We start from the raw sequence: 56922 nt of genomic DNA, 5'->3' as shown, positions 1-56922 counted from the left end.
CGGAAGCCGCGAGCGGCACGATCCTCGGCGTCGTCTGCCAGCTCGGCGGCCAGACCCCGCTCGGTCTCGCGAAGGGCATCGAGGCGGCCGGCTACACCGTGCTCGGCACCAGTCCCGCCGCGATCGACATCGCCGAGGAGCGGGAGCTGTTCTCGCAGCTGCTCGATTCCGCCGGACTCCTGGCCCCGCGTCACGGCACCGCCGTGGACGTCGACGGCGCGGTGGCCATCGCCGAGGAGATCGGCTACCCGGTGCTCGTGCGCCCGAGCTTCGTGCTCGGCGGTCGCGGCATGGAGATCGTGTACGGCACCGAGGCGCTGCGCGACTACTTCGTGCGCACGGCGGGCGAGGTCGTGATCGAGGAGGGCAAGCCGCTCCTCGTCGACCGCTTCCTCGACGACGCGATCGAGCTCGACGTCGACGCGCTGTACGACGGCACCGACCTGTTCATCGGCGGCGTCATGGAGCACCTCGAGGAGGCCGGCATCCACTCCGGCGACTCGAGCTGCACCCTGCCCCCTGTCTCGCTCGGACGCACCGACATCGACCGCGTGCGCGAGGCGACGCTCGCGATCGCCGAGGGCGTGGGCGTGCGCGGTCTGCTCAACGTGCAGTTCGCGATCAGCGCGGGTGTGCTCTACGTGATCGAGGCCAACCCGCGCGCCAGTCGCACCGTGCCCTTCGTGTCGAAGGCACTGGGCATCCCGATGGCCAAGGCCGCCAGCCGCATCATGGCCGGCTCCACGATCGCCGAGCTGCGGGCCGAGGGCATGCTGCCGGAGCAGGACGGCTCCCGCGTGCCGCTCGACGCCCCCGTCTCGGTCAAGGAGGCCGTGCTGCCGTTCAAGCGGTTCCGCACCGCCGACGGCAAGACGGTCGACTCCGTGCTCGGCCCGGAGATGCGCTCCACCGGCGAGGTCATGGGTATCGACCGCGACTTCCCGACGGCGTTCGCGAAGAGCCAGGCCGCGGCCTACGGCGGGATGCCGACGTCGGGCACCGTGTTCATCTCGGTCGCCGACTCCGACAAGCGCGCGGTGATCCTGCCGGCGCACCGTCTGCAGCAGCTCGGCTTCACGATCGTGGCCACCGAGGGCACCGCGGAGATCCTGTCGCGCAACGGCATCGCGGTCACCGTCGTCGAGAAGTACAGCGAGACGCAGGAGTCCGGAGCCCGGAACATCGTCGACCTCATCAACGACGGGGAGATCGACATCGTCGTGAACACGCCGTCGGGCGGTGCGGCGCGTGCGGACGGCTACGAGATCCGCGCGGCGGCGGTGGCCGCCGACAAGGCGCTGTTCACGACGATGGCAGTGCTCGGCGCGGCGGTCAGCGGCATGGACGCGGCGCACGACGGCTTCGAGGTCAAGAGCCTGCAGGAGTACGCCCTCGACCGCAGGGCCGCAGTGTGAGCGGACGCTTCGGTGAGCGGGTCCGCGCCGTCCTCGACGCGCGCGGACCGCTCTGCGTCGGCATCGACCCGCACGAAGGGCTGCTGCACGAGTGGGGGCTCGGTGCGGATGCCGAGGGCGTCCGCACCTTCGGCCTGCGCACGGTCGAGGCGGCTGCGGGTCGGGTCGGCATCGTCAAGCCGCAGGTGTCGTTCTTCGAGCGCTACGGATCGGCGGGCTTCGCGGCGCTCGAGGACGTGATCGCCGCGGCACGTGCCGCCGACCTCGTCGTGATCGCGGACGCGAAGCGCGGCGACATCGGATCGACCATGGACGCCTACGCCGCTGCGTGGCTCACGCCCGGCTCGCCGCTCGAGGCGGATGCGCTGACGGTCAACCCGTTCCTGGGCGTCGGCGCCCTGGACGGGGCCTTCGCCCTCGCGGAGGCCCACGACAAGGGCCTGTTCGTCCTCGCTGCGACGAGCAATCCCGAGGCGACGGTGCTGCAGCGCTCGGTCTCCGTCAACGGCCGCGCGGTGTCCGCCGACATCGTCTCCGTGGTCTCCGCCCGCAACGCGGAGCACGGAACGCCGGGGGAGTGGGGGAGCTTCGGGTTCGTCGTCGGCGCCACCGTCGACTGGACGGACGCCGGCATCGCGGCGTTCACTCCGCCCGCGCCCATCCTCGCACCGGGCTTCGGCGCCCAGGGAGCCACGCCGGCGGACCTCCGTCACCGCTTCGGGGCGATGAGCCGGACCGTGATCGCGAGCGAAAGCCGCAGCATCCTCTCGGCCGGCCCCGAGCGGCTCGCCGATGCCATCGACGCGCGCGTCGTCCAGTACAGGGAGGCCGATCGTGGCTGAAGCTCGTCCGGTACCCGAGGTCGACCGGGCCGCCGCCGCTCGCAAGGCGGTGGAGCGCCGTCGCGCCCGCGCGTCGCTCAAACGCGATCTGACGACGCGCGTCGTGACCCCCCAGAAGGTCCTCGAGCGGGCGACGGCCGACGCCGACTCGGTCGAGGGCTCGATGCGGATCACCGACTTCCTCCTCGCCCTCCCGGCGATCGGCGCGGGCAAGCGCGACCGCATCCTCGATGAGCTCGGCATCTCGCCTGTCAAGCGACTCGGCGGGCTCGGCGTGCGACAGCGCGTCTCGCTGTCGCGCTGGCTCGACAGCCGCTTCCCGGTGCCCGAGCCGCGCGGCGCGCGCAGCCGCCTGCTCGTGCTCGCCGGCCCGACCGCGGTGGGCAAGGGGACGGTCGCCGCGCACATCCGCGAGCACAACCCCGAGATCCACCTCTCCGTGTCCGCCACGACCCGCCCGCCGCGCCCGGGCGAGATCGACGGAGTGCACTACTACTTCGTCGACGACGCCGAGTTCGACCGTCTCATCGCCGACGGCGAGCTGCTCGAGTACGCCGTGGTGCACAACCGCTCCCGGTACGGCACGCCGCGCGCGCCGATCGACGCCGCGCTGGCGGACGGCAAGACCGTGCTGCTGGAGATCGACCTGCAGGGCGCGCGGCAGGTGCGCAGGGCCGAGCCGTCGGCCACGCTCATCTTCCTGCTTCCGCCCACCTGGGACGAGCTCGTGCAGCGGCTGGTCGGACGAGGCACCGAGGAGGCCGAGGAACGGGCTCGCCGACTGCGCACCGCGAAGGTCGAACTGGCGGCTCAGAACGAGTTCGACCACCTCATCGTGAACGAGGACGTCGCCGCCGCGGCCGCCGAGGTCGTAGAATTGTCTTCAAGCTCTGCGCGCTGAGCGTCTTCGCGCGCCCATTGCACCGTCTTCGCGACGATCCCGTCGCCTGATCAGGAGGTCTCATCATGGCCGGACACCACAACAAGGGCATCATCGATCCCCCCATCGACAACCTTCTCGACCGGGTCGACTCCAAGTACGAGCTCGTGATCTACGCGGCCAAGCGCGCGCGCCAGATCAACGACTACTACTCCGACCTGCACGAGGGCAACCTGTTCGACAACGTCGGCCCGCTCGTCGACTCGTCCGTCGAGGACAAGCCGCTGACCATCGCCCTGCACGAGATCAACGAGGACAAGCTCCGCCTGCGTCACGCGGAGTGACCTCCGATGACCGTGCCGCCTCGTGATGTCGGCGGCACGGTCCAGACTGGGGATCACCCCCTTCCGTCGACCGATCCCGTTCTGGAGCATTGATGAGCGCCCTGCGACTGTTCACGTCCGAGTCCGTCACCGAGGGGCACCCGGACAAGATCTGCGACCAGATCTCGGACAGCATCCTCGACGGGCTCATCGCGAAGGACCGGGGCTCCCGCGTGGCGGTCGAGACCCTCGTCACGACCGGACTCGTGCACGTCGCCGGTGAGATCCGCACCGACGCGTACGTGGACATCCCGACGATCGTGCGGCAGGTCGTCAACGGCATCGGCTACACGTCGAGCGACACGGGCTTCGACGGCGACTCCTGCGGAGTGAGCGTGTCGGTGGGCGAGCAGTCGACGGACATCGCGCACGGTGTCGACAGCGCGCAGGAACATCGCGACGGCTCGTCCGTCGACCCGCTCGACGGTCTCGGCGCCGGCGACCAGGGCATCATGTTCGGCTTCGCCACCAACGAGACCCCGCAGCTGATGCCGATGGCCGCCTGGACCGCGCATCGCATCGCGGAGCGCCTGACCGAGGTGCGTCGATCGGGTCTGCTGCCCTTCCTGCGACCCGACGGCAAGACGCAGGTCACGCTCGGCTACGACGGCTTCACCCCGAAGACGGTGGATGCGGTCGTGCTCTCGACGCAGCACAACCCCGAGATCTCGCAGGACGACCTCAAGGCCCAGGTCCGCGAGCACGTGATCGATCCGATCCTCGCGACGACGGGTCTCGACCTCGACGACCTGACCTACTACATCAACCCGGCGGGGCCGTTCGTCACCGGCGGGCCCAAGGGCGATGCGGGCCTCACGGGACGCAAGATCATCATCGACACGTACGGCGGCGCGGCGCGGCACGGTGGGGGAGCCTTCAGCGGCAAGGACCCGTCGAAGGTCGACCGCTCCGGCGCCTACGCCACCCGCTGGGTCGCGAAGAACGCGGTCGCCGCGGGACTCGCGGATCGCCTCGAGGTGCAGGTGGCCTACGCCATCGGCGTGGCGCGCCCCGTCGGCCTGTACGTCGAGACCTTCGGCACCGGCAGAGTGTCGGACGAGGTGATCACCCGTGCGATCGGCGAGGTCTTCGATCTGCGCCCGCAGGCGATCATCGAGCAGCTCGATCTGCTGCGCCCGATCTACGCGCAGACCGCGGCCTACGGGCACTTCGGTCGCGAGCTGCCCGAGTTCACCTGGGAGCGCACCGACCGCGCCGAAGAGCTGCGGCGCGCTGCCGGTCTCTGACGGGCCGGGGCCGTCATGACGCTGAGCCGGCGCATCGCGCGCGTGCTCCTCGACTCCCCGCTCCCGCAGCTCGACAGGCTGTTCGACTACGCCCTGCCTGCGGAGCTCGGCGACGTGCCGCTCGGCGTGCGCGTGCGCGTCCCTCTGCGGACGGCGGGGAGAGTGGTCGACGGGTACGTCGTCGAGCTCGATTCCGAGGACGACGCGGATCGTCCGCTGTCCGAGGTGGAGAGCGTCGTGTCGACCGTGCCCGTGCTCCCCGACCAGTTGCACCGGCTCGCTCGCAGGGTGGCCGATCGCGCGGCCGGATCGGAGTCCGACATCCTGCGTCTGGTGATCCCGAAGCGCCAGGTCCGCGTCGAGAAGTCCTGGACCGGCGACTCGGCGCCGCTCGTCCCCGCGGATTCCGCGCTGACGGCGGCCGATCGCGTGATCGCGACGTACGACGGCCTGAGCGACGTGCTGGGCGACGGAGGGCGAGCGGCGGTCGAGGCGATCCCCGTCGCCCACGAGGACGCGCGGGGCTGGGCCGCGCTGCTGGCGTCGGCGGCCGCGCGGACGCTGGGCGACGGGCGCTCCAGCATCCTCGTGGTCCCCGATCATCGCGATCTGGATCGGCTGCTCTCGGCGCTGGATGGGGCGGGCATACCTCCGGAGACCGTGGTCCGCTACGACTCCCGCCAGACCAACCCCGAGCGGTACCGCGCGTTCCTGCGCTCGCTCGAGGACGCGCCGTGCATCGTGGTGGGAAACCGGTCCTCGGTGTACGCCCCGGTCCGCGCCGGCCTCGTGGCCGTCTGGGACGACGGGGATCCCCTGCTCGGCGAGCCCCTCGCACCGTACGTGAACGCCCGGGACGCCGCGCTGATCCGCCAGGAGCAGGAGGAGTCGGCGCTGCTGTTCGTCGGGCACACGCGGACGACGGACGTCGAGCGCCTCGTCGCACGCGGGTGGCTGCGGGATGTGCGCGCCGCGCGCCGGGTGCTGCCGAGGGTCGTGCTGAGCACGCCCCAGGAGATGGAGCAGCCGACGGCGCAGCGGATGCCGTCGTCGGCGTTCCTCTCCGCACGCTCGGCAGCCGCCGAGGGTCCCGTCCTGGTGCAGGTCTCCCGTCCGGGCTTCGCGCCCTCCCTCGTGTGCGCGGAATGCCGTGCCCCCGCCCGCTGTCCGCACTGCGGGGGTCCGCTGGGGGCGAAGCACCGCGGGGCGGTGCCCGTCTGCGGATGGTGCGGCAGGGGAGCGCGCGCATGGTCCTGTCCGGTCTGCTCGTCGACGAAGCTGCGTCTCGCGTCGTCGGGCAGCGAGCGCACCGCCGACGAGCTGGGCAAGGCGTTCCCGGGCATCCGCGTGATCGTGGCCGACAGTGCGCACCCGGTGGAGCGCGTGGCCGACAAGCCCGCCCTCGTCGTCGCGACGAGGGGTGCCGAGCCGATCGCCGACGGCGGATACCGAGCGGTGGTCCTCCTCGACGGACCCCGGATGCTGCAGGCTCCCGACCTCCGCATCGGAGAGGCCTGCCTGCGATGGTGGTCCAACGCCGCTGCCCTCGCCGCGCCCGGTGCTCCCGTGCACCTCGTCGGCGTGGACGGCGGGGTCGCGAGAGCCCTGGCGACCTGGACCCAGTCCGCGTACGCGCGGGCCGAGCTCGCCGAGCGGGCGCCGCTGCACATGCCGCCCGCCGCGCGCGTCGCACTCGTCGAGGGCACCGCGGCGTCCGTGGCGCGCGGCCTCGCCGCACTCGACGAGCTCGCGCTTCCGGCCGATGCGGTGCTCGGGCCCGTGCCCGTCGAATCGGACGACTACCCGCCACGCGTGCGGGCCCTCGTGCGTTTCGACTACGGCGCGGGCGCCCGGGTGGCGGCGACCCTTCGCGCCGCCGTCGTCGCGGAAGCCGTGAACACGCGGCGCGGAAAGGGCCGGTCCGCTCGGAGCGCGCTCACGGTTCGCCTCGATATCCTCGACCCAGAGCTCTGATCGCCGTCCGCGGCCTGAGAGCCTCCTGATCCACCCCTCGCATCCCTCCGGAGCACCTTCATGCGCCTCGTCTTCGCCGGCACACCCGACGCCGCCGTCCCCACCCTCCGCCGACTCGCGGCCGAGCACGACATCGCCGCCGTGGTGACCCGACCGGATGCGCCGCTCGGCCGGAAGAGGATCCTCACGCCGTCGCCGGTGGCCCAGGCCGCGCTCGAGCTCGGGCTGCCGGTGATCAGGGCCGCGCGACTCGACGACGACGCGACGGCGCAGATCGCCGCTATGGACGCGGAGCTGGGCGTGATCGTCGCGTACGGCGCCCTCGTCCGAGAGCCCCTGCTCTCCACTCCCGCGAACGGCTGGATCAACCTGCACTTCTCGCTGCTGCCGCGATGGCGCGGCGCCGCGCCCGTGCAGCGCGCCCTGATCGCGGGCGACGAGGAGCTCGGCGCCAGCGTCTTCCAGCTCGTCCCGGCGCTCGACGCCGGTGACGTGTTCGCGATGCGGACGGTCCGCATCGCGGCCGACGCGACCGCTGACGTCGCGCTGGGCGCACTGGCGGTCGACGGATCGGACCTGGTGGCGGACGTCGTCGCCTCGATCGCGGCGGGTACCGCCGTGGCCGTGCCGCAGGAGGGCGAGCCGACGCTCGCGCCGAAGCTGACGTGGGACGACGGCCTCCTCGACTTCTCGCAGACCGCGTCCGAGGTGTTCGCGCGCTTCCGCGGTGTCACGCCGGAACCCGGCGCGCACACCACGGTCGGCGGCCAGCGCCTGAAGATCCTCGACGCCGCTCCCGACGCCGAGCATCCTGCTCTCGCACCGGGCGAGATCACCGCCACGAAGACCGCCCTGCTGATCGGTACGGCGTCCGCTCCGCTCGCGGTGCGCCGAGTGCAGCCGGCGGGCAAGGGGGCGATGACCGCCGTCGACTGGTGGCGGGGACAGCGCGGCACCGAGGGACTGCGAGCCGGCTCATGAGCGGCTCCCGCAACGACAGGCGCGCCGCCTCGCGTCCCGATCGTCCCGGCGCCTCGCGTACGGATCGTCCCGACGCCTCGCGTTCTGATCGTCCGGGCGCCTCGCGTACCGTGCAGCCCGCTCGCCGCGTGGCCTACGACGTGCTGCGCGCGGTGTCCGACTCGGACGCCTATGCGAACCTGATCCTCCCCTCCGCCATCGCGGACGCGGGCCTCTCGGCGCAGGACGCGGCGCTCGCGACCGAGCTGGCGTACGGCACCCTCCGCCGGCGCGGCACGTACGACGCGATCATCGCCCTCGCGGCGGACCGCTCGGCACAGGAGATCGACGGGGCCGTGCTCGATGCGCTCCGTCTCGCGACGCATCAGCTGCTCGCCACCCGAGTGGCGTCGCACGCCGCAGTCAACGAGTCCGTGAACCTCGTCACCGCGGCGCAGGGTCGCGGAGCAGGGAGCTTCGCGAACGCGGTCCTGCGGAGGATCTCACGGGAGACCCCCGGGCAGTGGCAGGAGCGGATCGAGGCCGCAGCGAGATCCGACGACGAGCGACTCGCGTTGCGCTCGGCGCATCCGGTCTGGGTCATCCGCGCTCTGCGACGCGCCCTCGCCGCGGAGGGGAGGGGCGACGAGCTGGACGCGCTCCTCGAGGCCGACAACGCGTCGCCCGAGGTCACCCTCGTCGCTCTGCCGGGACTCGCCGAGCCCGGTGAGCCGCGGCGCCCCTACGCCCCGACGGCCTATGGCTCTCCCGGCGGCGACCCGCACCGCGTGATCTCCGCCAGCGGCGGCACCGTGCGCGTGCAGGACGAGGGATCGCAGCTCGTCGCGCTGGCACTCGCGGGCGCCGCCCCGATCCGCGAGGGCGAGCGGTGGCTCGACCTCTGCGCGGGCCCCGGCGGCAAGACGGCGCTGCTCGCGGCGATCGCGCGTGAGAGCGGCGCGGCGCTGGAGGCGAACGAGGTCGTGCCGACCAGAGCGCGACTCGTGCGCAACGCGCTGCGCGCCGTGCCCGGCGACGTGGCGGTGCACGTGGAGGACGGTCGGACGTTCGCGTCCTCGCGTCCGGGCGAGTTCGACCGCATCCTCGTCGACGCGCCGTGCACGGGTCTCGGCGCGCTCCGGCGCCGCCCCGAGGCGCGCTGGCGCAAGTCGCCGGCCGACGTCGCCGAGCTCGTGCCGCTCCAGGTCGAGCTGCTCACCGCGGCCCTCGATGCACTCGCCCCCGGCGGGATCGTCGCGTACGTCACCTGCTCGCCCCATCTCGCCGAGACGACCGGCGTCGTGCATGAGGCGCTGCGCGGGCGGACCGATGTGTCCGAGATCGATGCGCGGACGGTCGTCCAGGAGGCGGCCTCCTCGCCGATGGATCTCGCGGACGACGGCTCGGGTCGCGTGCAGCTGTGGCCGCACCGTCACGGGACCGACGCGATGTTCCTCGCGCTGCTGCAGCGCAGCGCACCCCGGCTGGACGGCGGCGCCGCCGCAGAAGGAGACTAGACCCGTGGAACTCCCCGGCGCACCGCGCATCAACCCCAGCATCCTGGCCGCCGACTTCGTCAACATGCAGCGAGATCTCGCGAAGATCGCGACCGCCGATTTCGCGCACGTGGATGTGATGGACAACCACTTCGTGCCGAATCTCACCTTCGGACCGCAGATGGTGGAGCGGATCCAGGCGACGAGTCCGATCCCTCTCGATGTGCATCTCATGATCACCGATCCGGATCGCTGGGCACCCGGCTACGCCGAGCTGGGGGCGGCGAGCGTGACCTTCCACCTGGAGGCGGCGGCCGACCCGATCTCGCTCGCTCGGAGTCTGCGCAGCATCGGTGCGCGAGCCGGTGTCGCCATCAAGCCCGACACGCCCGCCGAGGGACTGTACAGCGTGCTCGACGAGTTCGACCAGATCCTCGTCATGACCGTCGAGCCGGGCTTCGGGGGGCAGGGCTTCCTGTCGGAGACCATGCCGAAGCTCCGCGCCCTCGCCGACGAGGCCCGTCGCCGGGGCTCGACGGTCTGGCTGCAGGTCGATGGCGGGATCTCCGACTCGACGATCGAGCAGGCGGCGGCCGCGGGGGCCGACACGTTCGTCGCCGGGTCCGCGGTGTTCGGGTCCGACGACGTCGAAGCGGCCGTCACCCGGCTCAGAGAGCGCGCGAGAGCCGCTAGCCTGGAACTGTGAAGACTTTCGACGAGCTGTTCGCCGAGCTCAGCGTCAAGGCCGAGACCCGACCCGAGGGATCGGGCACCGTCGCGGAGCTCGACGGCGGTGTGCACACGATCGGCAAGAAGATCGTCGAGGAGGCCGCCGAGGTGTGGATGGCCTCGGAGTACGAGTCCGACGAGGCCGCCGCCGAGGAGATCTCCCAGCTGCTGTACCACCTGCAGGTCATGATGATCGCGAAGGGTCTGACGCTGCAGGACGTGTATCGACATCTGTGACGCGCTCCGTCACCTTCGAATCGATCTGAAAGCCGTTCATGCTGCGCATTGCCGTTCCCAACAAGGGCTCCCTCTCGGAGACCGCCGCCGACATGCTCGCGGAGGCCGGATACGCCGGTCGTCGCGACCCCAAGACCCTCCACGTCGTCGACTCCGACAACGACGTCGAGTTCTTCTTCCTCCGCCCCCGTGACATCGCGACCTACGTCGCCTCGGGCGCGCTCGACGTCGGCATCACCGGTCGCGACCTGCTGCTCGATGTGCAGCAGCCGGCGCGCGAGATCGAGCAGCTCGGCTTCGGAGGCTCGACCTTCCGCTTCGCCGGCGAGCCCGGCCGGTTCGCGACGATCCAGGATCTCGACGGAGTGCGCGTCGCCTCCGCGTATCCGGGACTGGTCGGCGCCTTCCTGCGTGAGCACGGGGTCTCCGCCGAGCTCGTCCAGCTCGACGGTGCCGTGGAGTCCGCCGTGCGGCTCGGCGTGGCCGACGCCGTGGCCGACGTCGTCTCGACCGGCACGACGCTGCGTCAGGCCGGGCTCGAGATCTTCGGTCCCGTCATCCTCGAGTCCGAGGCCGTGCTCATCAGCCGTCCCGGTGACGCCGAGGGCACCGAGACGCTGCTCCGCCGTCTGCGCGGGGTGATGGTCGCGCGCCGCTACGTGCTCCTCGACTACGACCTTCCGGCGGACCTCGTCGACCAGGCATCCGCGATCGCTCCGGGGCGCGAGTCGCCGACGATCTCCCCGCTGCGCGATCCCGCCTGGGTCGCGGTGCGCGTGATGATCCCGCGTCCGCGGGTGAACCAGGTGATGGACGACCTGTACGCGCTCGGCGCGCGGGCCATCCTGGTGACCGCCATCCACGCGGCGAGGCTCTGATGACGCTCGCCAGCCGCGTCATCCCGTGCCTGGACGTCGCGGCGGGGCGGGTCGTGAAGGGCGTGAACTTCGAGAACCTCCGCGACATGGGCGACCCCGTCGAGCTGGCCCGCCACTACGCGGCGCAGGGCGCCGACGAGATCACCTTCCTCGACGTCACCGCGACGGTCGACGCCCGGTCGACGACCTACGACGTGGTGCAGCGCACCGCAGAGCAGGTGTTCGTCCCGCTGACCGTGGGCGGGGGAGTCCGCAGCGTCGACGACGTGTCGCGACTGCTGTCGGTCGGCGCCGACAAGGTGGGCGTCAACTCGGCCGCTATCGCGCGTCCCGACCTCGTCGGCGAGATCGCCGATCGGTTCGGGGCCCAGGTGCTCGTGCTGTCGCTCGACGTCAAGCGCGCGGACACCACGCGATCCGGCTTCGTCGTGACCACCCACGGCGGACGGACGCAGACCACGCTCGACGCCCTCGACTGGGCCCGCGAGGCCGCCGAACGCGGGGCGGGCGAGCTGCTCGTCAACTCGATCGACGCCGACGGCACCAGAGACGGCTTCGATCTCGAGCTCGTGTCGCTGATGCGGGAGACCTCGTCGGTGCCCGTGATCGCGTCGGGCGGCGCGGGCAAGGCCGCGGACTTCGCGCCCGCGATCAAGGCGGGAGCGGATGCGGTCCTCGCCGCCAGTGTGTTCCACACCGGCGCGCTGACCGTCGGAGATGTGAAGGATGCGCTGCGCGCAGAGGGAGTGCTGGTCCGATGAGCGATGCCGAACGTGAAGCCTCCGCCCCCGGGCCTCAGGACGCCGTCGAGCAGCGCATCGCGCAGGTCTCTTTCAACGACGACGGGCTCGCTCCGGTCATCGTCCAGCAGTGGGACACGCAGGAGGTGCTCATGCTCGCCTGGGTCGACGCCGAGGCCTTGCGCCGCACGCTGACCACCGGGCGTGCGGTGTACTGGTCGCGCTCGCGCCGGGAGTACTGGCGCAAGGGCGACACCTCCGGACACATCCAGGTCGTGCACGAGGCCCGTCTCGACTGCGACGGCGACGCCATCCTGCTCAGGGTCGATCAGACGGGCCCCGCCTGTCACACGGGCACGCGGACGTGCTTCGACACGACCGACCTCGAGGCCGTCGACGGACGGTCCGGCGCATGACGCTGGTCCGCCGCGGTCGGTCCATCGCCGTCCTCGGCTTCCTGCTCGCGGGGGCGATCGGCATCATCGCGTCGACCCAGACGTGGCTGACGGTGCAGCGCGCGGATGCCGGCGAGGCGATCCCGGTCCCTGGCGCCTCCGCGCTTCCGCTCCTCGCGCCCCTCAGTCTCGCCGTGCTCGCGCTGGGGCTCGCGCTGTCGATCGTCGGACCCCTCGTGCGACCGGTCCTCGGGGTGCTGGCCACCGCCTCGGCGCTGTTCCTCGGCTGGACGACGATCCAGCTGCTGGTCGCAGAGCCGATCGCCGCGGTCGGGCCGACCGTGACGGAGACCACCGGACTCGCGGGTGATGCCGCGATCGCGGACGTCGTGCAGGGGATCGAGCTGTCCGCCTGGCCGGTCGTGACGCTGATCGGGTGGATCGTGCTGCTCGCGGCATCCCTCCTCGTCCTCGCCACGGGACGGTCGTGGCGATCCGGCGGGCGTCGCTACCGCACGGATGCGGCGCACGAGGCGCAGACCGCCGGCCCGGTCGACGCGATCGACTCCTGGGACGACCTGTCGCGCGGAACCGATCCGACGCGCTGACCCCGATAGACTGAATCCGATCCCGCACGTCGTCCCCGGAGGAGACCATGACCAACCCGATCGCTGACCCCGGCCACGGACACTCGCCTGCGGCCTGGACCGCCGTGATCATCATGCTCGCCGGCTTCACGCTCGCGACGCTGGCCTTCTGCCTCGCCGAGTTCAGCCCGATCTGGATCACCCTGATCTACGTCTTCGCCGCCCTCATCCCGATCGGCGCGATCGTGGGCTGGGCCCTGGCACGGGCCGGCTACGGCGTGAAGGGCCCCAAGTACCAGCCGAAGGCGCACTAGTGGTCCTCGCCGACCTCACGGCCGGCGCAGTCGCAGACGCGGAGCGTCGCGCTCTCACCCGGCCGCTGGCCGAGGTGGAGCGCGACGCTCTCGCGCGCCCCGCCGCCCGCGACGCCCTGTCCTTCCTCTCCCGCGCCGACCGCGTCAAGATCATCGCCGAGGTCAAGCGCGCCAGTCCGTCGCGCGGTGCACTCGCCGAGATCCCGGACCCCGCGCACCAGGCCTCGCTGTACGAGACGGGCGGAGCCTCCGCGATCAGCGTCCTCACCGAGGAGCGCCGCTTCGGGGGCAGCCTGGCCGACCTCGAGGCCGTCACCGCGCGCGTCTCGCTGCCGGTGCTCCGCAAGGACTTCATCGCCACGCGGTATCAGGTGCTCGAGGCGCGCGCGGCGGGCGCCGACCTCGTGCTCCTGATCGTCGCCGGGCTGGAGCCTGCGGTGCTGCACGACCTCTTCGGCTTCATCACCGACCTCGGCATGACGCCGCTCGTCGAGACGCACGCGGCCGACGAGCTCGAGGCGGCGATCGACCTCGGCGCGCCGCTCATCGGGGTGAACGCCCGTGATCTGAAGACGCTCGAGCTCGACCGCGACCTGTTCGGCCGCCTCGTCGACCGCATCCCCGAGTCCGCCGTGAGGATCGCCGAGTCGGCGGTGCTCACGCCCGCCGATGTCGCGCATTACCGCTCCGCGGGCGCCGACGTCGTCCTGATCGGGGAGGCCCTGGTGACGGGCGACCCCGTCGCCACACTGAAGAGCTTCCTGGAGGTCTCATGAGCCTGCGCGATCAGCACGGTCCGATGTTCGGCGAGTACGGCGGACGGTACATGCCCGAATCGCTGATCGCGGCGATCGACGAGCTCTCGGCCGCCTATGCGGAGGCCATCGTCGATCCGGCCTTCCGCGACGAGCTCGCGTCGCTGCTGAGCTCGTACGCCGGACGCCCGTCGCCCCTCACCGAGGTCCAGCGCTTCGCCGAGCACGCCGGGGGAGCGCGGGTCTTCCTCAAGCGGGAGGACCTCAACCACACCGGATCCCACAAGATCAACAACGTTCTGGGTCAGGCGCTGCTCACCAAGCGGCTCGGCAAGACCCGCGTGATCGCCGAGACCGGAGCGGGACAGCACGGCGTGGCGACCGCGACGGCTGCCGCCCTGTTCGGACTCGACTGCACGATCTACATGGGCGAGGTCGACACCGAGCGCCAGGCGCTCAACGTCGCCCGGATGCGGCTGCTCGGCGCCGAGGTCGTCGCGGTCACCTCGGGTTCGCGCACCCTGAAGGACGCGATCAACGACGCGTACCGCGACTGGGTCGCCTCGGTCGAGACCACCAACTACATCTTCGGGACCGCGGCCGGGCCGCATCCGTTCCCGGCGATGGTCCGCGACTTCCAGAAGATCATCGGCGAAGAGGCCCGTCAGCAGCTCCTCGACGAGGCCGGACGCCTGCCCGACGCGGTCATCGCCTGCGTCGGCGGAGGCTCGAACGCGATCGGCATGTTCGACGCGTTCCTCGACGACGACGGCGTGAAGCTGTACGGAGTCGAGGCCGCCGGCGACGGCGTCGACACCCCGAAGCACGCGGCATCGATCGAGCGCGGGCGCCCCGGCATCCTGCACGGCGCGAAGACCTACGTCCTGCAGGACGAGGACGGCCAGACCGTCGAGTCGCATTCGATCTCCGCGGGGCTCGACTACCCGGGCGTCGGCCCCGAGCACTCGTGGCTCGCGGACATCGGCAGGGCCGAGTACATCCCGGCCACGGATGACGAGGCGATGCAGGCGCTGCGCCTGCTGAGCCGCACCGAGGGCATCATCCCGGCGATCGAATCGGCGCACGCTCTCGCCGGCGCTCTGCGACTGGGCAGGGAGCTCGGGCCGGATGCCGTCCTCGCGGTGTGCCTCTCCGGTCGGGGAGACAAGGACATGGACACGGCGGCCCGGTACTTCGACCTGTACGACAGGGAGGCCCTCGAGCACGACGTCGCCGAGGAGACCGCGGAAGAGGACGCCGTGTCGAAGGGGGAGCCTCAGCTATGAGCCGCGTCGAAGAGGCGATCCGCAGGGCGGAAGCCGCGGGTCGCAGCGCCTTCGTCGGGTACCTGCCCGTCGGCTACCCGGATCTCGACACCAGCATCCGCGCCGCGATCACCCTCGCGGAGAACGGGGTCGACATCATCGAGCTCGGGCCGCCGTACAGCGACCCGGTCATGGACGGCGCGGTGATCCAGGAGGCGACGACCGCGGCGCTCGCGAACGGCTTCCGGATGGCCGATCTGTTCACCGCCGTGCGGGCCATCACCGAGGCCACCGACGTGCCGGTGCTCGTGATGACCTATTGGAACCCCGTGTTCCAGTACGGCGTCGACCGCTACGCCGACGACCTCCTCGCCGCCGGCGGTGCCGGACTCATCACCCCCGACATCACGCCCGAGGTCGCCGACGAGTGGATCGCCGCGAGCGAGCGCACGGGCCTGGACCGGGTCTTCCTCGCCGCGCCGACGTCGTCGGACGAGCGTCTCAAGCTCGTCGTCGAGTCGTCGACCGGCTTCGTCTACACGGTCTCGACCATGGGCATCACGGGGGAGAGGGCCGAGCTCGACCGCGCCGCACGCACGCTCGTCGGCCGTCTGCGCGCCCAGGGTGCCACCCGCGCCTGCGTGGGCATCGGCATCTCGACCGCCGAGCAGATCGCCGGCGTCTCCGAGTACGCGGACGGCGCGATCGTCGGCACCGCGCTCGTCCGCGCCCTCCGCGACGGCGGCATCCCCGCCCTGGCCGAGGTCACCCGAAACCTGGCCGTCGGCACGTCGTCGGCGCGCCCCGCACACGAGAACTAGAATCGCACTCATGTCCCACGCGCTCCACAGCACCCTCAGCGGCGTGCTCGCCAGCATCCCCAGCCCTCCGGTCTCGTACATCGACCTCGGCCCGCTGCGGATCCACTTCTACGCGCTGTGCATCATCGCCGGCATCATCGTCGCCGTGCTGCTGACGAACCACCGTCTGACCAGACGCGGGGCCGAGCCGTGGGTCGTCATCGACATCTCGATCCTCGCCGTGCCGCTCGCCATCATCGGCGCGCGCATCTTCCACGTCCTCACCCACCCCGGCTTCTACTTCGGCGAGGGCAAGAACACGTGGAACCCGTTCGAGCCGGGCTCGGTGTGGGCGATCTGGGAGGGCGGCATCGCCATCTTCGGCGCCCTCATCGGCGGCGCCGTCGGCGCCTACCTCGGCTGCCGCTGGACCGGGATCCGCTTCTGGACGTTCGCCGACGCGCTCGCGCCGGGGCTCCTGCTCGCCCAGGCCATGGGCCGCTTCGGCAACTGGTTCAACGCGGAGCTCTACGGACTCCCGACCGACCTGCCCTGGGGTCTCGAGATCCCGTCCGACAACGCGGCGTTCCCCCCGGGGCTCCCCGAGGGCACGCTCTTCCACCCCACGTTCCTCTACGAGGTCATCTGGAACGGGCTCGGCGTCATCGTGCTGCTGTGGCTGAGCCGCAAGGCCACCTCCCTGCAGTGGGGTCGGCTCTTCGCGATCTACCTGATCTGGTACAGCGCCGGTCGCATCCTGTGGGAGTCCATCCGCATCGATCCGAGCGAGATCATCCTCGGCCTCCGCAGCAACGTCTGGGCCGCCATCATCGGCGTCGTCGTGGGTCTCGCCATCCTCGTCGTGCAGTCGCGTCGGCACCCGGGACTCGAGCCCTCGCCGTACCAGCCGGGCCGCGGAAGGAAGGATGTCGACGCTGATGTAGAATCGCAGGACAATCCCTCCGACTTCGTGGACCTGAGTGAGCCTCCGTCCGACGTCGTCGCCGCAGGAGCCAGCGCCACAAGCACCGCTCCCACGGACCAGGAAGGCTCCCGATAGCCGACCGCTCCGTGCGGACCCCATCGCATCCACCCGGCCAATGACGTCCCCGGGTCATCCGAAGATCTGAGGACGGTACAGGTGTATTTTCAGCCTCCGTACGGCGCGTCCGGCGCCTACCCCCCGAAGCAGGGCATGTACAACCCCGCGTTCGAGAAGGACGCCTGCGGCCTCGCCATGGTCGCGACCCTCCGCGGCGAGGCGGGCCACGACATCATCGCGCTGGCGCTCGAGGCGCTGCGCAACCTGGAGCACCGCGGTGCGATCGGCTCCGACGCCGGCACCGGTGACGGCGCGGGCATCCTGACCCAGATGCCGGACGCGTTCCTGCGTGCGGTCGTCGATTTCGAGCTCCCCCCGGTCGGCGAGTACGCCGCGGGACTCGCCTTCCTGCCGCGCGACTCCAGCGTCCGTCGCGAGCAGAAGGCGGGGATCGAGAAGATCGCCCGCTCCGAGGGGCTTCGCGTCCTCGGCTGGCGCGAGGTCCCCACCGTCAACGAGCACCTCGGCAAGCTCGCCGACGAGGCGCGGCCCGCTTTCGAGCAGCTGTTCGTGAGCGCCGGCGGGGCGACGCACTCCGACGCCCCTCTCACCGGCATCGCACTGGACCGCATCGCCTACCGGCTGCGCAAGCGCGCCGGCCATGAGCTCGGCGCCTACTTCGTGTCGCTCTCGGCCAGGACCCTCGGCTACAAGGGAATGGTCACGACGCTCCAGCTCGAGCCGTTCTACCCCGACCTGCAGGACGAGCGCTTCATGTCGGAGCTCGCGGTCGTGCACTCCCGCTACTCGACCAACACGTTCCCGTCGTGGCCGCTCGCGCAGCCGCTGCGCATGCTCGCCCACAACGGCGAGATCAACACGGTCGGAGGCAACCGCAACTGGATGCGTGCGCGCCAGTCGCAGCTCGAGTCCGAGCTCCTGGGCGACGTCGCACCGCTCCTCCCGATCTGCACCGACGGAGCGAGCGACTCCGCCTCGTTCGACGAGGTGCTCGAGCTGCTGACGCTCACGGGCCGCAGCCTCCCGCACGCCATCATGATGATGGTGCCCGAGGCGTACGAGAAGCAGTCGGACATCTCGCCCGAGCTGCGCTCGTTCTACGAGTACCACTCCAACCAGATGGAGCCGTGGGACGGCCCGGCCGCGCTCATCTTCACCGACGGCACGCTGGTCGGCGCCACGCTCGACCGCAACGGCCTCCGCCCCGGACGCTGGACCGAGACGACGGACGGCCTCATCGTCATCGGGTCGGAGACGGGCGTGCTCACGTTCGAGCCCGAGCGCATCAAGCGTCGCGGACGCCTGATGCCGGGCAAGATGTTCCTCGTCGACACCGCGCAGCAGCGCATCATCGAGGACGAGGAGATCAAGCACGACCTCGCGACCCTGCACCCGTGGCAGGAGTGGCTGGATGCCGGATCGGTGCGTCTCGCCGATCTCCCCGAACGCGAGCACATCGTGCACCCGCCGGCGTCGATCACGCGACGTCAGCGCACCTTCGGCTACACCGAGGAGGAGGTGCGCATCCTGCTGACCCCGATGGGTCAGAACGGTGCGGAGCCGCTCGGCGCCATGGGGTCGGACACCCCGATCGCCGTGCTCAGCAAGCGGCCGCGTCTGCTCTTCGACTACTTCACGCAGCAGTTCGCGCAGGTCACGAACCCGCCTCTCGACTCGATCCGCGAAGAGGTCGTCACCAGCCTCAAGCTCGGTCTCGGACCGGAGAGCAACCTGCTGACGTGGGGACCCGACCACACCCGCACGGTGTCGCTCGACTTCCCCGTCATCGACAACGACGAGCTCGCGAAGATCCGCCACATCGACAAGGCGCTGCCCGATCGTTCGAGCGCGACCATCAAGGGGCTCTACCACTTCGACGCCGGCTCCAACACGCTCGAGCAGCGTCTCAGCGAGATGTGCGACGAGGTCGACGAGGCCATCGCCCAGGGTGCGGAGTTCATCATCCTGTCCGACCGGGACTCGAACAAGGATCTGACCCCGATCCCGTCCCTGCTCATGGTGTCGGCGATCCACCACCACCTCATCCGTCGCGAGAACCGGATGAAGGTCGGCCTGATCGTCGAAGCCGGGGACGTGCGCGAGGTGCACCACGTCGCGACGCTGATCGGCTACGGCGCCTCGGCGATCAACCCGTACCTGGCGATGGAGACGGTCGAGCACCTCGTGCGCACCGGGTACATCACCGGGATCAGTCCCGAGAAGGCCGTCAAGAACCTGATCTACGCGCTCGGCAAGGGCGTGCTGAAGATCATGTCCAAGATGGGCATCTCGACCGTGTCGTCGTACGCGGGCGCACAGGTGTTCGAGGCCGTGGGCCTGAGCGAGGAGTTCATCGACAAGTACTTCACGCGCACCGAGTCGAAGCTCGGCGGCATCGGCATCGAGGAGATCTTCCGCGAGAACCAGGCGCGTCACGACTACGCCTACCCGGAGGACGCCGCGGCCCGTGCGCACGAGCGCCTGTGGTCGGGCGGCGAGTACCAGTGGCGCCGTGACGGATCGCCGCACCTCTTCAGTCCCGAGACGGTGTTCAAGCTGCAGCACTCCACCCGCGAGCGCCGGTACGACATCTTCCGCGAGTACACGAAGCTCGTCGACGACCAGGCGTCCGAGCTGAAGACGCTCCGCGGTCTGTTCAAGCTGCGCACGGGTACACGCAAGCCCGTGCCGCTCGACGAGGTCGAGCCGGTCTCGGCGATCGTCAAGCGCTTCTCGACGGGAGCGATGAGCTACGGCTCGATCTCCCGCGAGGCGCACGAGACGCTGGCCATCGCCATGAACCGGATCGGCGGCAAGTCGAACACCGGAGAGGGCGGCGAGGATGCGGACCGCCTCGTCGACCCGGAACGGCGCAGCTCGATCAAGCAGGTCGCCTCCGGACGATTCGGAGTCACGAGCCTCTACCTCACCGAGGCGGACGACATCCAGATCAAGCTCGCCCAGGGCGCCAAGCCCGGCGAAGGCGGTCAGCTGCCGCCGCAGAAGGTGTACCCGTGGGTCGCCCGCACGCGCGGTGGAACTCCCGGCGTCGGCCTGATCTCCCCGCCGCCTCACCACGACATCTACTCGATCGAGGACCTCAAGCAGCTCATCTTCGATCTGAAGAGGGCCAATCCCGAGGCGAGGATCCACACGAAGCTCGTCAGCCAGTCGGGCATCGGCGCGGTCTCGGCGGGTGTGGCGAAGGCGCTCAGCGACGTCATCCTCGTGTCCGGGCATGACGGAGGCACGGGCGCGAGCCCGCTGAACTCGCTCAAGCACGCCGGCACGCCGTGGGAGCTCGGCCTCGCCGAGACCCAGCAGACGCTCATGCTCAACGGCATGCGCGACCGGGTCGTGGTGCAGGTCGACGGCCAGCTCAAGACCGGGCGCGACGTCATCATCGGCGCGCTGCTCGGAGCCGAGGAGTTCGGCTTCGCGACCGCGCCGCTCGTCGTGAGCGGCTGCATCATGATGCGCGTCTGCCACCTCGACACCTGCCCGGTGGGCGTCGCCACGCAGAACCCCGCGCTGCGCGAGCGGTTCACCGGCAAGCCCGAGTTCGTGGTCAACTTCATGGAGTTCATCGCCGAAGAGGTGCGCGAGCTCCTCGCCGAGCTCGGCTTCCGCTCGATCGACGAGATCGTCGGCCGCGCGGAGCTCATCGAGGTCGACGCCGCGGTGGAGCACTGGAAGGCGGACGGTCTCGACCTGAGCCCGGTGCTCGACGGGCCGGCGTTCCCCGCCGGGGAGGCGCGGCGCAGCCGACGGACGCAGGATCACGAGCTCGAGAAGCACTTCGACGTGCAGCTCATCGACATCGCCAAGGGTGCGCTCCTCAACGGGGACCCCGTGGTGGTGGAGCTGCCGATCGCGAACACCGAGCGCGCCGTGGGCACGATGCTCGGCCACCAGGTGACCTCGCGCCACGGCGCGGCGGGTCTTCCTCGCGGCACGGTGGATGTCACGCTGCACGGCACGGCGGGACAGTCGCTCGGCGCGTTCCTCCCGTCCGGCATCGTCCTGCGCCTCGAAGGAGACGCGAACGACTACGTCGGCAAGGGCCTGTCCGGCGGCGACATCTCGATCCGACCGGCGCGCGGCGCCGAGATCGCTCCGCACGAGAACGTCATCGCGGGCAACGTGATCGGCTACGGCGCGACCGCGGGGACCATGTTCCTGTCCGGCGTCGTCGGCGAGCGGTTCCTCGTTCGCAACTCCGGCGCGACGGCCGTGGTCGAGGGCGTCGGAGACCACGCCCTCGAATACATGACCGGAGGCGTCGCGGTGATCCTCGGCTCGACCGGTCGCAACCTCGGGGCCGGCATGTCCGGGGGAGTGGCGTACATCCGCTCCCTCGACACCGGCAAGGTCAACGCGCAGTCGCTGGGAAGCGGCGAGCTCCTGCTCGAGCCGCTCGACCGCGCCGATCTCGAGGTGCTGCGCAGCCTGATCGCGGAGCACGTGGAGCGGACGGGCTCACCGCTCGGCTCCGACATCCTGGCCGGGTTCGACGACATCGCCGGTCAGTTCACGAAGGTGCTCCCGCGGGACTACGCCGCAGTGCGCAGCATGCGCGAGGAGGCCGTCGCCGAGGGGATCGACCCCGACGGCGACATCGTCTGGAACCGCATCCTGGAGGTGACCGGTGGCTGATCCCAAAGGTTTTCTGAAGGTCACCGAGCGTGAGCTTCCCCAGCGGCGCCCCGTGCCGGTGCGCATCATGGACTGGAAGGAGGTGTACGAGCCGGGAGACCAGGCCGTGCTCCGCCGCCAGGCCAGCCGGTGCATGGACTGCGGCGTGCCGTTCTGCCACTCCGGATGCCCGCTGGGCAACCTGATCCCGGAGTGGAACGACCTGACGTGGCGAGGGGAGGGACGTGCGGCGATCGACCGCCTGCACGCCACCAACAACTTCCCGGAGTTCACCGGTCGTCTGTGCCCGGCGCCGTGCGAGAGTGCGTGTGTGCTCGGCATCAACCAGCCGCCCGTCACGATCAAGCAGATCGAGGTCTCGATCATCGACGAGGCGTTCGCCAAGGGATGGGTCGAGCCCCAGCCGCCGGCCCGTCTCACCGGCAAGACCGTCGCGGTCGTGGGGTCCGGCCCCGCGGGTCTCGCGGCTGCACAGCAGCTGACGCGCGCCGGTCACACCGTCGCCGTGTTCGAGCGCGACGACCGCATCGGCGGACTCCTGCGCTACGGCATCCCCGACTTCAAGATGGAGAAGGGACAGCTCGAGGCCCGCCTGCGCCAGATGCAGGAGGAGGGCACCCGCTTCCGTGCGGGCGTCTCGATCGGCAAGGACATCTCGTGGGCGGACCTCCGCGCGCGCTACGACGCGGTCGTGATCGCCACCGGCTCGACGGTTCCCCGCGAGCTCGCGATCCCCGGCCGCGATCTGGACGGCGTGCACTTCGCGATGGAGTACCTCGTCGAGTCGAACCACGCGGTCGCCGGCGACAAGGTCACCGACCAGATCACGGCGGAGGGCAAGCACGTCATCGTCATCGGCGGTGGCGACACCGGCGCCGACTGCATCGGCACCGCCCACCGCCAGGGCGCACTGAGCGTGACCAACCTCGCCATCGGCAAGCGGCCGGGCGCCGATCGGCCCGGCCACCAGCCGTGGCCGATGATGCCCACCGTCTTCGAGGTGTCGTCCGCGCACGAGGAGGGCGGCGAGCGTGTGTTCCTCGCATCGACCGTCGAGTTCCTCTCGAACGAGGTCGGCGAGGTGCGGGCGCTGCGCGTGGCCGAGACCGAGTACATCGACGGACGACGCGTGCCCAAGAGCGGCACGGAGCGCGAGATCCCGGCCGACCTCGTGCTGATCGCGATGGGCTTCACCGGCCCGGAGCAGGACGGGTTCACCGACGAGACGCGTCCTCAGGTGACCGACCGGGGCGCATTCCAGCGCGACTCGTCCTACGAGTCCACGGTGCCGGGCGTCTTCGTGGCCGGCGACGCCGGACGCGGGCAGTCGCTCATCGTGTGGGCGATCGCGGAGGGCCGCGCGGCCGCGGCGAACGTCGATCGCTTCCTCATGGGAGAGACCGTGCTGCCCGAGCCGGTGCGCCCCCACGATGTCGCGATCGGCCTTCAGCCCGCGTAGGCTGAGCCAGGCATCGTCGCCCTGATTTCTATCCCCCTCTACCCTGGAGAATCTGTTGAGACGCGCGAAAATCGTCGCCACCCTGGGCCCTGCAACTTCGACCTATGAGACCGTTCGTGCCCTCATCGACGCCGGAGTGGACGTCGCTCGCCTGAACCTCAGCCACGGCGACTACTCCGTCCACGAGAACAACTACGCGAACGTCCGCCGTGCCGCGGACGACGCCGGCCGTGCCGTCGCCATCCTCGTCGACCTGCAGGGGCCGAAGATCCGTCTCGGCAAGTTCGAGGGCGGCCCGTACGACCTGGCCGAGGGCGACATCTTCAAGATCACCACCGAGGACATCGTCGGCAACCGCGAGATCAGCGGCACGACGTTCAAGGGCCTCCCGCAGGATGTGAAGCCCGGCGACTTCCTCCTCATCGACGACGGGAAGGTGCGCGTCGAGGTCGTCGAGACCGACGGCGTCACCGTCACCACGCGCGTCATCGTCGCGGGCGCCGTCTCGAACAACAAGGGCATCAACCTGCCCGGCGTCGCCGTCAACGTCCCGGCGCTCAGCGAGAAGGACGAGGACGACCTCCGCTGGGGTCTGCGCACCGGCGCCGACCTCATCGCGCTGTCGTTCGTGCGCAACGCGGAGGACGTCACGCGCGTCCACGAGATCATGGCCGAGGAGGGCGTGCGCGTCCCCGTCATCGCCAAGGTCGAGAAGCCGCAGGCCGTCGACGCGCTCGAGGGGATCGTCGACGCGTTCGACGGCATCATGGTCGCCCGCGGCGACCTCGGCGTGGAGCTCCCGCTCGAGGCCGTGCCGATCGTGCAGAAGCGGGCGGTGGAGCTCGCACGTCGCAACGCCAAGCCGGTCATCGTCGCGACGCAGATGCTCGAGTCGATGATCAACAGCCCGGTGCCGACCCGCGCCGAGACCTCCGACGTCGCGAACGCCGTCCTCGACGGCGCCGACGCCGTGATGCTCTCGGGCGAGACCAGCGTCGGCGACTACCCGGTCGTCGTCGTCGAGACCATGGCCCGGATCATCGAGTCCACCGAGGAGCACGGCCTGGAGCGCATCGCGCCGCTCACCAACAAGCCGCGCACCCAGGGCGGCGCGATCACGCTCGCGGCTCTCGAGGTCGCCGAGTTCGTCGACGCGAAGTTCCTGTGCGTCTTCACGCAGTCCGGCGACTCCGCTCGTCGCCTGTCGCGTCTCCGGTCCCGCATCCCGATGCTGGCGTTCACCCCGGAGCCCGACATCCGCCGCCGCATGGCGCTGACGTGGGGCATCCGCTCGACGCTCGTCGACATGGTGCAGCACACCGACCTCATGTACCTGCAGGTCGACGATTATCTGCTGAAGAGCGGTCTCGCCGTCGAGGGCGACAAGGTCGTCGTGATCTCCGGATCCCCTCCCGGGATCGTCGGGTCGACCAACGACATCCGCGTCCACAAGGTCGGCGACGCCGTGAACGGCGCAGCGCCCATCTACAAGGAGGCGACCGTCTGATCGGACGGTGAAGCGAGGGTGGGGCGAGAGCCCCACCCTTTCTTCGTCTCCCGCCGGGACGACGATCGGAGGATCCATGCGCCGGCTTTTCGACCACTGGAGACCGCAGATCGACGAAACCTCACTCCGCGACGAGGTGCACGTCCGTGACGCGAGCCGCTCAGCGGCACCGGCCCGGTGGCAGCCCACCCTGCTCGCCGTCGTGATCCTCGTCCTCGGTCTGGCACTCCTCTCCGGCGCGGTCCTCATCGGCGTCCATGTCGACGGGAGGCTGGCCGAGACGATCTCGACGCGTCGCAGTGAGATCTGGGCCTGGGTCCCGATGCTCTTCATGTCGCTCGGGGGAGTGGGGCTCGCCCTCTTCGCCGTCGGCCTGCTCCGCGGGATCAGCAGCTCATACTCGACGACCCGGAAGCGTCGCTGAGCGACGAATCGGGCCGAGTGACCGCCCGCCGGTGGCGTTGTCAACCCGCTCTCCCGGAGGGGACGAGGTCGATATCGTGACGCCATGACGACTCGACGACGCCTGGTGGTCGACGGGTTCGCCCTGCGTCTGCATGAATCAGCCGACCGCGTCGCGTCGGACACCCCGACCTACGTCCTGATCCACGGCGTCGGCATGTCGCATCGGTCCTTGGCTCGGCTGCACGCGCAGCTCGCCGTGCACGCGCGTGTGCTGTCCGTCGACCTGCCCGGCTTCGCCGGCCTTCCTGCTCCCGCTCGTGATCTCGACATCGCAGCGATGGGTGGCGTGCTCGGTCGCCTGCTCGCGATGACGGGGGTGACGGAGGCGATCCTGGTCGGACACTCGATGGGCGCGCAGTGGGCGATCGAGACGTCTCTCGCGGCTCCGGACCGTGTGATCGGCGTGGTCCTGATCGGGCCCGTCGTCGACGATCATCATCGGTCGCTCCCGGCCCAGGGCCGCGCGCTCGCGGTCGACACGCTGCGGGAGTCGCTCGCCGCGAACGCCATCGTCTTCACCGACTACATCCGCTGCGGCATCCGGTGGTATCTCCGTCAGGTGCGGCACATGGTGGAGTACCCGACGCAGGAGCGCCTCCGTCGGTCGAGCGTCCCGGTGCTGCTCGTGCGAGGCGGCGACGATGCGGTCGCCGGGGCCGACTGGTGCCGCCGTCTGGGCGACGCGGCGATGGTCGACCTCGTCGAGCTGGCCGGTCACGCCCACAACGTGCAGCACTCCGCGCCCGCAGCGGTCGGGGCGGCAGTCTCCGCCTGGGCGGCCGGTCTCCTTGCGAAGGGCCCCACGCCGATGCGACCGAGGAACGGGAGGGCATCATCGGCGCGCTGAGGAACGCGGCCTGGTGGCTCGCTGATTACGTCTACGCCGCGTACTGGCAGGTCAGAGCGGCTTTCGACCGAGGGGATCCCGCGGCGTTCCGGAGCGGCGCCGGCGTGCCCGTCCTGATCATCCCCGGGGTCTACGAGACGTGGCGGTTCCTGCAGCCGCTGATCACCACGCTGCACGGTCGGGGCCATCCCGTGTTCGTGCTCGATCAGCTCCGCCACAACCGGAAGCCGGTGGCGGACGCCGCACGCCTCGTCGAGGCGTTCCTCGAATCGGAGGGTCTGGACGACGTCGTGCTCGTGGCGCACAGCAAGGGCGGACTCGCCGGCAAGCGCGTCATGAGTGGCCCGGCCGGCTCGCGGGTGAGGGGCATGGTCGCGGTGGCGACCCCCTTCGGCGGATCCCGCTATGCCCGGCTGTTCCTGGTGCCGTCCCTGCGCTCGTTCTCGCCCACCGACCCGGGGATCCTCGAGCTCGGTCGCAACACCGGGGTGAACGACCGCATCGTGTCGATCTACGGGGAGTTCGATCCGCACATCCCCGAGAGCAGCGAACTCCCGGGGGCGCGCAAGAACGTCCGGCTCGAGACCGGAGGGCACTTCCGGGTGCTCGCCGACCCTCGGGTGATCGCCGAGGTCGTGGCCCTCGCCGAGGGATGAGTCGCGGTCACCGAATGGTGAGTCGCGGTCACCGGCAGTCGCTCGGGGGCTTCGCGCCGGCGGTCACCGTCGAGAGCCAGGTGAGCATGTCGGGCAGCGCCGCGTAGGCGGCGAAGCCGTGGTCCACGTCGGTGTACCGGAGGAACCGGACATCGGCACCCTGCGTGCAGAGCAGCTCGACGTAGTCTTCCGTCGCCTCGGGGCGGACGAGCCGGTCGGCGAGCCCCTGGCCGACGAACACGGGGACCTCGATCGGCGAGCCGCCGGCGCTGTTCTCCTCGAGCAGGGTCCGCCACGGTTCGGTCGTCGCCGGATCACTCGTCACGAAGCGGCCGATGAGGGGATCCGCGATCGCGTGGATGCGGGCGTTCTCGGACAGCAGGCACAGCGCCGCCATCTCGGGCGTCGCCGAGGCCCCGGCCGGCGTGAGGATGGCGGCGAGCTCCGCGGGGGAGTACCGGTCCGCGTACGCCGCCTGGTATGCCGGAATCGCGTAGGACGCGATCGTGACGCCGGAGACGTCGATGATGTCGTCGCTCATGAGCTCCGTGAGATCGGCCGCGGGCGCGGCGACGGCGACGCCGAGGAGATCGAGCTCCGGCGCATACTGCGCCGCCCGTTCCGCGGCGAAGAGCACGGCCTGACCCCCTTGGGAGTGCCCCCAGAGCACGAACTCGTCGCCGATGCGGGTCTCGGGGATGGCCCTGGCCGCACGCACCGCATCGAGGACGCTGTTCGACTCCGGGATGCCGAGCAGGTACGAGGACGCCGCAGCGACGCCAAGGCCGGGATAGTCGGTGGCGACCACGGCATAGCCCTCGAGCAAGAACTCGTGCACGCCCTCCATGAGCTGGAACGGATCGAGATCGAGCGAGGGCGCGCACGTCACGGCGGCGCCGGTCGTCGGGTGCCCCCAGGCGACGACCGTGCGCCCGTCGGCGGGTGGGGGCGCGTCGGGCACGATCACGATCGCGGAGACCGGGACATCCTCCCCGTCGAGGTCGCGCGAATGGTAGAGGAACCGCCAGGCGGTGGATCCGAGAGGAGCACTCGCGATCTCCTCGACGCGGATGACCTCTCCGGGTTCGCCGGCGGGCAGCGGGTCGGGGGCGCGGTAGAAGGCGGCGTCGGTCCGAAGGTCCGCCTCCTCCTCTACGTGCCGACGGATGGCATCGACGGAGAGGACGCCGGCGACGATCGCCACGATCGCGAGAATCGCCAGGAACACGCGCCGCCGGCCTCTGGTCCGATTCCAGATGTCCGGTCTGGCGCGAGCGCTCATGCCCTCTGTCTAGTGCATGAGGTGCGCACGGGCCAGTGGCGGAGGCGGTTCAGGACTTCAGCTTCCGCAGCGCGGACCCCTTGTGCGCCGCCTTGTCGCCCGACTTCTCGGACTCCACGATGTACGCGGGTTCGTCGGCGGATGCCGTGAAATGCTGCCCCGCGAAGGTGAAGTCGCGCGTCTTCCGTTCGACGACCTTCCCCCTGGTGCGGCCCTGAGAGGTGTTCCAGCTGACGCGATCGCCTGTCGAGATGTCTGCCATGCCTGGAGACTAGGGGACTCAACGGCGGTCGCAGGATGGGGTTGACGACGCGGCCGCCGTCGTCCCGCTCGCTCGTCGACCCTCGGTGCCGGCGGTGGGACTCGAACCCACACGCCCTCTCGGACAAAGCATTTTGAGTGCTCCGCGTCTGCCATTCCGCCACGCCGGCTCGTGTGTCGCGCCTTCGACTGTATCGCAGAGCCGATCGGGACGACGCCCGCGCGAAGCGTCTCGGAGTCCTCCGAGACGCTCTCCACTAGGATGGTGGTGTGACCGAGCAAGAACAGGCAGCTGAGCAGCCCACGGCATCCGCACCCCGACGCGTCGTCGTCGCCGAGGACGAGTCGCTGATCCGTCTCGACATCGTCGAGATCCTCCGCGACAACGGCTTCGACGTCGTCGGCGAGGCAGGAGACGGCGAGACCGCCGTCGCCCTCGCGACCGAGCTGCGTCCGGATCTCGTCATCATGGACGTCAAGATGCCTCAGCTCGACGGCATCAGCGCGGCCGAGAAGCTCCACAAGGGCAACATCGCCCCCGTCGTGCTCCTCACCGCGTTCAGCCAGAAAGAGCTCGTCGAGCGTGCGAGCGAGGCGGGTGCGCTGGCCTATGTCGTCAAGCCGTTCACGCCCAACGATCTGCTCCCCGCGATCGAGATCGCCCTGGCCCGCCACGAGCAGATCATCACGCTCGAGGCCGAGGTCGCCGACATGGTCGAGCGCTTCGAGACCCGCAAGCTGGTCGATCGCGCGAAGGGTCTGCTGAACGAGAAGATGGGGCTCTCGGAGCCCGAGGCGTTCCGCTGGATCCAGAAGGCGTCGATGGACCGCCGTCTCACGATGCAGGACGTCGCGAAGGCGATCATCGAGCAGCTCGCTCCGAAGAAGTAGTCGGTGCTGCCGCTCGACGCGGAGCACACCCTGCGTCCGGTGCGTGCCGGCGACGGCGCGGAGCTCGCGAGGGCGTATCTCGCCAATCGCGAGCACCTGGCTCCCTGGGAGCCGCTGCGCGACGAGGACTTCTTCACGGTCGCGGCTCAGGAGCGTCACGTCGAGCACACCCTGATGGATGCCGCCGACGGACGGGCCGTGAGATTCGTGATCGAATCCTCGGACGGTCGCATCCGCGGCCGGATGAACCTCAACAACATCGTGCGCGGCGCCTTCCGGAGCGCGGACCTCGGCTACTGGGTCGACCGCACCCGTCTCCGCCGTGGGATCGCCGCACGGGCGGTGTCGCAGGTCGCCGCGTACGCGACGACCGAGATCCGGCTGCACCGGCTGCAGGCCGCGACACTGCTGCACAACGTGCCGTCGCAGCGGGTGCTCCTCGGCGCGGGCTTCGAGCGCATCGGCGTCGCTCCGCGATACCTGCACATCGCGGGGGAGTGGCAGGACCACATCCTCTTCCAGCTGCTGCTGGAGGAGCCCCTCAGCTCGCCGCGGGAGCGTCCTTGATCATGTTGGTGATCCGGATCGTCGAGCAGCGCCGCCCCTGATCGTCGGTGACGACGATCTCGTGCACGGTGATGCTGCGGCCGAGGTGCACGGGCGTGCAGACGCCGGTCACCACGCCGGACGTGGCGGATCGGGTGTGCGTGGCGTTGATGTCGACGCCGACCGCGAGGCGTCCGGGGCCGGCGTGCAGGTTCGCGGACATCGATCCGAGCGACTCGCCGAGGACGACGTAGGCGCCGCCGTGCATGAGGCCGACCGGCTGCGTGTTGCCCTCGACGGGCATGGTCGCGACGCTGCGCTCGACGCTGAACTCGAGGAACTCCATGCCCATCTTCTGGGCCAGGGCGCCCATGCCGCGGGCGGTCGCCCAGTCGAGTCCGGGGCTGGTGGCGGTCTCGCTCATGGTTCTCCTCTGCGGGTGTCAGTGGTCCTCGTTAGGCTGACAGGGTGACGGACTCCGCAAAGCCTACCCTCATGGTCGTCGACGGCCACTCGCTCGCCTACCGCGCCTTCTTCGCCCTCCCGGTCGAGAACTTCACGACGAAGGACAACCAGCACACGAACGCCATCTACGGCTTCCTGTCGATGCTGGTGAACCTGATCAAGGCCGAGCAGCCGACCCACATGGCGATCGCCTTCGACACCTCCCGTCATTCCTTCCGCACCGACGAGTACCCCGAGTACAAGGCCACCCGGTCCGAGACGCCGCAGGAGTTCCGCGGTCAGATCCCACTCCTCCAGGACTGCCTCGCGGCGATGTCGATCCCCGTGCTCACGAAAGAGGGCATCGAGGCCGACGACATCCTCGCCACGCTGTCGACGCAGGGCGCCGAACAGGGCTACGACGTGCTCGTCGTGTCGGGCGACCGCGACACGATCCAGCTGGTCACCGACGACATCACCCTCCTGTACCCGAACGTCCAGGGGGTCTCGCAGCTGAAGCGTTACGACCCGACGACGGTCCAGGAGCGCTACGGCGTCCGCCCCGAGCAGTATCCGGACATCGCGGCGCTGGTCGGCGAGACCAGTGACAACCTTCCCGGCGTCCCGAAGGTGGGGGAGAAGACGGCCGTCAAGTGGCTCACCCAGTTCGGCTCCCTCGACGATCTGCTCGACCGGGCCGAGGAGATCAAGGGGGTCGTCGGCGGCAACCTCCGCGACCACATCGACGACGTGCGTCGCAACCGCAAGCTCAACCGTCTACTGCGCGATGTCGAGCTCCCTGTCGCGCCCGACGATCTCGCAGTGACCCCGATCGACGCCCAGGCGGTGCGCGACATCTTCGCCCGCCTCGAGTTCCGCACGCTTCTTCCGCGGGTGTTCGAGGCCGTCGGTGCCGGCGAGGTCGCCGACGACCCGGCCGCGGTGGTCGAGATGCCCGTGCCGGTTCAGTCGACGCCCGCCGAGATGCTCGCATGGGCGGAGGCGCAGCAGGGTGAGGTCGCCCTCCGGCTCCTCACCCAGGGCGGAGCCCCGACCCGTCTCGGAGTGGCGACGGAGACGGAGCTGCGCGAGGTCGACTGGAGCGACGATGCCGCATCGACGCTGCGGAGCTGGATCGAGTCCGACAGCCCGAAGGTGCTGCACGACGCGAAGCCGCAGGTGAAGGCGCTCGGGCGTCTCGGCATCCGCGTCGGCGGCCTTGCCTACGACACGAGCCTCGCCGGCTGGCTGCTGCGTCCGAGCTTCCCCGACAAGACCCTCGGTGACCTCGTCGAGCGCTACCTGGGTGAGAAGCTTCCCGAGGCCGACCCCTCGCAGCTGGTGCCCGAGACCGAGGGCGCCACGCCGTCCCAGGAGGCATGGTTCGCGCTGCGTGTCGCGGCCGCCCTCCGGGACGACATCCCGGAGTCCGTGGCCAGGGTGCTGACCGAGATCGAGCTCCCGACTGTGCTCACCCTGGCGGACATGGAGGTCGCCGGCGTCGCCGTCTCCCACGACATCCTGTCGACGTTCTCGGGCGAGCTCTCCACCAGAGCGGATGCGATCGCGCAGGACGCGTTCGGCATCGTCGGACGCGAGTTCAACCTGGGCTCGCCCAAGCAGCTCCAGGAGGTGCTCTTCGACGACCTGCAGCTCCCGAAGACCCGCAAGACCAAGACGGGGTACTCGACGGATGCCGCGGTGCTGGCGGATCTCCAGGAGTCGCACCCGCATCCGTTCCTCGGGCTGCTGCTGCAGCACCGCGAGGCCACGAAGCTGCGACAGATCATCGAGTCCCTCGACACCGCGATCGGCGCGGATCACCGGGTGCACACGACCTACGTGCAGACGGGCAGCCAGACGGGTCGGCTGTCGAGCACCGACCCGAACCTGCAGAACATCCCGGTGCGCACCGAGGAATCGCGTCGCATCCGCAGCGCGTTCCGCGTCGGCGACGGGTACGAGTCGCTCCTCACCGCGGACTACTCCCAGATCGAGATGCGGATCATGGCTCATCTCTCCGGTGACGAAGGCCTCATCGAGGCGTTCAACAGCGGCGAGGACCTCCACCGTTTCGTCGGCGCTCGGGTGTTCGGGGTGGACCCCGCCGACGTCACCGCCGCGATGCGCACGAAGGTCAAGGCCATGTCGTACGGTCTGGTCTACGGTCTCTCGGCCTTCGGCCTGTCGAAGCAGCTGCGCATCGAGCAGTCGGAGGCCAAGCAGCTCATGGTCGAGTACTTCGCCCGCTTCGGCGCGGTGCGCGACTATCTCCGGGCATCCGTCATGAAGGCGAAGGAGGTCGGCTACACCGAGACCATCTTCGGCCGCCGCCGTCCGTTCCCCGACCTCGCGAGCCCCAACCGCGTGCTGCGGGAGAACGCGGAGCGCGCCGCGCTCAACGCGCCGATCCAGGGCAGCGCTGCGGACATCATGAAGATCGCGCTGCTGCACATCCATGACGACCTGCGCCGCGAGGGCCTCGGATCACGCGTCCTGCTGCAGATCCATGACGAGCTCGTGGTCGAGGTGGCTCCGGGGGAGTGGGACGCCGCCGAGAAGATCGTGCGGTCGCGCATGGGCGACGCCGCCGATCTCTCCGTGCCGCTTGACGTGCAGGTCGGCCGCGGCGACGACTGGAACGAGGCAGCGCACTGATCGCTGACTCGCACGGATCGGCGACGCGGACGGGCCGATATGTTGCGTGTGGGGAGGCGGGCTACGCTGAAGGGATGACGTCTTCTCCGCGTACCCCCTCCGCCATCGACAAGGTCGCCGACGACTGGGTCGACACCATCGCGGTGCTCGCGCCCACGCTCGGCACCTACATCGGTCGCGACGAGGTCAACGACCGGTTCGGCGATCTGAGCCCCGCCGGACACGATGAGATCGCGGCAGCCACTCGGAAGACGCTCGCCACGCTGTCCGCCCTCGAGCCCACGGACGCGATCGACGAGGTCACGAAGGCCGACCTCTCCGCCGAACTCAGCCTCGACCTCGAGCTGCACGACGCGCAGTGGCACCTGCGCGAACTCAACGTGATCGCGTCCGCGGCGCAGGACGTGCGTTCCGCCTTCGACCTCATGCCGACCGCGTCCGCGGACGACTGGTCCGTCATCGCCACCCGCCTCGCAGCCGTGCCCGACGCTCTGCGCGGCTACACCGAGACGCTGCGGGCCGGCATCGCGGCCGGCGTGACGCCGGCCCGCCGACAGGTGGTCGAGGTCGCGACCCAGATCGACCGGTACACCGCCGACGACGGCTTCTTCGCGGCGTTCGTCGCCGACGCCGCGCCGGAGGACGGCAACCTGCCCGCATCGCTCGCCCGCACCCTCGCGGACAACTCCGCCGCCGCACGCGTCGCGTACCACGAGCTACGCCGGTTCCTCGCCGAGGAGCTGGCCCCGGCCGCGAACGAGCAGGACGCCGTCGGCCGGGAGCTCTACGCCCTCAACTCGCGGCGGTTCCTGGGCGCGACGATCGATCTCGACGAGACCTACGAGTGGGGTCGCGAGGAGCTCGAGCGCATGGTCGCCGAGCAGACCGCGATCGCGAGGGAGATCCTCCCGGGCGCTTCGGTCGAAGAGGCCGTGGCTCACCTCGAGGCCGACCCCTCGCGCAAGCTCGTCGGCACCGAGGCGCTGCAGCGCTGGATGCAGGAGACCAGCGATCGTGCGGTCGCCGAGCTCGGCGCCACGCACTTCGACATCCCGGAGGCGATCCGCACGCTCGAGTGCATGATCGCCCCGACGCAGGAGGGCGGCATCTACTACACCGGTCCGACGGACGACTTCTCGCGTCCTGGCCGCATGTGGTGGTCGGTGCCCGAAGGCGTCACCGAGTTCGACACCTGGCGCGAGCTGACGACGGTCTATCACGAGGGTGTCCCCGGACACCACCTGCAGATCGCGCAGGCGGTCTACAACCGCGCCGAGCTCAACAGCTGGCGCCGCCTGCTCGCGGGCACCTCCGGTCATGCGGAAGGGTGGGCTCTGTACGCCGAACGCCTCATGCAGCAGCTCGGGTATCTGGACGACCCCGCGGATCGACTCGGCATGCTCGACGGCCAGCGGATGCGCGCGGCTCGAGTCGTGCTCGACATCGGCGTGCACCTCGGCAAGCCCCGGCTCGACGGCCAGGGCACGTGGGACGCGGACTATGCGCTGGAGTTCATGCGCAGGAACGTGAACATGTCGGATCAGTTCGTGCAGTTCGAAGTCAACCGCTACCTCGGCTGGCCCGGACAGGCACCCTCGTACAAGGTCGGCCAGCGCATCTGGGAGCAGGTGCGTGACGCGTATCGGGCGGAGAAGGGCGCTGACTTCGACGTCAAGCAGTTCCACAAGCGTGCGCTGGACATGGGCGGGGTGGGCCTCGACACACTGCGCACCGCGCTGCTGACGCGCTGAGGGAATGCTTCCATCCGACCCGGTGTTCATTCGTGTGAATAGAAAGAGGCGCACATGGACATCGAGTTCGGACTGGACACGTTCGGAGACATCACCCGCGGTGAGGACGGCGAGCTGCTGTCCGGGGCGCAGACGATCCGCAACGTCGTGGAGCAGGCGGAGTTGGCCGACCGCGTCGGCGTCGACTTCTTCGGGGTGGGGGAGCACCACCGCAAGGAGTTCGCGGTGTCGTCGCCGGAGATGGTACTCGCCGCCATCGCAGCGCGGACGAAGAACATCCGTCTCGGCACGGCGGTCACCGTGCTGTCCTCCGACGATCCGGTGCGCGTCTTCGAGCGGTTCTCCACGCTCGACGCGCTGTCCGACGGGCGCGCCGAGGTCGTTCTCGGACGCGGATCCTTCATCGAGTCGTTCCCGCTGTTCGGGTACGACCTGCGCGATTACGACGCGCTCTTCGAGCAGAAGCTCGAGCTCTTCGTCGAACTGCTGAAGGAGCAGCCTGTCACGTGGTCGGGCACCATGCGGCCCTCGCTCGAGAACGCCGAGGTGTTCCCGAAGACCGAGAAGGGCTTGCGCACGTGGGTCGGCGTCGGCGGCAGCCCGGAGTCGGTCGTGCGTGTGGCGCGCCATGGACTCGGTCTGATGCTCGCGATCATCGGCGGTCCTGCGGGGCGATTCCGTCCGTTCGTCGACCTCTATCACCGATCCGTCGGTTCGTTCGGGACGACGTCGCACCCGATCGCCGTCCACTCGCCGGGCCACATCGCCGACACCGACGAGGAGGCCTGGGAGCAGGCGTACTCCGGTTTCGAGGCGATGAACAACACGATCGGCAGGGAGCGCGGGTGGCCGCCCTACAGCCGCGCGCGGTTCCAGAACGATCTCGGCCCCGCCGGCGCTCTCTACGCCGGATCGCCCGATCGTGTGGCAGCGAAGATCGCCGACACGGTCACCACGCTCGGGATCGGACGCTTCGACCTCAAGTACGCCACGGGAACGCTGTCGCACGAGGCGATGATGCGCAGCGTCGAGCTCTACGGCTCCGAGGTCATCCCGCGGGTCCGCAGGCTGCTCGCCGACCGCGACTGAGCGCGTCGGGCGGCGTCCCACGAGCCCTACGATGAGGGAATGGCCCACACCTCGTTGCCGAGCCGCGCCTCTCTCGCGGGACGCCTCGACGATCTGACCTTCACCCGACGCCATCTCCGGCTGCTGACGGGCTCGGGTGTCGGGTGGGCGCTCGACGCGATGGACGTCGGCCTCATCTCGTTCATCCTCGCCGCACTCACTCAGCAGTGGGGCCTCACGAAGACGGATGCCGGCTGGATCGCATCCGTCGGCTTCCTCGGGATGGCTCTCGGCGCGACCATCGGCGGACTGCTCGCCGACCGTCTCGGCCGCCGCCAGGTGTTCGCCCTCACGCTGCTCGTCTACGGGGTCGCGACAGGAGCGAGCGCTCTCGTCGGCGGCATCGCCGCGCTGCTGGTGCTGCGGTTCCTCGTCGGTCTCGGTCTCGGCGCGGAACTGCCCGTCGCCTCGACGTATGTGAGCGAGTTCGCGCCCGCACGCATCCGGGGGCGGCTGATCGTGATCCTCGAGGCGTTCTGGGCAGTGGGATGGACCGCCGCGGCACTGATCGGATACTTCGTCATCCCGGCATCCGCGGACGGCTGGCGCTGGGCATTCGCCCTGGGTGCGATCCCCGCCGTCTACGCGCTGATCGTGCGCTGGGGACTGCCGGAGTCCCCCCGCTGGCTCGCGTCCCGCGGACGGATCGCGGAGGCCGACCGGATCGTCTCGACGTTCGAGGCGGATGCCGGCGTCGTACCCGCGCCCGCGATCCGCCGCGAACCGGCATCGCGAGCGATCGCCGTGACGTCACGCGCGCGTCTGGCCTCACTGTGGAACGGGGAGTTCCGCGTCCGCACGCTGTGTCTGTGGGTGGTCTGGCTCTGCGTGAACTTCGCGTACTACGGCGCCTTCATCTGGATCCCCAGCATCCTCGTCGATGCGGGGTTCGACCTGGTGCGGTCGTTCGGCTTCACCCTGATCATCACCCTCGCGCAGCTTCCCGGGTACGCGGTCGCCGCCTGGCTGATCGAGGTCTGGGGGAGGAGGGTCACCCTGTCGGTCTTCCTGGTCGGCTCCGCCGTGTCTGCGGTGTTCTTCGGCACGTCCACGGTCGAGGCGGCCATCATCGCCTCCGGGATGGCGCTGTCGTTCTTCAATCTCGGCGCGTGGGGCGCCCTGTACGCCGTGACCCCGGAGATCTATCCCACATCCCTGCGCGGCACCGGGGCAGGTTGGGCCGCCGGCATCGGGCGCATCGCGTCGATCGTCGCCCCTCTCGCCGTGCCGGTGATGCTGGTCGCCGGGGGAGCGCCCCTCGTCTTCGTCGTGTTCGGGGCATGCTTCATCGTCGCGGCCGCAGCCGCGTGGGGCCTCGTCGACAGGGGCGGGGAGGCCCTCGACGACCGTTGAGCCTCCGGTGTCGGTGCAGCGCAATAGGCTGATGCGGTGACAGACGTACGTTATGTGGCGATCGGCGACTCCTTCACCGAGGGCGTCGGCGACGTGCTGCCCGACGGCCGGGAGCGGGGTTGGGCCGATCTCGTCGCGCAGGGCTGGGCCGATGCCTCCGGCCACAGCATCCACTACGCGAATCTCGCCATCAGAGGCAAGCTCGCCTGGCCGATCGTCGAGCAGCAGCTCGAACCGGCGCTGGCGCTGCGGCCCACGCACCTCTCCTTCAACGGCGGCGGCAACGACATGCTCCGTCCGCGCACCGACCTGGAGCACATCGCGGATGCCTTCAGCCGGGTGCTGCGGCGGTGCGACGAGGAGGGCGTGACGCTCATCCTCCTCTCCGGTGCGAACCCGAGCGGTCAGCTGCCCATGGGGTCGCTCGTGCAGAAGCGCGGCGACCTGCTGTCCGAGGCGGTTCTGCGCCGCATCGAGGGCCGGCCGGACGTCGTGCGGGCCCTGAACTGGCCCGACCGTGAACTCGCGCAGGCGCCGTACTGGTCCGAGGACCGACTGCACATGAACGCCGCCGGTCACCACCGCGTCGCCGCGCGCGTGCTCCATGCGCTCGGATTCGAGCCCGACGCGACGTGGTGGTCGCCGACCGCTCTGAGCGCGGCAGGGCCTGCGGGCCTCGCCTATTACCGCGAGTTCGTCGGGCCGTGGGTCCGGCGCCGCGTCACCAGGACCTCGTCCGGCGACGGCCGCGCGGCCAAGTACCCCGACTGGGTCGAACGGACGCCCCGTCCATGACGGACATCGAGCTGCGGCGCATCCCGCCCGGGCGGGTGACCCTGCACGATGCACGGCGCGCAGCGCAGCGGGTGGTCGATCTGGAGGGCTTCGAGATCGGCGTCTTCCCGATCACGGAGGAGCAGTTCGCCGAGATCCTTCCCATTCCGTCACGACATCCTCGACGGCCAGCGGCGGACGTCAGCTGGCTCCGCGCCGTGCACTTCTGCAACGCGGCCTCCGAATGGGAGGGCCTGGATCCGGTCTATCGCTTCGACGGGGAGGACGTCGAATGGGATACCACTGCCGACGGCTACCGCCTTCCCACCGAGGCCGAGTGGGAGTTCGCGTGCCGCGCCGGATCCGCGGGTCCGCACTATGCACCGCTTGCCGACGCGGCGTGGACGAGCGCCGACGGCGTCGCGACGCCGCAGGACGTCGGCGGAAAGCTCCCGAATCTGCACGGTCTCTTCGACACCCTCGGCAATGTGTGGGAATGGTGCTGGGATCTCCTCGATCCCGCGCGCTACGACGACTACCGTGTCTTCCGCGGAGGCGGTTTCGCCGACGATGCCTGGAGCGTCCGAGCGTCCGTCCGCCGGGGAGGAGCTCCGCGGATGCACCATGAGGACGTGGGACTGCGGGTCGCCAGAGGAGCCTTCGATGCCGTCGGCGCAGCCCAGGGATGGTCCGCGCGCGCGGACCAGGAGCGAGCTGTGGTCGACGGGCCCGTGCCGTTCGGATGGACCCCGCTCCGTCGTCCGCAACGCTGACGCGTCGCCACGCTCGCCACGTCGTTTTGCTCGCCACCTCGCCGGGGTGGAAAGCTGAGGGCATGACCTCTCCGTACTCGCTCATCGTCTCCCAGGGCCGCGTGGCCGACCGCACGGACGGCGCCCTCGTCGGCGCCCAACGCGTCGGCGCCGCGCTGTCGACCCTGCTCGGGCTCGACCAGACGGTGATCGGCACGCCTTCCCCGGCGGTCACAGATGACTGGTCGGCTGCGCTGCCGCAGGCGGAGGAGACGCTGCACGGACTCCGCGACGCGTTGCGGGCGGCGCTCGACGCGGGCGCGACCCCGATCCTCGCGACCAACACGTGCGCCGCGAGCCTCGGGACGCTCCCCACCGTCGCCGAGCGCCACCCCGACGCCGTCGTGCTCTGGATCGACGCGCACGGCGACTTCAACACCCCGGACTCGACGGACTCCGGGTACCTCGGCGGCATGGTGCTCGCCGCGGCATGCGGACTCTGGGACAGCGGTCACGGCGCCGGACTCGATCCCGCGCAGGTGATCGTGGTGGGCGGGCGCGACATCGACGCGACGGAGGGCGAGCTGCTCGAAGAGGCCGGCGTCACCGTGCTCGCGCCGGCGGACAGCACGCCCGAGCGCGTGGCCGAGCTGATCGCCGGGCGCCCGGTGTGGATCCACGTCGACTGGGACGTGCTCGAGCCCGGATTCATCCCGGCGGCGTACCGCGTCGCCGACGGCCTGCTGCCGCATGAGATCGCCGCCATCTTCGCCGCTCTGCCGGCGGGATCCGTCAAGGGCGTGGAGCTCGCCGAGTTCGAGGCCGGCGACGAGGAGGTCCCTGAGCGCGTGAGCGTCGAGCTGATCCTCGAGACCTTCCAGCACCTCGTGCGCTGACGCCCTGCGACGATCGGCTCAGCGTCGACGATCCGGGTCGAGTCCCATGCGGATGCGGGTGCGCTTGCGCTCGAGCACGATGAAGACGACTCCGAGGAGCCAGAGCGGGATCGGCATCAGGAACGCCACACGGAACGCCTCGAGGGAGTACGTCTCCGGCGTACCGGCTCCCTGCAGGTCCAGCGCGAGTCCGATGAGGAAGATCGCGATGAGGGCGGCGATGAAGCCGCCGGCGTTCGTGACGCCGGTCGCGGTGCTGAGGCGGTGCGACGGGTTGTGGGTGCGCGCGTGATCGAACGCGATCATGCTGGCGGGGCCGCCCGTCGCCAGGGCGACCGCCAGGACGTAGAGCATCCACAGCGGTGCAGGACCCGGCATCGCGATCACCGCCACCCACGCGACCAGCTGCACACCGACGGCCGGGAGCACGAGCGCCAGCGAGCGATGGTTCGGCAGCCGACGCGAGAGGTCGCCGATCACGGGACCGAGGGCCATGCCGGCGACGACGTAGACGGAGATGATCCCGGCCGCGTGCGCAGTGTCGAGGCCCTGGGCGGCGGTCAGGAACGGCATCCCCCAGAGGAGGACGAAGGCCGTTCCCGCGAACGGCGTCGTGAAGTGGGACCAGAACGCGAGACGCGTTCCCGGGTGGGCCCATGCTGCTCGAATGCCGACACCCGTGTCGATCGACGACGTCACGACGCGGATGACGCCGGTGTCGGTATCGACGGTGACGTCGGCCCCCCGCTCGACGGGGTGGTTGCGGATGAGCAGGAAGACGAGGACCGTGAACAGGACGCCGAGTCCCGCGACGCTGCCGAACGTGATCGTCCAGGTGGTGGCGTGCAGGAGCGCGGCGAGGGGGACGAGCGCGACGAGCTGACCGGCCTGGCCGATGATCCCGGTGAACTGGACCATGATCGGTCCGCGCTGAGCGGGGAACCAGGTGGCGACGAGGCGCAGGACCGCGGGGAAGATCGCCGCATCGCCCGCGCCCAGGAGGATGCGCGCGACGATCGCGATGCCGATGCTGGGGGAGAGTGCCATGGTGAGCTGCCCCGCGGCCATCAGCAGCATTCCGATCGTCATGATCGGGCGCGAGCCGTAGCGGTCGAGGAGGATGCCGATCGGGATCTGCATGCCGCCGTACACGGCCAGCTGCACGACCGCGAAGAGCGCGAGGGTCGACGCGTCCGCCTGGAATCGATCGGCGGCATCGACTCCCACGGCTCCGAGTGAGGTGCGGTTCGTGATCGCGAGCACGTAGGCCGCGACGCCGACCGACCAGATCAGCCAGCCTCTCCATCCCGGCGTCGACGCGGGGGAGGAGGGGATCGGACGCACCCCTCCACGCTACTCCTGCCGCGGTACAGGCTCGCGCCGGCACCCGAGGTCATGCGTCGCCGTGAGAGATATCGATGTACCCGAATGCTCCTTGAGCGTCCTCGGATGAGGTGTACGTGACTCCATTAGGCTCGAACTGCGAGCCATACATAGGCTCGCCTGACTCCGGAGGAAGGCGCGCCCATGACCGACTCACCCCGCACGCCCTGGGACGACCCTGTCTCGGCGCAGACGTCCGCCGGGATGCCGTCGCAGGAGAGGGGGTCGGCGACGAAGCTGCGGCCGCGTCACGTGACGATGATCACCCTGGGCGGGATCATCGGGGCGAGTCTCTTCGTGGGGTCGGGGAACGTCATCCGATCGGTCGGCCCCGCGGCCGTGCTGTCGTATCTGATCGGAGGTCTCCTCGTCTTCCTGGCCATGCGGATGTTGGGGGAGATGGCTGCATCGCGGCCGGCGGTCGGCTCCTTCATGGAGTACGCACGCCTCGGCCTCGGAGACTGGGCGGCCTATCTCGTCGGATGGCTGTACTGGTACTTCTGGGTCGGCGTTCTCGCATACGAGGCTGTGCTCGGCGGGGAGACGATGCACTCCTGGTTTCCGACAGTGCCCTCCGGAATATGGTCCGTGATCCTCCTCGGGGTCTTCGTCATCACGAACGTCATCTCGGTGCGCACCTTCGGCGAGGTCGAGTTCTGGCTCGCGAGCATCAAGGTCCTCGCGATCGTGGTGTTCCTCGTCGCCGGCGGGCTGTTCGCGCTCGGGCTATGGCCCAACACGAGCAGCTCTCTCGGCAATCTCTGGGAGCACGGCGGATTCGCGCCGAACGGCCTCGGCGCGGCGGTGACCGGCGTGGCGCTCGTGATCTTCTCGTACTTCGGCACGGAGATCGCCGTCATGGCCGCCGCGGAATCAGAGGACCCGGCCAGAGGTGTTCGGCAGTCCACGAGCACCATCATCTGGCGCATCCTCTTGTTCTTCGTCGGATCGGTGCTTGTGATCGTGACGATCGTCCCGTGGGACGAGCTTCCGGTACCCACCGATGTCGCGAATGCGCCGTTCACCTACGTGCTCTCACTGGTGGGGATGCCCGGCGCGAGCGTCATCATGCAGCTCGTGATCTTCACCGCCGTGATCTCGGTGCTCAACTCCGGTCTCTACTCGGCATCGAGGATGCTGTCAGCGCTTGCCGAACAGGGATTCGCACCTCGGGTGATCGCCCGGCGCTCGCACAGCGGCGTTCCGGTGTGGGCGCTGATGGCCTCCACGATCGGGGGACTGGTGGCAGCGCTGGTCAACGTCCTCACCCCGGGTTCAGGCATCTTCGACTTCATCATGAACTCGGCGGGCCTCGTCGCCCTCTTCGTCTACGTCTTCATCGCCCTGACCCAGATGCGGTTGCGCCGCAGGATGGCTCCCGAGGAAGTGAACGCCCTGACGTCGAAGACGTGGTTGTACCCGTGGGCGAACTACGCACTGATCGCCTGCATCGCGGGAGTGGTCGTGATCATGCTGACCACCGAGAGCGGTCGCACGCAGGTGTGGACGAGTCTGATCGCGACAGGGGCGCTCGTCGTCCTGTGGCCGTTGGTGCGTCGGACTCTCGGACGTCGCGATGCATCCGTACACGGTGCGGCCGCGCCTCGCACCGCCGAGGCGGATCATCAGGGTCCGTCGCGTGGCAGCGAGGGAGGAGTGGGCCCCGTTCCGTGAGCGACATCTTCATGAATTGATGGTGAGTCCATTGGGGGTATTCCAAGTTGCGTCCCGCGCTCACCGGAAGACGGCGGGGCAGGGGATGGTGACGCCGACTGATGCGCGGACGCCGTTGCGCTACGCGGGCGGTGGATCAAGCTGGTCTTGCGCAACGGCAAGACCAACCCCGCATCAGTAAGTGTCCACAGTTCAGGGGCGCATTTCCGACTGCTACGAGAGTCGCATCGAACACCGGTCAAAGGCGTCGTGTTGCACTGGTGGACAGGTGCACCGGAACTCACCGAAGACGCCGTCCGGCTCGGATGCCACTTCTCCGTTCCGCCTGCGATGATCTCCTCGAGAGGTGCACTCGAACACATACCCCTCAGGCCGAATCCTGTTCGAGACCGACCTCAAGGCACTCGGAGGCGACCGACCTGGAGCGGTCGCGCTGTCCGAATCCGGACGCGCAACGCTCTGGGGAGTTCAGCCGCAGAAAGCTCGGATCCGACCCTGGCGCACGCTGCGCGCGCTCCTGGATGACGTGGACGTCCGCACGGGACTTGATACGACTCGGCAGGCGGTATTCGAACACCTCAGCAGGCCCGTCGCGGCGGGGCAACGGGGCCGCTCTGCTCGAGCAAGCGGGCCTTCGCCGACGCTGACGCCTCGGCAATCCCGGTCGTCGCTGAAGACCACACGGTGCGATGAAAGTGAGTGTCCTTATCAGTTCCGGGCGAGGCTTGGTAGGCGATGCGAGAGCGGTCTATCATCGTCGCATGACGATGATAGACCGCTCTTTCAGCAGCGTGGACTCCGAGGCAACCGATGCCTACGCACATCTCTTTCATGCCTTCGCGGATTCCACAAGGCTCGCTATCGTCCAACATCTCGCATCGGGAGAGCATCGAGTGCGTGATCTCGTCGAGCACATGGGCTTTGCCCAGTCGACCGTGAGCAAGCACCTGAGCTTCCTTTCCGAATGCGGTCTGATCTCCGCCCGGCCCGACGGGCGCGCGACCTGGTACGCGCTGGTCCACCCTCAGGCGGTGCGCGATGTGACGGTGGCTGCGGAAGCGCTCTTGGGAGCAACGGGCAAGGACTTCGCGCTCTGTGCGCACCTCCGCAGCGAGTACCGAGGAGAGAACTGATGGGTGCAGGACACGAGCACGGCCCCGTTCTGACGGAGGTGGGCATGCCCGGCGACTACCGTCGTCGGCTCTGGATCACCTTCATCATCACCGCGGCAATCGTGACAGCCCAGGCCGTCGGTTCCGTCATCACCGGTAGCCTGGCGCTCCTCACCGATACGGCGCACGCGGTCACCGACGCCTCCGGTCTGCTGGTTGCGCTCATCGCCGCGAGTCTGATGTTGCGGCCTGCAAGCGCGAAACGCACGTGGGGCTTCCGGCGGATCGAGGTGATCGCGGCTCTCGCCCAGGCGGCGCTGCTGCTCGCTGTAGGAACCTACGCCGCGATCGAGGGGATCAGACGCCTGTTCGAGCCTCCCGAGGTGCCAGCCGGTGAGCTGCTCGTCTTCGGCATCATCGGGCTCGCTGCCAACATCATCGCCATCGTCGTTCTCGCATCCAGCCGTGGCGCCAACTTCAACATGCGCGCGGCGTTCCTTGAAGTCCTCAACGACGCGCTCGGCTCGCTGGGCGTCATCGTCGCAGCAATCGTGATCGCGACGACGGGATTCCAGCAGGCTGACGCCCTCGCTGGCATTCTCATCGCTGCGCTCATCGTCCCGCGCGCATTCGTTCTGATGCGAGAGACTGGAGCCGTCTTGATGGAGTTCACGCCGAAGGGATTGGATCTCGAGGAGGTGAGGGCTCATATCCTCCGCCAGCAGCACGTCGTCGACGTGCACGACATCCACGCCTCCACGGTCGCTACTGGGCTCCCGACATTGAGTGCCCACGTTGTTGTGAAGGACGAGTGCTTCGAGGACGGTCATGCCATGCAGGTGCTGAGCGACGTCCGAGAGTGCGTTGCGGAACACTTCGACGTCGCCGTCACTCACTCCACGTTCCAGCTGGAGACCGAGCAGGTGAGAGACGGAGAGTCCGCTTCGACCCGGCACGCGTAACGGACTGCAGACTCTTTCTTTGCGAGGCGTCTGTCCGATCTTGCTTGGTCCAGCTTCCTCGGGTGCAGATAGGGCATCGCCTTCGGGCAATCGCCTACGCGAGGACGGGCCGCCCAGCTGAAACCTTTAGAGTTGCGCGTCCGGTTCGTCGGGCGGCGCGGACACCGTTGAGGATCACGATGACTTCGGCCACCTCATGGACTAACACCACGCCCGCCAGGCCGAGCACGCCGAAGAGGGCCAGGGGGAACAGCACGATGATGATGGCCAGGGCGAGAGCGATGTTGACGGTCATTATGCGGCGTCCGCGACGGGCGTGGGCGAGGGCTGCGGGGATGAGGCGCAGGTCGTTGCCGGTGAACGCGATGTCCGCGGACTCGATGGCGGCGGCTGAGCCCTTCACCCCCATGGCGATGCCGACGGTCGCGGTTGCGAGGGCGGGGGCGTCGTTGATGCCGTCGCCGACCATCGCGGTCGGGCTCTCGGCGGCGAGTGACGAGATGGCGGCCGCCTTGTCTGCGGGGAGCTGCTCGGCGCGCACGTCGGTGACGCCTGCTTGAGCGGCGAGGGCGCGCGCCGTCCGCTCGTTGTCGCCGGTGAGCATGACGGTGCGGATGCCCTGCTCGTCGAGCAGGGAGATGGTCTCGGCCGCTTCGGGGCGCAGTTCGTCCCGCACGCCGATGAGGCCCGATACCCGACCATCGGTCTCGACGACGACGACGGTCATCCCGTCGCCGGCCATCTCGTCCGCGGGCCCGGCGAGTTCTCCCAGGTCTGACAGCCAGCGGGTATTCCCGACCCGCACTCGGGTCGGGCCGACGCGACCGGTGAGGCCGTGGCCGGCGTCTTCGACGACATCCGTCGCCGCGAAGGTGTCAGAGGCGGCGCGGGTAATGGCGGCAGCGAGCGGGTGGGTGCTGGTGTTCTCGAGCGCGGCGGCGAAGGCGAGGATGTCCTCGCGGGAGCGTCCCTGGGTGGTGGCCACGGAGACGACCTCCGGCTCGTTGCGAGTGAGGGTGCCGGTCTTGTCGAGCGCGACGGTGCGGATGGTGCCGAACTGCTCGAAGGCCTCACCGGACTTGATGACGACACCGAACTTCGACGCCGAGCCGATGGCGCTGATTACGGTGACCGGCACGGCGATGGCCAGTGCGCAGGGCGATGCGGCGACGAGGACGACGAGCGCCCGCTCGATCCAGAGACCGGGGTCGCCGACGATGAACCCGAACCCGGCGACGAGCGCGGCGATGATGAGCACGGCCGGCACGAGGGGGCGGGCGATCCGGTCGGCGAGACGTGCACGCTCGCCCTTGCGGGCGTGCGCCTGCTCGACCAGCTCGACGATCTGCGTCAGGGAGTTGTCGCGGCCGTCCGCGGTCGCTTCGATCCGCAGGGTCGCGGCGCCGTTCACGGATCCTGCGGGGACCGCGTCACCCGGCCCGACCTCGATGGGGATCGATTCGCCCGTCACTGCCGAGGTGTCGATGCCGGAGCGGCCCTCGACGACGACGCCGTCTGTCGCGACGCGTTCTCCGGCTCCGACGATGAGGATGTCGAGCTCGCGGACCTCCGCAGCAGGAATCGTCACGTCGCCGTTGAGGCGAGACACCCGAACCGTGTCGGGGATCAGCGACAGCAGGGCGCGTAGGCCTTCTTTGGCCCGGTCCATTGCCCGGTCCTCGAGGGCTTCGGCGAGGGAGAACAGGAAGGCGAGGGCGGCCGCCTCTCCGATGTGCCCGAGGGCTACGGCACCGATGGCGGCGATGGTCATCAAGAGGCCCACGCCGAGGCGCCCGCGTGCCAGGCGGCGGATCGCTCCGGGAACGAAGGTGTAGGCACCGGCGAGAAGCGCGACCGACTGCAGCACGAGCGCGGGGATCGGGAACCCTGTCCACTCGAAGAGATAACCGGCGAGCAGTGTCACTCCGCCGATAGCGGAGGGAAGGAGGGCGGTGTCGCGCCATAGTGGCGGTCGCACCTCGTGCTCGGCTTCGTCGTGCTCGCTTTCAGTCCCGGCTGGCCCGCAGCATGCATCGCCGTCGTGGCGTATGGACGATCCATGTGATGCTCTGGCCGTCGGTTCGGGGCTGCAGCACGCGTCACCGGGCGCAGAAGGCTGACGTAGCTCGAGTCGCCGAATGGTCTTCGTGGGGCGTGCGTCGTCGGGGCCGCAGCATTCCTCGCTCATCGGTTGTCCTCCGGGTTCGAGTCGGTCGGTGCGCAGCACAGGGGGACGTCGCAGTTTTCGTCGGTGCAGGGCTCACCGTCGTCGACGGCGAGCACCGTGTTCACCAGAATCGTGATCGCCTTCGTCACGTGAGGATCTGCGATCTCGTACCGCGTCTGGCGTCCTTCCGGGGTCGCGACGACGATCCCGCACCCGCGCAGACACGCCAGATGGTTCGACACGTTCGTGCGGGACAAGCCCAGCGATTCCGAAAGGCGGGCCGGGTACCCCGGCCCAGAAAGGAGTTCGAGCAGGATGCGCGAACGTGTCGGGTCGGCCATCGCCCGCCCGAGCCTGTTCATCACGTCGAGACGGGAGGCAATGGTCAGCATACAATGACTATACATCACCCACTGACATATCCTAGTGGTCGACCGTCCGAGGTCGGCCAAGTGCGTTGAGGTTGACGGCAGAAGGGGCGGTTAGACTGATAGAGATGATGCCGCCAACTGACTCCGATGGTTCGGCGCTCGTCCCGTTCCGCTCGTCGGCGACGCGATTCATCTTCAGCCTCATCGTTGCGCTGCTCGTGGTTCTCGGAATCGGAAGCAACCTTCATGCTGAGGCGACGGCTTCGGCGTCCGCCTCGACGACAATCTCGTACGTCGCCCACGAGCACACAGATGAAGACAGCTCCTCTCAAGCTTTGACAGGATCGTCCGAGATGGTCGCTGTCGCATGCATGGTCGGTGTGTTCTTCGGCATGCTGGTGCTCGGACGGTTCCTGAGAACCAGACCACTCACGTCTGTGCGCGCGGAGCAGTTCGCCCTGAGGGTCACGGTGCGCCCGAGCGTGCGTCATCTGCATCTGTTGCGACATGCTCCCTCCGAGTTGCAGGTGTCTCGAACCTGACTCTCCGGCTTTTATGCCGTTTTCGTCCGTGCGTTGACGCGGATGCAGATCGACGCGCGTCGTCGACAGCCTGGAGAGAAAACTTGAAGAACACCCCTTACCAACGCGCCGCCGAGGTCGTCTCGCATCGTCGCACCGCATTGCGGCAGACAGCGCGATGCATTGTGGCGTTCGTCGGATCGCTCGCGGTTCTGTCCGGATGCGCGGCAACTGTCGCAACAAAACCTGCCCCTGATGCGAACGCCCCAGAGTGCGCTGACGTATCGGTACGCCTTCCGGATGCTGTCGGCGAGCTCGAGAGCCGGACGACCGATGGCCAGGCGACGGCCGCGTGGGGAGACCCCACCGCTGTTGTCTTCGCCTGCGGCCTTGAACCGCCAGCGCCGACGACGTTGCAATGCGTGACTATCAATTCCGTCGACTGGATCGTTGACGACGAAGAACTGCCGAACCTGCGGTTGACGACGTACGGACGGGAACCTGCGGCCCAGGCGTACGTCGACACGACTCGCCTGTCTGCCGACACTGTGCTGCAGGCACTCGCGCCGGCGGTGCAGATGCTCCCGAAAACGGCTGCCTGTTCTGCGCCTGATGAAGGTGCATCGGACGACGACGACGCTCCCACGACAAGTGGCTCAGGAGACCTCCCATGAGCGTGCGAAGCACGCGCGTTATCGGTCCCGCGCTCTTGTTGACGGCAGCCGTTGTCGCTCTACTTTTGGGTCTCGTCGTCGGAGGGGGCGCCGACCCGCGCGTGGCCAGTGATCCCGGCGCCGTCGTTCGGTGGGGACTTCCGGCCGCCAAGTTCATCGTCAATCTAAGCGCCGCCGTCATGGCAGGATCGGTCGTTCTTGCCGCGTTCGCCCTGCGACGTGGCGAGAAGGAGTTCGACATCGCGCTGGACATCACGTCCATCGGCGCTGCCGCCCTCACCATCAGCAGCGGAACGACCGGGTACCTCACGTTCCTGTCGTCGTTCAACCCCGAAGTATCACTGGGTCCCGCTTTCGGACAGCAGTTCGGTCGGTTTCTCCTTGAAACCGAGCTCGGTCGTGTCTGGTTGATCACGACGGTGATGGCTGCCGTCATCACCGTGATTTCCTACGCCTTCCGCGGTTGGGGGGCCACGCTGGTCCTAGTCGTTCTCTCCCTCACATCGCTGGTCCCGATGGCGACACAGGGCCATTCGGGTAGTCTCGCGAACCACGACGCAGCCGTGATGGCCTTGGTGTTGCACATCACAAGCGCCGCCGTGTGGATGGGTGGGCTGATAGCGCTCGCGTACTTGAGGCCGAATCTGCGGGAGCATCGGTTGCGTGTGATTGTTGAGCGGTACTCAACCATCGCGCTCGTGGCGTTCGTCATTGTGACCGCCTCTGGGGTCGCTCGTACGATTGCCTCGGTGCGGGGCTGGAATGACCTCGCCAGTGCGTATGGTGTCGTGCTCATGCTCAAGGTGGTCGCGCTGACGTTGCTTGGGCTCGTCGGAGTGGCGCACCGACGTTGGTTCATCCGGCGGAGTGTCGGAGAGCGTGCGCCGTTCTGGACCTTCGTGGGCATCGAGTTTGCCATCATGGGCGTGGCCAGCGGTGCTGCAGCGGCGCTCGCGCGCACCCCTGCGCCGGCCGACACTACGGCCCCGGTGCTGACTACGCCGGCAGAGATTCTCACTGAGGCACCTCTGCCACCTGAGCTCACATTGGCTCGATGGTTTGCGGGCAACGATGTGAATGTGCTGTGGCTGCTGATTGCGGCGTTCGGGATCTTCTTCTATCTGGCGGGAGTTCGCCGGCTGCGGCAGCGTGGCGAGGAGTGGCAAGCGTCTCGAACGTCGGCGTGGGTGCTGGGTATGGTGTTGCTGGCGTGGGCCAACGGCGGGGCCGTCGCGGTTTACGCCGAGTACCTGCACAGTATTGACGCGGTGGGGCGAGTGCTGTTGCTGCTCGTGGTTCCCTTCTTCCTTGTTCTCGGTGCGCCTTGGCAGCTAGCGATGACGACGATCACCAGTCGTACTGATGGAAGTCGTGGAGTTCGCGAGTGGTTGCAGGCCGCTGCCGGATCGAGCGTCATACGCTTCATCGCACGCCCCGTTGCCACGGTCTGCGCCTTCGCGCTTGTTCTGTGGTCCACGTCGGCGACGGGCGTGCTCCGAAGCACCCTGGCTGACCCGTTGCTGCATGAGCTGCGCGTCGCTGGTCTTCTGTTCGTCGGGAGCCTTCTCTTTTCTCTGCTCTTTCGTCGAAGGGCTATGCGCGGTCATTGGACGTGGTGGACGGCCATCGTGGGTCCTGCCGCCGCGCTCGTCGGCGTCGGTGGCTGGGTCGCTCTGCAGAGCGGCCTGATTGCCGCCAACTGGTTCGGGGCGATGGGCCGCCAATGGGGTCTCGAGCCGATGGCGGACCAGCGAATCGCCGGCATCGTCATCCTGGTCTCCGGCCCGCTGTTGGTCTTCGTCGGGATCGCAGTCAGCCGCTCACTGTCTTCTTCTCCAACATTCTCAGCCTCGGGGCAGATCCTGTCCCACGCTTCTCGAAAGGTTCACTCATGACATCCCTGTCCGCTCGAATCCGCCGGATCGGGGGCGCCGCGTTCGCCACGGCCCTCGTCGTCACGCTGCTCAGCGCCGCCCCAGCAGTCGCTCATGACAACTTGACTGATGCCGTACCCGCTGCTGGCGAGACAGTGACCAGCTTGGATGCGGTCGCTCTCACCTTTAGCGGTGAACTCATCGACTTCAGCCAGACCAGCTTCGCGCAGGTTCAGGGGGCTGACGGGCTCTTCTACGAGTCCGCCTGCTCCACAATCGAGCTCAATGTGCTCACAACCCCCGTCGCCCTCGGTGCCTCGGGCACCTACACCGTGTTGTGGAACGCCGTATCCAGCGACGGGCACCCTATCTCCGAGTCGTATCAGTTCGAGTACGTGGCATCTCCGGACGCGTCCGTCGCACTCGGCTGGGATTCCCCGGCGTGTGGGAACGAGGACACGCGCACTCAACCTGCAGCGGCACCCACCAGCACCCCGGCCCCAATGGAGGACGATGTCACTTCGACACCGCAGCCGCTCGAGGACAGCGAAGCGCCGAACGCTTCCGGCGAGATCGTCGTCGTTCTTGGCATCGTCGCGGGGGTCATCGTTCTCGGTGGCCTGACAATCGCGACGATCTCGATCTTGAGCCGTCGACGGAAAAGGTCCGAGTGAGTTCGGTAGGACGGCTGATTCAAAGAATCGCTTCAACGCGCTGGCTACAATCGACGTGTGGTTCATTCGATTCGACCTGCCCGTGATGGGCTGTCAAGTCGGAGCCAATTGATAATGCGGCTCATTACCACCATCGGACTAGCGCTCTTGCTCGTTTTCGCAATCGGCGCCGCAGCGCACGGCAGCGCCGAACTCACCTCGCAGGCCGCGCCGAGTGTCGTAATGACGGCGTCCGGGGATTCGAGTGTCGTTGCCGATGAAGCGACGAGCGTCGCCGAGGAGTCGTCGCCCAGTTCGGAACTGGACCCCGCCACAGGCGCTGTACTGTGCGTCCTCGGAATTCTGTGCGGGCTCGTGGCGGCCGTCCTCCTATACCGCATGTTGTACCGTGACGCGGGTTGGGCGTTCTCGACAGCCGTCAGAACGATGCTGTCGTCTGCACCCACGGCTCGCCCCACTCCACGGCGAATGTCCTTGCCTCTAACGGCTCTCGGTCTCTCCCGCACCTGACACACCGAAGGACCGCGCAACGAGCGCGGGCCGTTTCTCGACCTTCGTCCGTGTCACCTGTCTGTGGAGTACCCAATGAAACCTGCCGTGAAAGCCGGCCTCGTTGCTGTTGCCGTTGCCATCGTCCTCATCGTTGTCGCTGTGATCTTCGTCCTCGTGAATCAAAGGAACTCCGCGCCGCCCGCGTCCGAGGACGGGGGAACCGCGCCTCAGGTGCTCCGAGACAACTCTTACGTACTCGATGACGGGGGAGAGGGGGCCGTGACCATCGTGGAGTTCCTCGACTTCGAATGCGAAGCGTGCGGTGCTTTCTATCCCGTGGTTGAAGATCTGCGGAAGAGGTACGACGGAGAGATCACGTATGTCATCCGGTACTTCCCGCTGCCCGGTCATCTGAATTCCCGGAACGCTGCGTACGCGGCGGAAGCAGCGGCTCAACAGGGCCGTCTCGAAGAGATGTACCGCATGCTCTTCGAGACCCAGTCGCAGTGGGGAGAAGCTCAGGAGTCCCGGGCGAGCGTCTTCCGAGGATTCGCGGAGGAGATCGGCCTGGACATGGCCGCGTACGACGCGGCGATCGCAGATTCGGGCACAGTCGAACGTGTCGACCTCGACTACAACGACGGCCAGGCGTTGGGGGTCAGCGGTACACCGACCTTCTTCGTCGACGGAGAGCCCGTCACACTCGAGCGGTACGACGACCTCGAGAACGCCATCGTTGCTGCACGCGAGGCGCAGTGACGCTAGCAGGGCTGTCTCACCGTCGGGTCATCATCGTGGGCTCGGGCCACGCCGGGCTCTCCGTCGCTTCGGAGCTCGCGCGAATGGGACTGGTTCCGCAGCGGGACTTCGCGGTCATCGACAGTGACTGCGATGGTCGACGCTCGTGGGGATATCGCTGGTCATCGATGAAGCTGTTGACCGAAGCGGGACGCAGCGCCGTAGCAGGACGTCATCTCGCCGGAGACCCCTACCGCCACCCCTCGCCGCGCGAGATCGAAGAGCATCTCCTGTCGGTGGAGTCCTCGCTGCGCATCACCACCACGTGGGGCGTTCGTGCGACCGGCGTGCAGCGTCTAGGCGACGGGTCGACCCTCCTCCTCTCCACCAATGAGGGGCAGGTTCAGACTCGCAATATCGTCTGCGCGAGCGGATCCGCAGGTCGCCCGCGTATTCCTAGCTGGGCCGTAGAGACGCAGGCGCCGGGCATAGTCCTACACAGCGCGGACTATCGTGGCCCGACACAGATTCCCGCGGGCGACGTTCTCATCATCGGGGCGGGTCACAGCGGACAGCAGGTTGCGCGCGAACTCAGCAGCTCCCACCGCGTCACGTTGTCGTCCAGGTCGCCGCAAGGTCACAGTCCCGGAGCGGGACGGGGCCGCTGGATGGGGCGGCAGTTGCGCGACGGTAGGGCATCACACTCTCCTAACTGGGAGGCGCTCGGCGTCACGTTGATGCCCGCTGCGGTGGCCGTCGACGGAGCACACATCATCTTCGAAGATGGTCAGCGAACCGCTCCGCAGTCGGTGATCTTCGCGACCGGCTATCTGCCCGCCGACACCTGGCTCCCGACTGACGTTCGAGACTCGCCTCGCGGACGCGGAACGACAGCGGTGCCTGGTCTGTTCATCGCCGGCATGCCGCTGTACAGCAAGCCGGACGCCGACACCTTCGACGGAGCACGTCGCGACGCGATGCTCATCGCACGGCGGATCATGAAACGCCCCTGAACAACGCCCACGTCAGTGAACCCCGGAATGAGGAAAACGCATGAGACATCAGAACATCACTAAGAGACTGGAACACGCAGTCGCTGCGGTGCTGCTGGTGGCGGCCGCGACCTTCATGCTGGGCTCGCAGGCAACGTCCGCGGCCGCGGCGACGGAAACCGTGCCGCCGGCTGTGTCCTCGACGCCGTCGCCGACCGCAAGTCCCAGCCCTTCGGAAGCACCTACCCCTTCGGGAACTCCGACCGAGACTGAGTCGGACAAGGAACGTCACGAAAGACAGAACGGGGAGCGACCAGTAGAGCGGGACGATCTCGGGTTCCTCGGGATCATCTTCGTAATCGGTATCGGATTCGTTCTCGCCGCGGGAGCCGTCGGTGTCGCAGTCGCCGGGCGGAAGCGACGCCGCGAAGACCGCGCGGCGGCGGACACCGAGATCGAAGGGTGATGATGAACGCCCGGATTCCGAAAAACGCGGTCGCCTTCGCGGTTGCAGGTGCGACGGTTGCCATTGACCAGGTGTCGAAGGCCATGGCCCTCGCGGAGCTGAGCACCACGGAGCGTATACCGCTGTTGGGTGACCTTTTCGGGCTGCAGCTCGCGTTCAACCCCGGCGCGATCCTCTCGTTCGGCTCCGGCGCGACCCCGTTGCTTACGGCGGTGGGCGTCATCGCAACGGTCGCCCTCTTCATCAGCGCCATCCGGTCCCGTACCGCATGGTGGGCGGTCGGTATCGGGTTCATACTCGGGGGAGCTATCGGCAACGTGCTTGACCGCCTCTTCGCGCCGCCGGGTTTTGGTCGCGGGTACGTGACGGACTTTCTCGCCTATTCAGACCTTTTCATCGGAAATATCGCCGACGTCGCGTTGGCGGTGGGGGCTGTTGTGCTCGCCATCGGCCTTTTACGCCGACGACGCAACACCCCTGAGGACCCTCAGAGTGTTTCCTCACATCTGAACGACAACGAGATGAGTGACCGGATATGACGCAGAAGAAGCGCACTCCCTCCACCTACCAGAGAAATGCGCTCGCGCCCAGCCTCATTGCCGCAGCGGTCCTGTTCCTCGCGCCTGTGCTGCTGACGACCGAATGGGCAGCTGTGGTGCTCTACGTGACGTCGATCCTGGCCATCATCGTGGGGTGGTTTGCTGTGCAGGCGCGTCACTGGTGGTGGGCGCCGGTGTTCGTCGCCATCGCGGTTCTGTGGAACCCCGTGGCACCATTCCCGTTCGAAGGACCGGTGTGGGTTGGGGTTCAGGCTGCTGCGGCGGTCGTGTTCCTGGTCGCCGGAAGTCTCATCAAGTTCCCGCGTCCATGATGTTCCTCTCACGTGCTCCACACCTCGACATCACGGAGAGCGCCCGTCGATGACGCTGTGGATCCCCGATGCCCCACCTTCCTTCCCCGACTACTTCGCCGTGGTCCCGGGGGCGCTTCCCGTGCTGCCTGCAGTCGCAGGGCTCCTTGCGGTTTTCTACTCCGTCGGCGCGATTCGGATGTGGGTGCACGGTCGGAGATGGTCAGTGTGGCGCACACTCAGCTTCCTCAGCGGGTGCGCAGGTCTTGCGGCGACGACCGGACTGGCGGTCGAGAACTACGGCTACGCGCTGATGTCGGTGTTCATGTTCCAGCAGCTCACCTTGATGATGGCGATCCCGCCACTGCTCGTCTTGGGATCCCCGGGGACGTTGCTGCTTCGCGCGACCCCGCACCGGGGAATGGGGCGTGTGGTTCTGACCATGGCTCATGCCGGCCTGCGCAGCAGACTCGCTCGGTGGACATTGAGCCCGTGGACCGCGCTCCCGCTCTACCTCGCGGCGTTCTATGGCTTATACCTAGCAGGGCTCGCGGACACGATCTTAGGCTCGACCACAGGTCACATAGCACTGGAAGTGGCTTTCCTCGCGGCGGGCATCATCTTCACCATCCCCATCCTCAGTTCCGATCCGCTTCCCGTCCGGCTCAGCCATGGCGGTCGCGCCCTGGACGTATTCGCCGAAGCCGCCCTGCATGCGTTCTTCGGCGTGTTTCTCATGATGTCGACCACCATGCTCATCACGCACTTCGTCGCTCCCACGCAGGCGATGGGCCTGGATCCCATCGAGGATCAGAGGCTCGCCGGGGGACTCGCATGGTCGTACGGCGAAGCGCCGACGCTGCTGATGTTGATCTACGTCATGCATCGATGGTTCCGGGACGACACGGCACGGTCCCAGGCGCAAGACCGCTACGAGGACCAGCACGGGTCCTCCGAGCTCGATGAGTACAACGCCTATCTCGAGAAGCTGCGCGAGCGGGACACCTGAACATGACTGAGACACTCACATCCACGCGCCTACGCAGTTCCCGCTCGACGGAGACCGATCCGATGCGTCCACTCATCACACTGTGGCTCGCAGTTCCGCTCGCCGCGGCCGCCGGGCTCGCGATGGACCTCGCGAGCCCAGAGCTCAGCTGGTGGCCGCTCGCATTCGTGAGCGTCATCGTCGCCCTGGCGACCACCGTCGGGCGCAGCATCGGTGGAGCGCTGCTCGTAGGTCTTGTGTTCGGCGTGACCTTCTACTCGCTGCACCTGGACTGGGTCGGTGAGTTTCTCGGCCCGGTACCCCGCATCGCACTGGTCGGGCTTCAGTCCATGATCTTCGGAATCGGTGCGATCCCCATAGCGCTGGCGTACAAGTGGACGAGTCGACTCCGACGCGGCGCCGTCCTTCACGTCATCGTCGTTCCCGTACTCATCGGCGTGCTCTGGGTCGGGCGGGAGATAACGCTGGGATCGTGGCCATACGGGGGATTCCCGTGGGCGCGCCTCGGGATGACACAGGTGGAGGGGCCCTTCCCCGAGGTCGCCTCCTGGGTCGGAGTGACCGGTCTCTCGCTCGTCATCGCGACGATCTCGGCCAGCGTCGTGCAGTGGTTGCGCATGGGGCTGCGATTTCTGCCCGCCACAGCGCCTGCTGTGCTTCTCCTCGTCGGGCTCACCGTCATCCCGCAGTTCCCGACGACGGATGCGGGCGCCTTCCGAGTCGGGTGGGTTCAGGGCAACGGCCCCTCCGGATACTTCGACGACCGATCCCCTGGAGAGCTGCTGAGCGCTCAAGTCGACGCGACGGAACCGCTCCTCGACCGGAAGACCGATCTGCTCGTCTGGCCGGAAGGATCGGCGGAGTTCGACCCCTTCCGAGACGAACGAGCCGGCGCTGTGCTGGATGAGATCGTGACCAGGTCGGGGAGCCCCCTCCTCGGCAATGCCGCGACGACGAGAGGCGCCGAGACGTTCAACACCTCGTTCGTCTGGACGCAGGACTCGCTCGATCCCCAGATCCACGACAAGGTCAATCCAGTCCCGTTCGGTGAGTACGTCCCCGACCGATGGTTCTATGAGCAGTTGGCGCCGGATCTCGTCGGGCTCATCCAACGCGAATACACACCGGGCACCAATGCGCCCGTCGTCACAGTGGGGAAGACCGCCATCGGGTTGGCGATCTGCTTCGACGTCATCTTCGACGGCGTCATCCGCGCCGGCGCCGAACGAGACGTGGGACTCTTCGTCTTTCAGACCAATAACGCCGACTTCCGTGGATCGGATGAGAACCTCCAACAGCTCGCCTTCGCTCGCATGCGCGCCATCCAGACCGGGAAGAGCGTGGTCAACGTGTCCACCGTCGGCACCAGTCAGGTCATCGCCCCGGACGGAAGCATCCTCGCGACCGCTGGCGTGGATGAGGTCGCCGCTGAGATCACGGACGTTCCCCTGCGCACCGGCACGGCACCGGGGATCTTCGTCGACCAGTGGACCGCGCCCGGCATCGTCATCCTCGGGATCGGGGCCATCGTCGGGCTCGCCATCCACTCTCGTCGGCGTTCGACTCGCCTTGCACACCTCTACGACGACCCAACCCGAAAGGTCGAACAGTGACCGCGCATGAAACTCGCCAGGCGGCGACTACTGACGCTCGACGTGAACCGGCCCTCACTCGCGC

General features: G+C 68.7%; 55 protein-coding genes and 1 tRNA gene (1 of these 56 cut by a window edge). 49 read left to right on the top strand and 7 right to left on the bottom strand.

Annotation, left to right across the window (positions count from 1 at the left end):
• The 25 genes from carB to A4X16_RS06700 all read left to right on the top strand — a co-directional run.
• Positions 1-1415: the 3' end of a carbamoyl-phosphate synthase large subunit gene (carB, locus tag A4X16_RS06820; RefSeq protein WP_067118298.1), read on the top strand. It extends 1873 nt beyond the left edge of the window; the window shows 1415 of its 3288 coding nt (coding positions 1874-3288); the start codon falls outside the window, past its left edge; its stop codon occupies positions 1413-1415.
• Entirely contained in the window at positions 1412-2257 is an 846-nt protein-coding gene (gene pyrF / locus A4X16_RS06815) for an orotidine-5'-phosphate decarboxylase (protein WP_067118295.1), read from the top strand. Before carB ends, pyrF begins: the two co-directional genes overlap by 4 nt.
• Complete coding sequence (gene gmk, locus A4X16_RS06810) at positions 2208-3158, top strand: guanylate kinase (RefSeq protein WP_442922903.1); 951 nt, start codon at positions 2208-2210, stop codon at positions 3156-3158. The genes pyrF and gmk overlap by 50 nt, the downstream gene beginning before the upstream one ends.
• A 65-nt stretch (positions 3159-3223) precedes the next feature.
• Entirely contained in the window at positions 3224-3481 is a 258-nt protein-coding gene (gene rpoZ, locus A4X16_RS06805) for a DNA-directed RNA polymerase subunit omega (protein ID WP_045258544.1), read from the top strand.
• 92 nt (positions 3482-3573) lie between these two features.
• Positions 3574-4767 carry a methionine adenosyltransferase gene (gene metK, locus A4X16_RS06800; RefSeq protein ID WP_067118289.1) on the top strand — a complete coding sequence of 398 codons (1194 nt, stop codon included), beginning with the start codon at positions 3574-3576 and terminating at the stop codon, positions 4765-4767.
• 15 nt (positions 4768-4782) lie between these two features.
• The gene (locus tag A4X16_RS06795) at positions 4783-6741 is read left to right on the top strand and encodes a hypothetical protein (protein WP_067118286.1); all 1959 of its coding nucleotides are present in this window, start codon (positions 4783-4785) and stop codon (positions 6739-6741) included.
• A 60-nt stretch (positions 6742-6801) separates the two neighbouring features.
• Entirely contained in the window at positions 6802-7722 is a 921-nt protein-coding gene (fmt, locus tag A4X16_RS06790) for a methionyl-tRNA formyltransferase (RefSeq protein ID WP_067118284.1), read from the top strand.
• Positions 7719-9218, top strand: coding sequence for a transcription antitermination factor NusB (locus tag A4X16_RS06785; protein ID WP_082914336.1), 1500 nt, complete (start codon positions 7719-7721; stop codon positions 9216-9218). The genes fmt and A4X16_RS06785 overlap by 4 nt, the downstream gene beginning before the upstream one ends.
• Before the next feature lie 4 nt (positions 9219-9222).
• Positions 9223-9903, top strand: coding sequence for a ribulose-phosphate 3-epimerase (rpe, locus tag A4X16_RS06780; protein ID WP_067118281.1), 681 nt, complete (start codon positions 9223-9225; stop codon positions 9901-9903).
• Positions 9900-10163 carry a phosphoribosyl-ATP diphosphatase gene (locus A4X16_RS06775; protein WP_067118278.1) on the top strand — a complete coding sequence of 88 codons (264 nt, stop codon included), beginning with the start codon at positions 9900-9902 and terminating at the stop codon, positions 10161-10163. The genes rpe and A4X16_RS06775 overlap by 4 nt, the downstream gene beginning before the upstream one ends.
• A gap of 38 nt (positions 10164-10201) precedes the next feature.
• Positions 10202-11041: an ATP phosphoribosyltransferase gene (gene hisG / locus A4X16_RS06770; RefSeq protein WP_067118275.1), complete on the top strand. Its 840-nt coding sequence runs from the start codon at positions 10202-10204 to the stop codon at positions 11039-11041.
• Positions 11041-11802: an imidazole glycerol phosphate synthase subunit HisF gene (gene hisF / locus A4X16_RS06765; RefSeq protein WP_067118272.1), complete on the top strand. Its 762-nt coding sequence runs from the start codon at positions 11041-11043 to the stop codon at positions 11800-11802. The genes hisG and hisF overlap by 1 nt, the downstream gene beginning before the upstream one ends.
• The gene (gene hisI, locus A4X16_RS06760) at positions 11799-12197 is read left to right on the top strand and encodes a phosphoribosyl-AMP cyclohydrolase (RefSeq protein WP_067118270.1); all 399 of its coding nucleotides are present in this window, start codon (positions 11799-11801) and stop codon (positions 12195-12197) included. The genes hisF and hisI overlap by 4 nt, the downstream gene beginning before the upstream one ends.
• A complete protein-coding gene (locus A4X16_RS06755; RefSeq protein WP_067118267.1) occupies positions 12194-12784 on the top strand; it encodes a Trp biosynthesis-associated membrane protein in 591 nt (196 codons plus the stop codon). The genes hisI and A4X16_RS06755 overlap by 4 nt, the downstream gene beginning before the upstream one ends.
• Before the next feature lie 47 nt (positions 12785-12831).
• Positions 12832-13077, top strand: a complete 246-nt coding sequence (locus A4X16_RS06750; RefSeq protein WP_067118264.1) for an HGxxPAAW family protein — start codon at positions 12832-12834, stop codon at positions 13075-13077.
• Complete coding sequence (gene trpC / locus A4X16_RS06745; protein WP_067118261.1) at positions 13077-13853, top strand: indole-3-glycerol phosphate synthase TrpC; 777 nt, start codon at positions 13077-13079, stop codon at positions 13851-13853. The genes A4X16_RS06750 and trpC overlap by 1 nt, the downstream gene beginning before the upstream one ends.
• A complete protein-coding gene (trpB, locus tag A4X16_RS06740) occupies positions 13850-15118 on the top strand; it encodes a tryptophan synthase subunit beta (protein ID WP_067118259.1) in 1269 nt (422 codons plus the stop codon). The genes trpC and trpB overlap by 4 nt, the downstream gene beginning before the upstream one ends.
• The gene (trpA, locus tag A4X16_RS06735; RefSeq protein WP_067118256.1) at positions 15115-15918 is read left to right on the top strand and encodes a tryptophan synthase subunit alpha; all 804 of its coding nucleotides are present in this window, start codon (positions 15115-15117) and stop codon (positions 15916-15918) included. Before trpB ends, trpA begins: the two co-directional genes overlap by 4 nt.
• Positions 15919-15928: 10 nt before the next feature.
• Complete coding sequence (lgt, locus tag A4X16_RS06730; RefSeq protein WP_067118253.1) at positions 15929-16957, top strand: prolipoprotein diacylglyceryl transferase; 1029 nt, start codon at positions 15929-15931, stop codon at positions 16955-16957.
• Between the two features lie 135 nt (positions 16958-17092).
• Positions 17093-21616 carry a glutamate synthase large subunit gene (gene gltB, locus A4X16_RS06725; RefSeq protein ID WP_157560009.1) on the top strand — a complete coding sequence of 1508 codons (4524 nt, stop codon included), beginning with the start codon at positions 17093-17095 and terminating at the stop codon, positions 21614-21616.
• The gene (locus A4X16_RS06720) at positions 21609-23075 is read left to right on the top strand and encodes a glutamate synthase subunit beta (protein ID WP_067118247.1); all 1467 of its coding nucleotides are present in this window, start codon (positions 21609-21611) and stop codon (positions 23073-23075) included. The genes gltB and A4X16_RS06720 overlap by 8 nt, the downstream gene beginning before the upstream one ends.
• Positions 23076-23130: 55 nt before the next feature.
• Positions 23131-24582 (top strand): pyruvate kinase, encoded by a 1452-nt coding sequence (pyk, locus tag A4X16_RS06715; RefSeq protein WP_067118243.1) that lies wholly within the window; start codon positions 23131-23133, stop codon positions 24580-24582.
• Positions 24583-24658: 76 nt separating this feature from the next.
• Positions 24659-25006 carry a hypothetical protein gene (locus A4X16_RS06710; protein ID WP_067118239.1) on the top strand — a complete coding sequence of 116 codons (348 nt, stop codon included), beginning with the start codon at positions 24659-24661 and terminating at the stop codon, positions 25004-25006.
• 84 nt (positions 25007-25090) lie between these two features.
• Positions 25091-25894 carry an alpha/beta fold hydrolase gene (locus A4X16_RS06705; RefSeq protein WP_067118236.1) on the top strand — a complete coding sequence of 268 codons (804 nt, stop codon included), beginning with the start codon at positions 25091-25093 and terminating at the stop codon, positions 25892-25894.
• 104 nt (positions 25895-25998) lie between these two features.
• Complete coding sequence (locus A4X16_RS06700; RefSeq protein ID WP_331709743.1) at positions 25999-26550, top strand: esterase/lipase family protein; 552 nt, start codon at positions 25999-26001, stop codon at positions 26548-26550.
• A 28-nt stretch (positions 26551-26578) separates the two neighbouring features.
• On the opposite strand, the gene A4X16_RS06695 is transcribed toward A4X16_RS06700, so the two are convergent.
• From A4X16_RS06695 to A4X16_RS06685, 3 genes are all read right to left on the bottom strand, one after another.
• Positions 26579-27832: a lipase family protein gene (locus A4X16_RS06695; protein ID WP_082914334.1), complete on the bottom strand. Its 1254-nt coding sequence runs from the start codon at positions 27830-27832 to the stop codon at positions 26579-26581.
• A 49-nt stretch (positions 27833-27881) separates the two neighbouring features.
• Positions 27882-28094, bottom strand: coding sequence for a DUF2945 domain-containing protein (locus A4X16_RS06690; protein ID WP_067118230.1), 213 nt, complete (start codon positions 28092-28094; stop codon positions 27882-27884).
• 86 nt (positions 28095-28180) lie between these two features.
• A tRNA-Leu gene (locus A4X16_RS06685) sits at positions 28181-28263 on the bottom strand.
• A gap of 100 nt (positions 28264-28363) precedes the next feature.
• Here A4X16_RS06685 and A4X16_RS06680 point away from each other — a divergent pair.
• Together A4X16_RS06680 and A4X16_RS06675 are read left to right on the top strand one after the other, a co-directional pair.
• Positions 28364-28984: an ANTAR domain-containing response regulator gene (locus A4X16_RS06680; protein WP_067118227.1), complete on the top strand. Its 621-nt coding sequence runs from the start codon at positions 28364-28366 to the stop codon at positions 28982-28984.
• Between the two features lie 3 nt (positions 28985-28987).
• Positions 28988-29551 carry a GNAT family N-acetyltransferase gene (locus A4X16_RS06675; RefSeq protein ID WP_067118224.1) on the top strand — a complete coding sequence of 188 codons (564 nt, stop codon included), beginning with the start codon at positions 28988-28990 and terminating at the stop codon, positions 29549-29551.
• Here the strand turns inward: A4X16_RS06675 and A4X16_RS06670 are convergent.
• Positions 29526-29954 carry a hotdog fold thioesterase gene (locus A4X16_RS06670; protein WP_067118221.1) on the bottom strand — a complete coding sequence of 143 codons (429 nt, stop codon included), beginning with the start codon at positions 29952-29954 and terminating at the stop codon, positions 29526-29528. The two genes, A4X16_RS06675 and A4X16_RS06670, sit on opposite strands and share 26 nt — an antisense overlap.
• Positions 29955-29998: 44 nt before the next feature.
• On the opposite strand from A4X16_RS06670, the gene polA reads away from it, so the two are divergent.
• The 7 genes from polA (at position 29999) to A4X16_RS06635 (ending at position 39286) form a co-directional block, all read left to right on the top strand.
• Entirely contained in the window at positions 29999-32632 is a 2634-nt protein-coding gene (gene polA, locus A4X16_RS06665) for a DNA polymerase I (RefSeq protein WP_067118218.1), read from the top strand.
• Positions 32633-32706: 74 nt separating this feature from the next.
• The gene (locus tag A4X16_RS06660; RefSeq protein WP_067118215.1) at positions 32707-34383 is read left to right on the top strand and encodes a DUF885 domain-containing protein; all 1677 of its coding nucleotides are present in this window, start codon (positions 32707-32709) and stop codon (positions 34381-34383) included.
• Positions 34384-34437: 54 nt separating this feature from the next.
• Positions 34438-35472 carry an LLM class flavin-dependent oxidoreductase gene (locus A4X16_RS06655; protein WP_067118212.1) on the top strand — a complete coding sequence of 345 codons (1035 nt, stop codon included), beginning with the start codon at positions 34438-34440 and terminating at the stop codon, positions 35470-35472.
• Between the two features lie 39 nt (positions 35473-35511).
• Entirely contained in the window at positions 35512-36864 is a 1353-nt protein-coding gene (locus tag A4X16_RS06650; protein ID WP_067118209.1) for an MFS transporter, read from the top strand.
• A gap of 36 nt (positions 36865-36900) precedes the next feature.
• Positions 36901-37659, top strand: coding sequence for an SGNH/GDSL hydrolase family protein (locus A4X16_RS06645; protein WP_067118206.1), 759 nt, complete (start codon positions 36901-36903; stop codon positions 37657-37659).
• Positions 37656-38411, top strand: coding sequence for a formylglycine-generating enzyme family protein (locus A4X16_RS06640; protein WP_067118203.1), 756 nt, complete (start codon positions 37656-37658; stop codon positions 38409-38411). Before A4X16_RS06645 ends, A4X16_RS06640 begins: the two co-directional genes overlap by 4 nt.
• Before the next feature lie 62 nt (positions 38412-38473).
• Positions 38474-39286, top strand: coding sequence for an arginase family protein (locus A4X16_RS06635; RefSeq protein WP_067118200.1), 813 nt, complete (start codon positions 38474-38476; stop codon positions 39284-39286).
• 18 nt (positions 39287-39304) lie between these two features.
• Here the strand turns inward: A4X16_RS06635 and A4X16_RS06630 are convergent, their stop codons facing one another.
• Positions 39305-40630: an MFS transporter gene (locus A4X16_RS06630; protein ID WP_082914331.1), complete on the bottom strand. Its 1326-nt coding sequence runs from the start codon at positions 40628-40630 to the stop codon at positions 39305-39307.
• A 183-nt stretch (positions 40631-40813) separates the two neighbouring features.
• On the opposite strand from A4X16_RS06630, the gene A4X16_RS06625 reads away from it, so the two are divergent.
• The 4 genes from A4X16_RS06625 (at position 40814) to A4X16_RS06615 (ending at position 44417) form a co-directional block, all read left to right on the top strand.
• Entirely contained in the window at positions 40814-42343 is a 1530-nt protein-coding gene (locus A4X16_RS06625; RefSeq protein WP_067118197.1) for an amino acid permease, read from the top strand.
• A gap of 147 nt (positions 42344-42490) precedes the next feature.
• Positions 42491-42868 carry a TatD family hydrolase gene (locus tag A4X16_RS18475; RefSeq protein WP_197491789.1) on the top strand — a complete coding sequence of 126 codons (378 nt, stop codon included), beginning with the start codon at positions 42491-42493 and terminating at the stop codon, positions 42866-42868.
• 236 nt (positions 42869-43104) lie between these two features.
• Positions 43105-43476, top strand: coding sequence for an ArsR/SmtB family transcription factor (locus A4X16_RS06620; protein ID WP_067118194.1), 372 nt, complete (start codon positions 43105-43107; stop codon positions 43474-43476).
• Positions 43476-44417 (top strand): cation diffusion facilitator family transporter, encoded by a 942-nt coding sequence (locus tag A4X16_RS06615; RefSeq protein WP_067118192.1) that lies wholly within the window; start codon positions 43476-43478, stop codon positions 44415-44417. Before A4X16_RS06620 ends, A4X16_RS06615 begins: the two co-directional genes overlap by 1 nt.
• A 94-nt stretch (positions 44418-44511) precedes the next feature.
• On the opposite strand, the gene A4X16_RS06610 is transcribed toward A4X16_RS06615, so the two are convergent.
• Together A4X16_RS06610 and cmtR are read right to left on the bottom strand one after the other, a co-directional pair.
• Positions 44512-46395 carry a heavy metal translocating P-type ATPase gene (locus A4X16_RS06610; protein ID WP_067118189.1) on the bottom strand — a complete coding sequence of 628 codons (1884 nt, stop codon included), beginning with the start codon at positions 46393-46395 and terminating at the stop codon, positions 44512-44514.
• A 206-nt stretch (positions 46396-46601) separates the two neighbouring features.
• On the bottom strand, positions 46602-46976 hold the full coding sequence (gene cmtR, locus A4X16_RS06605; RefSeq protein WP_067118186.1) for a Cd(II)/Pb(II)-sensing metalloregulatory transcriptional regulator CmtR: 375 nt from the start codon (positions 46974-46976) through the stop codon (positions 46602-46604).
• A gap of 104 nt (positions 46977-47080) precedes the next feature.
• Between cmtR and A4X16_RS18245 the strand changes: the two genes are divergently transcribed.
• The 11 genes from A4X16_RS18245 to lnt all read left to right on the top strand — a co-directional run bounded on the left by A4X16_RS18245 (position 47081) and on the right by lnt (position 56858).
• Positions 47081-47497 (top strand): hypothetical protein, encoded by a 417-nt coding sequence (locus A4X16_RS18245; RefSeq protein ID WP_067118183.1) that lies wholly within the window; start codon positions 47081-47083, stop codon positions 47495-47497.
• A gap of 83 nt (positions 47498-47580) precedes the next feature.
• Complete coding sequence (locus tag A4X16_RS17450) at positions 47581-48150, top strand: DUF3515 family protein (protein WP_231880291.1); 570 nt, start codon at positions 47581-47583, stop codon at positions 48148-48150.
• On the top strand, positions 48147-50045 hold the full coding sequence (locus A4X16_RS06595; RefSeq protein ID WP_067118180.1) for a cytochrome c oxidase assembly protein: 1899 nt from the start codon (positions 48147-48149) through the stop codon (positions 50043-50045). Before A4X16_RS17450 ends, A4X16_RS06595 begins: the two co-directional genes overlap by 4 nt.
• A complete protein-coding gene (locus tag A4X16_RS06590; protein WP_067118178.1) occupies positions 50042-50698 on the top strand; it encodes a copper resistance CopC family protein in 657 nt (218 codons plus the stop codon). Before A4X16_RS06595 ends, A4X16_RS06590 begins: the two co-directional genes overlap by 4 nt.
• 585 nt (positions 50699-51283) lie before the next feature.
• A complete protein-coding gene (locus A4X16_RS06580) occupies positions 51284-51949 on the top strand; it encodes a DsbA family protein (protein ID WP_067118175.1) in 666 nt (221 codons plus the stop codon).
• Positions 51946-52941, top strand: coding sequence for an NAD(P)-binding domain-containing protein (locus tag A4X16_RS06575; protein ID WP_067118173.1), 996 nt, complete (start codon positions 51946-51948; stop codon positions 52939-52941). The genes A4X16_RS06580 and A4X16_RS06575 overlap by 4 nt, the downstream gene beginning before the upstream one ends.
• 40 nt (positions 52942-52981) lie before the next feature.
• A complete protein-coding gene (locus A4X16_RS17755; protein WP_096715880.1) occupies positions 52982-53386 on the top strand; it encodes a hypothetical protein in 405 nt (134 codons plus the stop codon).
• Entirely contained in the window at positions 53386-53925 is a 540-nt protein-coding gene (locus A4X16_RS06570; protein ID WP_067118171.1) for a signal peptidase II, read from the top strand. The genes A4X16_RS17755 and A4X16_RS06570 overlap by 1 nt, the downstream gene beginning before the upstream one ends.
• Positions 53922-54257 (top strand): DUF6804 family protein, encoded by a 336-nt coding sequence (locus A4X16_RS06565; RefSeq protein ID WP_067118169.1) that lies wholly within the window; start codon positions 53922-53924, stop codon positions 54255-54257. The genes A4X16_RS06570 and A4X16_RS06565 overlap by 4 nt, the downstream gene beginning before the upstream one ends.
• Positions 54258-54306: 49 nt before the next feature.
• Positions 54307-55245 (top strand): cytochrome c oxidase assembly protein, encoded by a 939-nt coding sequence (locus A4X16_RS06560; protein ID WP_067118167.1) that lies wholly within the window; start codon positions 54307-54309, stop codon positions 55243-55245.
• Between the two features lie 62 nt (positions 55246-55307).
• Entirely contained in the window at positions 55308-56858 is a 1551-nt protein-coding gene (lnt, locus tag A4X16_RS06555) for an apolipoprotein N-acyltransferase (protein ID WP_231880290.1), read from the top strand.
• Positions 56859-56922: the final 64 nt, after the last annotated feature.

Source organism: Microbacterium sp. H83, assembly GCF_001650405.1.
Taxonomy (GTDB): Bacteria; Actinomycetota; Actinomycetes; order Actinomycetales; family Microbacteriaceae; genus Microbacterium.
This window is presented reverse-complemented; position numbering and strand designations above follow the sequence as displayed.

What these genes read in the sequence shown, in the direction of transcription:
- gmk (WP_442922903.1), top strand. Translation starts at nt 2,208, where the DNA reads ATGCCATCGACGCGCGCGTCGTCCAGTACAGGGAGGCCGATCGTGGCT.
- rpoZ (WP_045258544.1), top strand. Translation starts at nt 3,224, where the DNA reads ATGGCCGGACACCACAACAAGGGCATCATCGATCCCCCCATCGACAAC.
- metK (WP_067118289.1), top strand. Translation starts at nt 3,574, where the DNA reads ATGAGCGCCCTGCGACTGTTCACGTCCGAGTCCGTCACCGAGGGGCAC.
- A4X16_RS06795 (WP_067118286.1), top strand. Translation starts at nt 4,783, where the DNA reads ATGACGCTGAGCCGGCGCATCGCGCGCGTGCTCCTCGACTCCCCGCTC.
- fmt (WP_067118284.1), top strand. Translation starts at nt 6,802, where the DNA reads ATGCGCCTCGTCTTCGCCGGCACACCCGACGCCGCCGTCCCCACCCTC.
- A4X16_RS06785 (WP_082914336.1), top strand. Translation starts at nt 7,719, where the DNA reads ATGAGCGGCTCCCGCAACGACAGGCGCGCCGCCTCGCGTCCCGATCGT.
- hisG (WP_067118275.1), top strand. Translation starts at nt 10,202, where the DNA reads ATGCTGCGCATTGCCGTTCCCAACAAGGGCTCCCTCTCGGAGACCGCC.
- hisF (WP_067118272.1), top strand. Translation starts at nt 11,041, where the DNA reads ATGACGCTCGCCAGCCGCGTCATCCCGTGCCTGGACGTCGCGGCGGGG.
- hisI (WP_067118270.1), top strand. Translation starts at nt 11,799, where the DNA reads ATGAGCGATGCCGAACGTGAAGCCTCCGCCCCCGGGCCTCAGGACGCC.
- A4X16_RS06755 (WP_067118267.1), top strand. Translation starts at nt 12,194, where the DNA reads ATGACGCTGGTCCGCCGCGGTCGGTCCATCGCCGTCCTCGGCTTCCTG.
- A4X16_RS06750 (WP_067118264.1), top strand. Translation starts at nt 12,832, where the DNA reads ATGACCAACCCGATCGCTGACCCCGGCCACGGACACTCGCCTGCGGCC.
- trpB (WP_067118259.1), top strand. Translation starts at nt 13,850, where the DNA reads ATGAGCCTGCGCGATCAGCACGGTCCGATGTTCGGCGAGTACGGCGGA.
- trpA (WP_067118256.1), top strand. Translation starts at nt 15,115, where the DNA reads ATGAGCCGCGTCGAAGAGGCGATCCGCAGGGCGGAAGCCGCGGGTCGC.
- lgt (WP_067118253.1), top strand. Translation starts at nt 15,929, where the DNA reads ATGTCCCACGCGCTCCACAGCACCCTCAGCGGCGTGCTCGCCAGCATC.
- gltB (WP_157560009.1), top strand. Translation starts at nt 17,093, where the DNA reads ATGTACAACCCCGCGTTCGAGAAGGACGCCTGCGGCCTCGCCATGGTC.
- A4X16_RS06710 (WP_067118239.1), top strand. Translation starts at nt 24,659, where the DNA reads ATGCGCCGGCTTTTCGACCACTGGAGACCGCAGATCGACGAAACCTCA.
- A4X16_RS06705 (WP_067118236.1), top strand. Translation starts at nt 25,091, where the DNA reads ATGACGACTCGACGACGCCTGGTGGTCGACGGGTTCGCCCTGCGTCTG.
- A4X16_RS06695 (WP_082914334.1), bottom strand. Translation starts at nt 27,832, where the DNA reads ATGAGCGCTCGCGCCAGACCGGACATCTGGAATCGGACCAGAGGCCGG.
- A4X16_RS06690 (WP_067118230.1), bottom strand. Translation starts at nt 28,094, where the DNA reads ATGGCAGACATCTCGACAGGCGATCGCGTCAGCTGGAACACCTCTCAG.
- A4X16_RS06670 (WP_067118221.1), bottom strand. Translation starts at nt 29,954, where the DNA reads ATGAGCGAGACCGCCACCAGCCCCGGACTCGACTGGGCGACCGCCCGC.
- A4X16_RS06660 (WP_067118215.1), top strand. Translation starts at nt 32,707, where the DNA reads ATGACGTCTTCTCCGCGTACCCCCTCCGCCATCGACAAGGTCGCCGAC.
- A4X16_RS06655 (WP_067118212.1), top strand. Translation starts at nt 34,438, where the DNA reads ATGGACATCGAGTTCGGACTGGACACGTTCGGAGACATCACCCGCGGT.
- A4X16_RS06650 (WP_067118209.1), top strand. Translation starts at nt 35,512, where the DNA reads ATGGCCCACACCTCGTTGCCGAGCCGCGCCTCTCTCGCGGGACGCCTC.
- A4X16_RS06640 (WP_067118203.1), top strand. Translation starts at nt 37,656, where the DNA reads ATGACGGACATCGAGCTGCGGCGCATCCCGCCCGGGCGGGTGACCCTG.
- A4X16_RS06635 (WP_067118200.1), top strand. Translation starts at nt 38,474, where the DNA reads ATGACCTCTCCGTACTCGCTCATCGTCTCCCAGGGCCGCGTGGCCGAC.
- A4X16_RS06625 (WP_067118197.1), top strand. Translation starts at nt 40,814, where the DNA reads ATGACCGACTCACCCCGCACGCCCTGGGACGACCCTGTCTCGGCGCAG.
- A4X16_RS06620 (WP_067118194.1), top strand. Translation starts at nt 43,105, where the DNA reads ATGACGATGATAGACCGCTCTTTCAGCAGCGTGGACTCCGAGGCAACC.
- A4X16_RS06615 (WP_067118192.1), top strand. Translation starts at nt 43,476, where the DNA reads ATGGGTGCAGGACACGAGCACGGCCCCGTTCTGACGGAGGTGGGCATG.
- cmtR (WP_067118186.1), bottom strand. Translation starts at nt 46,976, where the DNA reads ATGCTGACCATTGCCTCCCGTCTCGACGTGATGAACAGGCTCGGGCGG.
- A4X16_RS18245 (WP_067118183.1), top strand. Translation starts at nt 47,081, where the DNA reads ATGATGCCGCCAACTGACTCCGATGGTTCGGCGCTCGTCCCGTTCCGC.
- A4X16_RS06595 (WP_067118180.1), top strand. Translation starts at nt 48,147, where the DNA reads ATGAGCGTGCGAAGCACGCGCGTTATCGGTCCCGCGCTCTTGTTGACG.
- A4X16_RS06590 (WP_067118178.1), top strand. Translation starts at nt 50,042, where the DNA reads ATGACATCCCTGTCCGCTCGAATCCGCCGGATCGGGGGCGCCGCGTTC.
- A4X16_RS06580 (WP_067118175.1), top strand. Translation starts at nt 51,284, where the DNA reads ATGAAACCTGCCGTGAAAGCCGGCCTCGTTGCTGTTGCCGTTGCCATC.
- A4X16_RS17755 (WP_096715880.1), top strand. Translation starts at nt 52,982, where the DNA reads ATGAGACATCAGAACATCACTAAGAGACTGGAACACGCAGTCGCTGCG.
- A4X16_RS06570 (WP_067118171.1), top strand. Translation starts at nt 53,386, where the DNA reads ATGATGAACGCCCGGATTCCGAAAAACGCGGTCGCCTTCGCGGTTGCA.
- A4X16_RS06565 (WP_067118169.1), top strand. Translation starts at nt 53,922, where the DNA reads ATGACGCAGAAGAAGCGCACTCCCTCCACCTACCAGAGAAATGCGCTC.
- A4X16_RS06560 (WP_067118167.1), top strand. Translation starts at nt 54,307, where the DNA reads ATGACGCTGTGGATCCCCGATGCCCCACCTTCCTTCCCCGACTACTTC.
- lnt (WP_231880290.1), top strand. Translation starts at nt 55,308, where the DNA reads ATGCGTCCACTCATCACACTGTGGCTCGCAGTTCCGCTCGCCGCGGCC.